At 41.1% G+C, this 57671-nt stretch carries 47 protein-coding genes (2 of these 47 running past the window's edge); 10 read left to right on the top strand and 37 right to left on the bottom strand.

The window, feature by feature from the left end:
* A protein-coding gene (locus U5K72_10425; GenBank protein MDZ7719218.1) for an FAD-dependent oxidoreductase crosses the window boundary here: on the bottom strand, positions 1 to 1041 show its 5' portion. It extends 465 nt beyond the left edge of the window; only the first 1041 of its 1506 coding nucleotides appear in the window; its start codon is at positions 1039 to 1041; its stop codon lies beyond the left edge, outside the window.
* Positions 1038 to 1991: a hypothetical protein gene (locus U5K72_10430; GenBank protein MDZ7719219.1), complete on the bottom strand. Its 954-nt coding sequence runs from the start codon at positions 1989 to 1991 to the stop codon at positions 1038 to 1040. Before U5K72_10430 ends, U5K72_10425 begins: the two co-directional genes overlap by 4 nt.
* A gap of 170 nt (positions 1992 to 2161) precedes the next feature.
* Between U5K72_10430 and U5K72_10435 the strand changes: the two genes are divergently transcribed.
* On the top strand, positions 2162 to 3595 hold the full coding sequence (locus tag U5K72_10435) for a capsule assembly Wzi family protein (GenBank protein ID MDZ7719220.1): 1434 nt from the start codon (positions 2162 to 2164) through the stop codon (positions 3593 to 3595).
* 86 nt (positions 3596 to 3681) lie between these two features.
* Here U5K72_10435 and U5K72_10440 read toward each other — a convergent pair whose 3' ends face one another.
* The 5 genes from U5K72_10440 to U5K72_10460 form a co-directional block, all read right to left on the bottom strand.
* Entirely contained in the window at positions 3682 to 5010 is a 1329-nt protein-coding gene (locus U5K72_10440) for an asparagine synthase-related protein (protein ID MDZ7719221.1), read from the bottom strand.
* A 153-nt stretch (positions 5011 to 5163) separates the two neighbouring features.
* Entirely contained in the window at positions 5164 to 5628 is a 465-nt protein-coding gene (locus tag U5K72_10445) for an RES family NAD+ phosphorylase (protein ID MDZ7719222.1), read from the bottom strand.
* The gene (locus U5K72_10450; protein ID MDZ7719223.1) at positions 5628 to 6056 is read right to left on the bottom strand and encodes an antitoxin Xre/MbcA/ParS toxin-binding domain-containing protein; all 429 of its coding nucleotides are present in this window, start codon (positions 6054 to 6056) and stop codon (positions 5628 to 5630) included. The genes U5K72_10445 and U5K72_10450 overlap by 1 nt, the downstream gene beginning before the upstream one ends.
* A gap of 82 nt (positions 6057 to 6138) precedes the next feature.
* Positions 6139 to 7194 carry a sugar phosphate isomerase/epimerase family protein gene (locus U5K72_10455; GenBank protein MDZ7719224.1) on the bottom strand — a complete coding sequence of 352 codons (1056 nt, stop codon included), beginning with the start codon at positions 7192 to 7194 and terminating at the stop codon, positions 6139 to 6141.
* The gene (locus U5K72_10460) at positions 7191 to 8348 is read right to left on the bottom strand and encodes a Gfo/Idh/MocA family oxidoreductase (protein MDZ7719225.1); all 1158 of its coding nucleotides are present in this window, start codon (positions 8346 to 8348) and stop codon (positions 7191 to 7193) included. The genes U5K72_10455 and U5K72_10460 overlap by 4 nt, the downstream gene beginning before the upstream one ends.
* Before the next feature lie 159 nt (positions 8349 to 8507).
* Here U5K72_10460 and U5K72_10465 point away from each other — a divergent pair, with 159 nt between their 5' ends.
* Complete coding sequence (locus tag U5K72_10465; GenBank protein ID MDZ7719226.1) at positions 8508 to 9764, top strand: MFS transporter; 1257 nt, start codon at positions 8508 to 8510, stop codon at positions 9762 to 9764.
* A gap of 326 nt (positions 9765 to 10090) precedes the next feature.
* Here the strand turns inward: U5K72_10465 and U5K72_10470 are convergent, their stop codons facing one another.
* Positions 10091 to 10897: a metallophosphoesterase gene (locus U5K72_10470; protein ID MDZ7719227.1), complete on the bottom strand. Its 807-nt coding sequence runs from the start codon at positions 10895 to 10897 to the stop codon at positions 10091 to 10093.
* A gap of 492 nt (positions 10898 to 11389) precedes the next feature.
* Between U5K72_10470 and U5K72_10475 the strand changes: the two genes are divergently transcribed.
* Positions 11390 to 12313, top strand: coding sequence for a DUF1080 domain-containing protein (locus U5K72_10475; protein MDZ7719228.1), 924 nt, complete (start codon positions 11390 to 11392; stop codon positions 12311 to 12313).
* A 106-nt stretch (positions 12314 to 12419) separates the two neighbouring features.
* Here U5K72_10475 and U5K72_10480 read toward each other — a convergent pair whose 3' ends face one another.
* From U5K72_10480 to U5K72_10565, 18 genes are all read right to left on the bottom strand, one after another.
* The gene (locus U5K72_10480; protein ID MDZ7719229.1) at positions 12420 to 13820 is read right to left on the bottom strand and encodes a Gfo/Idh/MocA family oxidoreductase; all 1401 of its coding nucleotides are present in this window, start codon (positions 13818 to 13820) and stop codon (positions 12420 to 12422) included.
* A 144-nt stretch (positions 13821 to 13964) separates the two neighbouring features.
* Positions 13965 to 14825 (bottom strand): PIG-L family deacetylase, encoded by an 861-nt coding sequence (locus tag U5K72_10485; GenBank protein MDZ7719230.1) that lies wholly within the window; start codon positions 14823 to 14825, stop codon positions 13965 to 13967.
* Positions 14826 to 15152: 327 nt separating this feature from the next.
* A complete protein-coding gene (locus tag U5K72_10490) occupies positions 15153 to 15854 on the bottom strand; it encodes a hypothetical protein (protein MDZ7719231.1) in 702 nt (233 codons plus the stop codon).
* Positions 15855 to 15995: 141 nt separating this feature from the next.
* Positions 15996 to 17801 (bottom strand): CRTAC1 family protein, encoded by a 1806-nt coding sequence (locus tag U5K72_10495; protein MDZ7719232.1) that lies wholly within the window; start codon positions 17799 to 17801, stop codon positions 15996 to 15998.
* A gap of 210 nt (positions 17802 to 18011) precedes the next feature.
* Positions 18012 to 21446 carry an FG-GAP-like repeat-containing protein gene (locus U5K72_10500; protein MDZ7719233.1) on the bottom strand — a complete coding sequence of 1145 codons (3435 nt, stop codon included), beginning with the start codon at positions 21444 to 21446 and terminating at the stop codon, positions 18012 to 18014.
* A gap of 254 nt (positions 21447 to 21700) precedes the next feature.
* Entirely contained in the window at positions 21701 to 24913 is a 3213-nt protein-coding gene (locus U5K72_10505) for a VCBS repeat-containing protein (GenBank protein ID MDZ7719234.1), read from the bottom strand.
* Positions 24914 to 25255: 342 nt separating this feature from the next.
* Positions 25256 to 26488, bottom strand: a complete 1233-nt coding sequence (gene ispG, locus U5K72_10510; protein ID MDZ7719235.1) for a flavodoxin-dependent (E)-4-hydroxy-3-methylbut-2-enyl-diphosphate synthase — start codon at positions 26486 to 26488, stop codon at positions 25256 to 25258.
* A 68-nt stretch (positions 26489 to 26556) separates the two neighbouring features.
* Positions 26557 to 27423 carry a rhomboid family intramembrane serine protease gene (locus U5K72_10515; GenBank protein MDZ7719236.1) on the bottom strand — a complete coding sequence of 289 codons (867 nt, stop codon included), beginning with the start codon at positions 27421 to 27423 and terminating at the stop codon, positions 26557 to 26559.
* 13 nt (positions 27424 to 27436) lie between these two features.
* Positions 27437 to 28060 (bottom strand): rhomboid family intramembrane serine protease, encoded by a 624-nt coding sequence (locus U5K72_10520; protein MDZ7719237.1) that lies wholly within the window; start codon positions 28058 to 28060, stop codon positions 27437 to 27439.
* Positions 28044 to 29561 (bottom strand): NAD(P)/FAD-dependent oxidoreductase, encoded by a 1518-nt coding sequence (locus U5K72_10525; protein MDZ7719238.1) that lies wholly within the window; start codon positions 29559 to 29561, stop codon positions 28044 to 28046. The genes U5K72_10520 and U5K72_10525 overlap by 17 nt, the downstream gene beginning before the upstream one ends.
* 67 nt (positions 29562 to 29628) lie before the next feature.
* Entirely contained in the window at positions 29629 to 30357 is a 729-nt protein-coding gene (locus U5K72_10530) for an ABC transporter ATP-binding protein (protein MDZ7719239.1), read from the bottom strand.
* A gap of 21 nt (positions 30358 to 30378) precedes the next feature.
* Positions 30379 to 31719, bottom strand: coding sequence for an efflux RND transporter periplasmic adaptor subunit (locus U5K72_10535; protein ID MDZ7719240.1), 1341 nt, complete (start codon positions 31717 to 31719; stop codon positions 30379 to 30381).
* A 35-nt stretch (positions 31720 to 31754) separates the two neighbouring features.
* Positions 31755 to 33125 carry a TolC family protein gene (locus U5K72_10540; GenBank protein MDZ7719241.1) on the bottom strand — a complete coding sequence of 457 codons (1371 nt, stop codon included), beginning with the start codon at positions 33123 to 33125 and terminating at the stop codon, positions 31755 to 31757.
* Positions 33126 to 33294: 169 nt separating this feature from the next.
* On the bottom strand, positions 33295 to 33651 hold the full coding sequence (locus tag U5K72_10545) for a hypothetical protein (protein ID MDZ7719242.1): 357 nt from the start codon (positions 33649 to 33651) through the stop codon (positions 33295 to 33297).
* A gap of 10 nt (positions 33652 to 33661) precedes the next feature.
* On the bottom strand, positions 33662 to 34072 hold the full coding sequence (locus U5K72_10550; protein ID MDZ7719243.1) for a phage holin family protein: 411 nt from the start codon (positions 34070 to 34072) through the stop codon (positions 33662 to 33664).
* Between the two features lie 8 nt (positions 34073 to 34080).
* On the bottom strand, positions 34081 to 34284 hold the full coding sequence (locus U5K72_10555; GenBank protein ID MDZ7719244.1) for a hypothetical protein: 204 nt from the start codon (positions 34282 to 34284) through the stop codon (positions 34081 to 34083).
* A 147-nt stretch (positions 34285 to 34431) separates the two neighbouring features.
* Positions 34432 to 35658, bottom strand: a complete 1227-nt coding sequence (locus U5K72_10560; GenBank protein ID MDZ7719245.1) for an ABC transporter permease — start codon at positions 35656 to 35658, stop codon at positions 34432 to 34434.
* Positions 35659 to 35796: 138 nt separating this feature from the next.
* Positions 35797 to 37032 (bottom strand): ABC transporter permease, encoded by a 1236-nt coding sequence (locus U5K72_10565; protein ID MDZ7719246.1) that lies wholly within the window; start codon positions 37030 to 37032, stop codon positions 35797 to 35799.
* A 127-nt stretch (positions 37033 to 37159) separates the two neighbouring features.
* Between U5K72_10565 and bshB1 the strand changes: the two genes are divergently transcribed.
* Positions 37160 to 37903 carry a bacillithiol biosynthesis deacetylase BshB1 gene (gene bshB1 / locus U5K72_10570; protein ID MDZ7719247.1) on the top strand — a complete coding sequence of 248 codons (744 nt, stop codon included), beginning with the start codon at positions 37160 to 37162 and terminating at the stop codon, positions 37901 to 37903.
* A gap of 201 nt (positions 37904 to 38104) precedes the next feature.
* Here bshB1 and U5K72_10575 read toward each other — a convergent pair whose 3' ends face one another.
* Positions 38105 to 40225, bottom strand: coding sequence for an elongation factor G (locus U5K72_10575; protein MDZ7719248.1), 2121 nt, complete (start codon positions 40223 to 40225; stop codon positions 38105 to 38107).
* A gap of 174 nt (positions 40226 to 40399) precedes the next feature.
* On the opposite strand from U5K72_10575, the gene U5K72_10580 reads away from it, so the two are divergent.
* From U5K72_10580 to U5K72_10590, 3 genes are all read left to right on the top strand, one after another.
* Complete coding sequence (locus U5K72_10580; protein ID MDZ7719249.1) at positions 40400 to 41512, top strand: asparaginase; 1113 nt, start codon at positions 40400 to 40402, stop codon at positions 41510 to 41512.
* A 5-nt stretch (positions 41513 to 41517) separates the two neighbouring features.
* Positions 41518 to 42231, top strand: coding sequence for a ribonuclease H-like domain-containing protein (locus U5K72_10585; protein MDZ7719250.1), 714 nt, complete (start codon positions 41518 to 41520; stop codon positions 42229 to 42231).
* 332 nt (positions 42232 to 42563) lie between these two features.
* On the top strand, positions 42564 to 43529 hold the full coding sequence (locus U5K72_10590; protein MDZ7719251.1) for a hypothetical protein: 966 nt from the start codon (positions 42564 to 42566) through the stop codon (positions 43527 to 43529).
* On the opposite strand, the gene U5K72_10595 is transcribed toward U5K72_10590, so the two are convergent.
* The 7 genes from U5K72_10595 to U5K72_10625 all read right to left on the bottom strand — a co-directional run bounded on the left by U5K72_10595 (position 43526) and on the right by U5K72_10625 (position 50848).
* On the bottom strand, positions 43526 to 44263 hold the full coding sequence (locus tag U5K72_10595; protein MDZ7719252.1) for an SDR family oxidoreductase: 738 nt from the start codon (positions 44261 to 44263) through the stop codon (positions 43526 to 43528). The two genes, U5K72_10590 and U5K72_10595, sit on opposite strands and share 4 nt — an antisense overlap.
* A complete protein-coding gene (locus U5K72_10600) occupies positions 44260 to 45558 on the bottom strand; it encodes an FAD-binding oxidoreductase (protein ID MDZ7719253.1) in 1299 nt (432 codons plus the stop codon). The genes U5K72_10595 and U5K72_10600 overlap by 4 nt, the downstream gene beginning before the upstream one ends.
* Positions 45555 to 46418, bottom strand: a complete 864-nt coding sequence (locus U5K72_10605) for a UbiA prenyltransferase family protein (protein ID MDZ7719254.1) — start codon at positions 46416 to 46418, stop codon at positions 45555 to 45557. Before U5K72_10605 ends, U5K72_10600 begins: the two co-directional genes overlap by 4 nt.
* 50 nt (positions 46419 to 46468) lie before the next feature.
* A complete protein-coding gene (locus U5K72_10610; GenBank protein MDZ7719255.1) occupies positions 46469 to 46741 on the bottom strand; it encodes a GlsB/YeaQ/YmgE family stress response membrane protein in 273 nt (90 codons plus the stop codon).
* Between the two features lie 183 nt (positions 46742 to 46924).
* A complete protein-coding gene (ggt, locus tag U5K72_10615) occupies positions 46925 to 48757 on the bottom strand; it encodes a gamma-glutamyltransferase (protein MDZ7719256.1) in 1833 nt (610 codons plus the stop codon).
* Between the two features lie 280 nt (positions 48758 to 49037).
* Positions 49038 to 50516, bottom strand: a complete 1479-nt coding sequence (locus U5K72_10620; GenBank protein MDZ7719257.1) for an FAD-dependent oxidoreductase — start codon at positions 50514 to 50516, stop codon at positions 49038 to 49040.
* Complete coding sequence (locus U5K72_10625; protein MDZ7719258.1) at positions 50513 to 50848, bottom strand: hypothetical protein; 336 nt, start codon at positions 50846 to 50848, stop codon at positions 50513 to 50515. The genes U5K72_10620 and U5K72_10625 overlap by 4 nt, the downstream gene beginning before the upstream one ends.
* A gap of 167 nt (positions 50849 to 51015) precedes the next feature.
* On the opposite strand from U5K72_10625, the gene U5K72_10630 reads away from it, so the two are divergent.
* The 3 genes from U5K72_10630 (at position 51016) to U5K72_10640 (ending at position 54156) form a co-directional block, all read left to right on the top strand.
* On the top strand, positions 51016 to 51324 hold the full coding sequence (locus U5K72_10630) for a hypothetical protein (protein MDZ7719259.1): 309 nt from the start codon (positions 51016 to 51018) through the stop codon (positions 51322 to 51324).
* A gap of 69 nt (positions 51325 to 51393) precedes the next feature.
* The gene (locus U5K72_10635; GenBank protein ID MDZ7719260.1) at positions 51394 to 51888 is read left to right on the top strand and encodes a hypothetical protein; all 495 of its coding nucleotides are present in this window, start codon (positions 51394 to 51396) and stop codon (positions 51886 to 51888) included.
* A 420-nt stretch (positions 51889 to 52308) separates the two neighbouring features.
* Positions 52309 to 54156, top strand: coding sequence for a TonB-dependent receptor (locus tag U5K72_10640; GenBank protein ID MDZ7719261.1), 1848 nt, complete (start codon positions 52309 to 52311; stop codon positions 54154 to 54156).
* Positions 54157 to 54809: 653 nt separating this feature from the next.
* Here the strand turns inward: U5K72_10640 and U5K72_10645 are convergent.
* The 3 genes from U5K72_10645 to U5K72_10655 form a co-directional block, all read right to left on the bottom strand.
* Positions 54810 to 55229, bottom strand: a complete 420-nt coding sequence (locus U5K72_10645) for a secondary thiamine-phosphate synthase enzyme YjbQ (GenBank protein ID MDZ7719262.1) — start codon at positions 55227 to 55229, stop codon at positions 54810 to 54812.
* Between the two features lie 128 nt (positions 55230 to 55357).
* Entirely contained in the window at positions 55358 to 56119 is a 762-nt protein-coding gene (locus U5K72_10650; protein ID MDZ7719263.1) for a glucose 1-dehydrogenase, read from the bottom strand.
* Positions 56120 to 56244: 125 nt separating this feature from the next.
* A protein-coding gene (locus U5K72_10655) for a DUF5916 domain-containing protein (GenBank protein ID MDZ7719264.1) crosses the window boundary here: on the bottom strand, positions 56245 to 57671 show its 3' portion. Its footprint extends 766 nt past the window's final position; 1427 of the gene's 2193 nt are visible here — the last part of the coding sequence; its start codon lies beyond the right edge, outside the window — the gene reads right to left on this strand; it ends in the stop codon at positions 56245 to 56247.

Genomic DNA, 57671 nt, shown 5'->3' on the forward strand with positions numbered 1-57671 from the left:
TGTACTATGCAGGGGATCCACAAAACCGGCTGTATGAGGCAGTGCAATCCACCCATTTCCAAACAAACGTTCCAATCGACGCTGTAACCTTCCAGTTTTCAAAAATTGATTTGGTGGATCAGCGATAATTGCATTCTTGAAAAGTTTCTCAAGAGACGGATATTGGCTGATAACTGAGTCCCATATTTTATTCGGATCTTTATCAAATCTCTTCTCCTGATCTGTTTCATCCAGCAGTATTCCGGCACTTAACCGATCATCATTAAATCGAAGCATCCAGATCCATCCCTCTTCAATTAAATGATGAAGTGCCGAATAGTCTGGATTATAGGGATAGTCTGATGTTTTAAATCCATTCGAAATCAAATAATCAGACCAATGATCTGCATTATTAAAGTGGGTGAAAATGGCCGAAGAATTCGTTTTAAATCCATCAGAACTACTCCGATTATTGAAAAATTTTGTTGAGAAATTTGGACTGCCGGTTGCATCTATAATCCATTTGCATTCCATTTCGCTGATCTCTTGGTTCTTCATAAGAAAAACTGACCAGTTGTCGTATTTAGGATCTCTTGAAAGCTTTTGCACTTCAGTTTGATCCCAATACGAGACGCCTTTCTCTACGGCTTTTTTAACCAGAAAATGATCTACATCACTCCTCAGCCAGTTGGTATCTGAATTCAAATCGTTTTCACTTGCTGCTACCAACAACTCTTTGCTATGATGTTCATCAGATTGAAACCTCTCTCCTTTTTTGTGGTGATAATAACTGAATCCTCTTTTGAGTCCGCAAATAATTTCAGGATAATTATTTTGCCAATCACCATAACGAGAAAGGTTCTTCAGAAATGGCAAATCGTATTCATCTGCCAAATCACGTAATATCATGTCTGCAATGGGAGTTGAAGATTCACCAATCGTAAATCGGGGGTGTTCCTTTTTTTCAATCAAGCGCACTTTGTAACCCATATTTGTCAGTGCCATAGCTGTGATTGATCCGGAGAAACCGGAACCTACTATCAAAAAATCAAACTTCTTCATTTGTTGGTATTCTTAGAGTTACAGTGACACTCAATTTCAGGTAAAACCTTTTGTGAATGATTCATCTCATCAAGCCGTTCTTTTCGATCATGGAAACAATCCCCGCAATCAGAAAAGCGCTCCAGATCCCACAAATCACAAAAAACTCGCCCTTTATTTAAACTCAACGCCTGATCAAATACCGTTTCCAGGGCCGAAAGTTTTGGCGGAACATACTCACCAGATGTTCTGAGCTGCTCCATAATTCCATTTCCATCGCGAACCGGGATAATTGAACAGGCGTTACAACCAGCATCAAACGCGTATTCAACTGATTTTAAAGTCCATTCAATATTTTCCTGTGGATCTGTCAAAAACGGCGGATTGAGCAAAATAAACGCTCTCACATCAATTTCCTCATCAATCAAAAATTGTGTCGCTTTATAAAAATCTTCCTTTGTAATCTGTTTATTAAGTTTTGGCAAAACCTCCGGATGGATTGTTTCAAGACCCATTGCAATCTCAAATGATCCATTCAGCATATCGCGAAATTCAGGAATGAACGGACCAATAAGTTTTGGATGATTTTCAACGATTACATGCTCATAATCAGTCAGAAGTTCTGCAATCTGTTTATACTCATCTCGGGGAATCGCCTTTCCATCAAAAAAATTACCGCTATTGTAGAGTTTTACAACATCAGCCGAAGGTAAACGTTTTAATCCATATTCAACCTGATTTGGAATAGCTCCGGTTGGTGTAGGTTTATCTAACGTGTGGCGCCATAAGTCGCACATTACGCATTTAAATGGACACTCCCGATTTGTTAAGAAAATGGTATTCACATCATGAATAACACCCTCTTTTTGCATCTCCTGTTCATGAATATAGAGGTATGGAATAGTTGGATCTACATCGAACTTTGATGGCCTGTATTCCTCAACGGTTTTATTGCTTATTTTGTGAATCAAAAGCAGACTTTGTAAATCTTAATGAGATTATTCAATATTTTATGATACCATTTTTAAGCCGCTTTTAACAGGTTAATTGATCTGTAAACATGTAGTTTTTTATTATCTTTGATCTGAAATTATCAACCTCATAGATTGAATTTGTGATCATTCTTAAGCGTGCTCTATTCTTGATCTTGTTACTACTGATTACAACCTTTTCCAACCTTTATGGACAATTATCAGTAGAAACCTCTGGAATCTTCAGCACAGAAAGTAATACACCTTTTTGGTTTCAATCGAACAGAAATGGTGTTTATTCAAGCGAAGGCAGCCAGTTCTTAACCCGGTTACAATACCATAATTCGTACGATGAGCTCAACAATTTTAAAATTCTCTATGGTACAAGTGTAATTGGGCGTCCGGGAAGTCAATCCACACTCTCATTGAACCAGGGATATCTTAAAATTCGTGGATTCGGACTTGAATTTGCCGGTGGCCGGTTTATCGATCCCTCCCCTCTTTTCTATGATAATGAGCTTGGCATGGGATCTCTCGGAGTCAGTACCAATGCATCTCCAATTCCAAAATTAAAACTTGGGTTGCGTGATTGGTTGTCCGTTCCTTTTACAAACGATTTTCTTCAGGTTTATGGATATGTAACGCATGGCTGGCTTGGAAGTGCCCGCTTTGGAGATAATGTACTTCTGCATGAAAAGGCCGGATATTTTAAGCTTGGAGGAGATCGGTCTGTGAACGTATATGGCGGGCTGGTACACTATGTAATATGGGGTGGCAGCACTCCTGAAGAAGGAGATATTCCAAATGGTTTTTCTGATTTTATTGACATTTTCTTTGCTCAAAGTGGTGATGAATCTACCCCCGGCAGCGAACAGGCCTATGTATTGGGAAACCAATTGGGAACCTGGTCATTTGGGTCTTTGATTGATCTTTCGGGAACAGATATTTCAATTTACCTGCAATCTCCCATCGAAACCAACTACGATCTGAAGCTCAAAAATATGAGTGATATTTTGACCGGTATTTCTTTTGATTTTGGAGAAAATGCGACTCTTCCTGTTGATAAATTTGTATACGAATATTTGTATACAAAAAATCAGAGCGGCCCCAGAAGAGTAAATCCTGATGCAGATCCCGATGTTGATCGTTTCAGGGGAAACCAAAATTACTATAATCACGAGATTTATGAATCAGGTTGGGCGTACCAGTATCGGACGATTGGGAATCCGCTTTTTAAAGCTGATGAGGATGCACTCGGAATCTTAAACAATCGAATTATCGCACATCATGTGGGGATTGAATCAAGCGTTAACCAAGTAGATTTATTCGGAAAAATCACCTACAGTAAAAATTTTGGAAAACGATGCGATAACAGAAATCCGGATATTGGTGAGGGAGATCTTTTCGGAATTCAATGCAATCGTGAAGTAACAATCGATCCGGGAACCCCGATTACTCAATGGTCATTATTAGCCGGAACTGAATTCCCGCTTCCTATAATTCCTGATCAAAATATCCGATTTAGAGTAGAAACCGCCCTTGACAGCGGACGACTTTTTGGAGATCAATTTGGCATTTTGACAAGCATTCGATGGACGCCTTAAATTGAATTCATCGGATGAGTATCTCAATTAAATATTTTGATTAAGCTTATTCACTCATCCGATGATTACGATGATTGAAGTGGTAGTTATCGATAAAGCGATCTAAAATAATCCCGATACACCATCTCGTCATCAGGAAAAATCTTCTCAAAATCATCCTTTCCTACAGAACCATGCTGCATTCTTCGTTTTGGAAAGACCGGCATGTCTAAACCTGTAACAGCCTTCACTCCACGTTGAACGATCTCTCCTTTTAGAGCATATAGCTCTTCGTGATTCCAGTCGGTTAACTGTATAAATGGAATACCTTCAGAAACTTCAATTACGTTTGGCAGTGAATAAGGGCTGAATCCTTCAAATCCAAAATGAGCGGCCGTTGCATAGGTTCGAACACTTCCGCGGCTATGCCCTCCGCTATAGGTAAGTGAATGCTTAATTTTGTCAACACCCCACCCTTCGTGATACAGCAGTGGATTGTTCAGGACACTTCGAATCGTTAATTCAGGATTTTCTTCAATCGGATAGGATTTTAAATTTTCATCTCCGCCATCTCCATCAACCAGATATTTCCAGTTAGGGTATTTCTTTCTAATCAATTTACACAGAGCCAATGCAGTTGTTGCGGCTTCAACATCTCGTTGTTTGTAATCCTCAATCACACGAATAGTCTCTTTGTAATCCAGATCCGAAGACTCTCCCTCCATCACTTCAAGAAACATGCTTAAATCCAGTGAGTCCAGGAATTTATACGCTTGCGAGGCATCCGGTCCATGATTGATTGATAATGTAAATGCTTTTAACCTGGCAGGCGACTCTCCCCTTTTTAGCAGCAGATCATACAGGGTCAGAAACACCGAACCGCTGTCAATTCCACCAGAAAACAGAACACCAATGGGTTCATCTTTTGGAATTGAATCCAGCCATTTTTCTAACTCATTAGCCATCGCACCTACATAGGCTTCCCCTATTTTATCCAGATCTGCATTGAGTTGATTTCGTTTTGGCGTAAAATATCGTTTGTAATCCGGATTCGGATCCGGGCAGCCAATTACATCTAACTTAGTAACATAATGAGCCGGTACCATTCGGGTATAATCCGGACGAAATTGATGATGTAAACCTAACTCCTTCAGATAGTTATAGATATCATCGATTCTTTCAGCTACAACTAATAACGGGCCCTCCACCTGTTTGGCCATAAAATAGCGCATGGGCCGGCCGATTGAGCGTGCCATCCGAACCTGTTGTCCCTCTTTTGTAACAATCGCAAAACTACCGTCAATTTTACGAACTTCTTCAGGATCTCCATTGGCCACAATTTTCTCAGCCTCTTCATGAGACATATTGAAAATTTGGTTTTTTTCCGGTTCAATCAGATTGGCAAAATCGTGGAGTTTCTGTACTACTTTAGGCATAGCTCTGAGCTTCTGTTATAATTTTTTTGATATAAAAACATGTTATTTCACTTGAAAAGTAAGAAATATCTACGAAACGATTCTACTCTGATCGTGTCTCGGTTGATATAATCAACTGCCTGATGAACTTTGCAAAGGCCTCTGATTATTTTTTTAGTTTCTTTTGAGAAGCCTTGTGTCAAAACAAAACGGCCTGATCTCTTTCACCTCAATTTTTTCCATATCAGAGTGCAAAGGATTTATCAAAATATTACTTTCTGTTTGCACCAAAACAGAGGGTACTTTAAGCATTACGCTCATTGTAGAATTAATCCATTTTGCACCAATCTCCGCCAGTTTATTTGGTGCTGGATAATTTCGCCAATCGCCCGGAAGCTCTTCCCTTTGTATGATTTCAGGTTTTAGATTATCAGGTACCGATAGAATTAACAGATTCAAATCATCCGGAATTGCCGAAACCGGGGCATGTACAAGTGTTTCTAATGCAGCAAGAGATTCACTTTGAGAAGTATAAAGAACTGGTGTTCCTTTAAAATTCCATCTCCCTCCATATATTCTGGATCCTTCTCCACTTAAATCTTCAATATATCTCTCCCTGGCAATCCTGTAGAGATCCATCAGGCATATACACCTTGTTCCAACCTGCCAAGCTCATCAGTAACCATGCGGGCTCCAAAACTTGTATCGAGCAGACTGAATGGAGTTTGCCCTGCTAAAGCTACAGAAGGAGATTGAAGCCATTGCTGAAACTGTTTCCGATTGTTAAAAACATCGATCCCTTTTCCAAGAACTTCAGCAACGAGTAAGGCGTGTTCTGAAACTTCCGGTGGAAGAAGATCATCGTCCTTATATCGTTGGAGGGTTCGAAGCGATACAGGCAGAAGTTCAGAGAACTGTTTTAGGGATAAGGACCCGATTTCAGCGAGTTTAATCAATGATTTTTTTGAAATACCCTGCCGTGCCAGTTCTACCATTGTCATTGGCGAGGATGCTACGTAAGCAACTGCGGCCTCTCTTAGTATGTTATTTAATGAGTCTGTACTCATGAGGTAAATGTAATATGTCGTTATTATTACGACATATTACATATTTACCCTCGTATTTTCAACTTTTTAGTATTTTTATTTTTTAATCGATTCCTAAAATTTTCTTATTCAACTCTGTATCACCACCGCCACCGGCAAAGTCATCAAAGGCTTTTTCGGTAACCTGGATGATATAATCGTTGATTAATTCAGCACCTTCACGGGCTCCCTGCTCAGGATGTTTGATACAGCATTCCCATTCAAGAACTGCCCAGCAATCTATATCATACTGAGACAGTTTGGTAAAGATACTTCTGAAATCTACTTGCCCGTCACCAATAGACCGGAATCGTCCCGGACGATCAATCCAGCTTTCGTAACCACCATAAACCCCGGCTCTTCCAGTAGGATTAAACTCCGCATCTTTCACATGAAACGCTTCGATATAGTCTTTATAGATATCGATAAATTCCAGGTAATCAAGCTGCTGAAGAACAAAGTGACTGGGATCATACAGAATTCTTGCACGACGATGATTATCTGTGGCCTCGAGGAATTTCTCATAGGTAATTCCATCATGCAGGTCTTCACCCGGGTGCAATTCATAGCACACATCCACACCATTCTCATCAAACTCATCCAAAATTGGGTTCCAGAGTTTGGCAAGTTCGGCAAAACCATCTTCAACCAAGCCGGCAGGTCGCTGAGGCCACGGGTAAACTGTATGCCACATTAAAGCCCCGGAAAAGGTGATATGGGCATCCAGTCCTAAATTTTTACTGGCCTTTGCGGTGTACTTTAACTGCTGTATTGCCCACTCCTGTCGTTCCTTCGGTTTTCCGTGAAGTTCCTCGGGAGCAAAAGCATCGAACATCGTATCATACGCCGGATGAACAGCTACGAGCTGGCCAATGAGATGTGAAGCCAGTTCAGTAATTACAACACCGGTTTCTTCAATTTTGCCTCTGTATTCATCAGCAAATGTTTTGCTTTCAGCAAGTTTTTTAACGTCAATCAATCCGGTTTCCCACGTGGGTATCTGCACTCCTTTATATCCCAGGGATTCAGCCCACTTACACAGGGATATCAGGTCGTTAAACGGTTCTTCATCTCCTACAAATTGCGCCAGAAATATGGCAGGTCCTTTTATTGTTTTCATAATTTAATGGGTGTCCATTTAGTTTCAGATTTACTTGATTCGATCATCGTATCAACAAAAGCCATTCCGCGTATGCCGTCTACAACATCGGGAAAATCATAATCGCCAGCAGAATTATATTCACCGTTTTGATGATCAACAACGGCTTTATGGAATGCTACATAAATGTTAGCAAAGGCTTCCAGATATCCTTCCGGATGGCCTGCTGGAGTTCTTGTATTTGCTTTAGCCAGGTCTGATACATACCCGGTACCTGTTCGGATAATTTTGTGAGGTCCCTCTAATGGTTTGAACAGCAATGTATTTTGATCAGACTGCTTCCACTCGAGTCCACCTTTTTCTCCATAAACGCGAATTTTTATATCGTTCTCTTCACCGGCTGCAATCTGGCTGACCATTAATACACCAGTTGTACCATCTTCAAACTTTAGAAGAGCAGCGGCATCATCATCAAGCTGTCTTCCTTCAACTACAGTATTGATATCCGCACAAATGTGTGTGATGTTTTTCCCTGAAACATACTCAGCAAGATTAGCAGCATGGGTGCCAATATCTCCAATGGCTCCGCCGGCACCCGATCGCTCCGGGTCCGTTCTCCAGGATGCTTGTTTATTCCCTTCTTCTTCGAGAGGAGTTGCCAGCCATCCCTGTGGATACTCTACATAAATCTTTCGAAGATCGCCCAGTTCCCCTGTTCTAACATACTCTTTGGCTTCTTTCACCATCGGGTAACCGGTGTAGGTGTGAGTCAGTGCCAGGATTTGCCCGGTTTCATCAATAATTTCTTTTAAATCTTTTGCCTGCTGAAGATTAAATGCCAGCGGTTTATCGATAATGACATGAAATCCATTTTCAAGGGCAAGTTTTGCCGGTTCAAAGTGAACATGATTCGGTGTAACAATCGACACAGCTTCAATCCGTTCATCTTCCGGCAATTGACTCTCTTTCTCAATCATCTCATTAAATGATCCATATGTACGATCGGGATCGAGTCCTAAAGCATCACCTGTTTTTTTCGATTTTTCCGGGCTACTGCTAAAGGCTCCTGCAACTAATGAGAATTTACTATCCAATGCAGCAGCTTTTCTGTGCACTTCTCCGATGAAGGCATCAAGGCTGCCTCCTACCATTCCATATTTTAATTTTTTGCTCATTGTTATGATATATAACTTTAGATTAATTTTAGCTATTTAGAAATAACGAAGTTTTCAAAATTCTGCAAACCTTATCATCCTTTTACTTGCACTTATCGTGCATAAAATCAATATTCTGCTTGTTTGATTACATATAACAAATTTAAGATTATTTCTTCCATGAAAAAATTCGTAAAAGCCAGGTTAAGTGGCATGATGTTTCTTCAATTCTTCATCTGGGGAGCCTGGTATACTGCGATTGCCGTTTACATGTCAAACAACGGGATGGAAGATTTAACGCACTGGCCATTTACTGTAAATCCTATAGCAGCAATTTGTGCACCATTCTTTGTTGGCTTGATTGCAGACAGGTTCTTTCCTACCGAAAAAGTCCTTGGCTCACTTCATATCTTTGGAGGCATTATAATGGGTATTACGCCTCTTGCCGTGGACAATCCTTTATTATTTATCCTTCTTCTGCTGGCCTATAATCTTTGTTATATGCCAACAATGAGTTTAGCAAATACACTGTCATTCCATAATATTGAAGATCAAGAAAAAGAGTTTCCCATTATCAGGGTATTTGGTACACTGGGATGGATTGTTGCCGGTCTTGCCGTGAGCTTTGTTCTTGTGAGCTTTGTAGCTGAAGGTGTTCAACCGGAAGCAACTGCCCTGCCGCTTTATCTTACCGCAGGTGCAAGTATTCTTCTCGGGCTATACAGTTTTACCCTTCCCCACACACCGCCCCCTGCAAAAGGAGAGTCAGTATCCGTGCGAAGTATTGTTGGTGTGGATGCTCTGAAACACCTGGGAAGTAAATCTTTCTTTATTTTTCTTGGTAGTTCCATGCTAATATGCATTCCTTTGGCAGCCTATTACAATTTTACTCAACTATATCTTGGCGGTGCCGGTTTCCAGAATATTGCAGCTACACAAACTATTGGCCAGGTTTCTGAGGTGCTCTTTATGTTATTAATGCCGTTCTTTTTTATTCGGTTGGGAGTAAAATGGATGCTTGGCGTGGGTATGTTGGCGTGGGTTTTAAGATATGCTCTATTTGCTCTTGGTGCACCCGATGCAACAACCTGGATGATTATCGGGGGTATTGCTCTTCATGGAATATGTTATGATTTCTTCTTTGTCACAGGTCAAATTTATGTTGATATAAAGGCATTTGAGCGGATTCGCGGGCAAGCCCAGGGGCTCATTGTGTTGATTACATATGGCGTTGGAATGTTGATTGGAGCACAGTTGGCCGGGTTGGCTTTTAATGTTTATCTGGGAGATCAGTCGGCCTTGACGCTGGATCAATGGTATAGTTTCTGGTGGTTACCTGCTTTATTTGCTGCCGTAGTTTTCCTTTTCTTTATTTTTACTTTTGATGATCGAGAAGCAGAGAAAAAGGTCACTGAAGAGGATGTAAGTCCGCTATAGTAACTAATGGAAGGCTTTTCAAAACTATGACCGTCATCCTGAACTTGATTCAGGATCTCCTGATACTGGCTATAAAGACGAATGGAGAATCTGAATCGAGTTCAGATTGACGCATACCCACGGTTTTGCAAAGCCTTCTAATATCCCGTATTACCAATAACAAAATTTCAAACCCTATTCCTGTAAAATTAGCGGTATGGTTGAGAATGAACTGAAATAACTACCGCAAATTTTCTTTGTTTTCGATAAGCAAATCATATCTATGAATGGATTTCTTTAGAAAATGGATAAAACCAATTCTTCTTGGAAAAAGATAAATGCTCAACTTATAATTCCACCTCTTTAATCTTCTCATCCGGATCCATCAGGTAAGTTCTTAGCGTACCATCTTTTAATTTTTCAACAACCCGAAATCCCCTGTATTCTGTTCCCCAACTTCCTCCAAAATGACCGTCAAACATAAAGGGTATCTCTCCCTCTATTTTTATTCCATCCTCTTGATGATCATGTCCGTTAAAAACAGCTGTTACATTCTCATAGCGTGCTAACAGTTTGTGAAAATCAGGACACTCGATCCCATGATCGGTCCAGTTATTAGGCGTAATATGTAGAAATAAATAGATCTCTGATGCAGTTTTGTAATGATCCAATTGTCGTTCAAACCATTCTTTATCCGGACACAAATAGTCTCCTTTTATATTCGAAGTTGTTCCCAAAAGAATAACCCGTTTACCAAACTCTACAGCATGGTTTTGTGGATATCCCCAAATCTCTTCCCATCTCTCAGGAGTTACCATATCATGATTGCCTTTGGTGACGTAAAATGATAAATCAGATTTTGATAGAGCTTTATATGCAGGTTTTAAATACTGCGGATCATCATGAATAATATCTCCATTATAGATAACAAATTCGGAAGGGAACATTTTATGATATCTGTTCACCTTTGAAACAATTGTTGAATAATAATTTTGATATGAAGTACCTGACTGTCCGTAATGACCATCAGAAGCAACCGTGAAGCGAAAATCCACTTTATTATCGTAGGGGTTAAATGAACCTCGAAATAACTGCCCGTTTATAATTAAAAATCCCCCAACTGTAACTCGCCGTAAAAATTCTTTCCTTTTCATGTTGTATTTCTATTTAATTTCTTAACAATATAGCAGGCATTATTTAAACTTCATCACAGTTCTCAAAATTGATGTAGAATGTACTACGTATTCAGTGCAGATTTACGGGGTACACACAAATCAATATCACTATTATTTATCCTGTTTGTTGAATGTTATTTAGATTAACAGCCGGTATTAGGTTGACTATTATTTTTCTGGAAAGAGTATCCAATTTATTCATGAACCCGAAAGTCTGGAATAGTAATTTTTTTATGGTAATAAGATCATTTTCGACAGATATAAAAATTGTTGGAATTTTCTTTTTCACTTTCCATACACGGCAGATAAAACTCTAAACATCATGGAAAAGAGTTTTTATATTCCGCCTTTAAACCTATTTTTCAATATTGCTTAAATAAAAGAATATCTAACAAAATTTGCTCTACCATGATTGATACCATGTCTTTTAAAACGAAGCCAAAATTTCTTTCAATTCCATCTGCTTTTTTAATGAGTATCCTCATTTGTTTAATTGTGCTGCCTTCTCAACTGTTTTCCCAATCAATTCCCGGATCTGAAATTACCGGCGACTGGAATTTGGTTGTTGAAACTGAAAATGGAGAGCGTCCTTCCTGGTTGCGTGTTAAAGCGTCGGGAATTAATGCTCTTATCGGCCAATTTGTAGGCATTGACGGAAGTGCAAGACCTGTTTCAGAGATTAAATACTCTGAACATACAGGGATTTATAGTTTTACAATTCCGCCTCAGTGGATGAACATTGACACAAATATGCATATGGAATTTACACATTCCAATGGCCAACTAACGGGTACTACGTCTTACGGTTCCACAGTTCTAAACTGGACAGCTACCCGAGCCCCGAAATTAATACGAAAAGATAACCCAACTTGGGGGAACCCTATAAACCTGATTGATGAGAATCTTTCAAAATGGAAGCTGGCAGACAATAATCAATTCCATGTGGAAGATGGTATTTTAATCAACCAAGAAACTGGTGGCCATCTCATTACAAAAGATACTTTTTCAGATTTTAAAATATCCCTGGAATACAATATTCCGGAAGGCAGCAACAGCGGACTTTATCTACGCGGCCGTTACGAAGTTCAAATTATGGATTCATATGGAATGGAACCCTCCTCTACCGGTGTGGGTGGCGTTTATGGATTTATCAAACCAATAGTGAATGCCGCAAAACCAGCCGGAGAATGGCAAACACTTGAAGTTACACTCATTGGGCGATTGGTAACAGTAGTACACAATGGTGTTGAAGTGATCTGCAATCGACCCATACCGGGAACTACTGGTGGTGCAATAGACAGCCACGAAGCAGAACCAGGTCCAATATTTTTACAGGGAGATCATGGACCCGTTTCTTTTAGAAATATAGAGATCACTCCGGCGATAGAAAATTAAACGATCTACAGCTAACAAACCCGCTCAACTAAAAATCCCTCCAGTCTGGAGGGATTTTTTTTAACCGTAGATCTCTACTGAAATCTGTATGATAATAGGATGATGATCAAAGAATTTTCATCTCGTCCGGATCCCAATGCACAACTTCGCCGGTTTCCTCGCTTATATTACATGCCAATGCAGGGGCAGCTGCCCGTAAGCCAAAAGTACCATCTTGCAGTAACTCCGTTCCGTTTCGAATAGCATCATAGAAATTGAGAAAATGTTCGCGTCTGCTGCTGAAATCATCCGGTGTTCGGTAAATAAACTCTGATGGTTCAATGATTTCCGGTGCAGGTTCAGGAAATTTTTCTTCATAATACTCCCTGTACTCCTCTCGAACCGCCTCACTAAAATTGCCGATACTCATCCCCGGACGATCAGGTAATCTGCCTTTCCTTAGAATAACGGTATCACCTTCAAGAACCATCTCACCTTCGGATCCGACCAATCGTGTATGACGGCCTCCTCCTGAACCATCCGTAAAATTACTTCTCAGCGATAGGTTAAATGCAGGATGCCGTTCCGTCTCTGGATATTCAAATATTCCCAGCATGATATCCGGCACGTTTCGGCCATCGTGCCAATAACGCAAACCACCCATCCCAGAAATTTTATTGGGTCCGGTTGAACCAGTAATTTTATGTAATTCAGAAAGCAGATGAACAAACAGGTCCCCTGGAATTCCGGTACCATACGCTTTGTAATTTCGAAATCTGAAGAACCGTTTGGCATCAAATGGCAGCTGTTCTGTATCCTTCAGATAGGTATCCCAATCGATGTTTTCGGGTGAAGCACTTGGCGGAATAGAGTACTGCCATGCACCCATCTGTGAATACCGATCGATATACGCTTCAGCAAAAATCAGCTCACCAATAGCACCTTCATTGTACAACTCCATCGCCTTTTGCTGATCAAGCCCACTGGTGCCCTGGCTGCCCACAATTAATGGTAATCCTGTCTTTTTTTCCGCTTCAATAACGGGATGCCCCTCTTCAATATGCTGAACCATCGGTTTCTCGCAGTAAACTGCTTTACCGGCGTTCAATGCATCAATTGTAATTGTATCGTGCCAGTGATCAGACGTCCCTACAATTACTGCATCAATATCATCTCTGTTGATAAGTTCACGATAATCTTTCGTCGTGTAAATATCATCACCAAAAAGTTCCCGACATCTTTCCACTCTTGAATCATAGAGATCACATGCTGCAATTATCCTGGCTCCGTCAATCTCGTTTGCAACTTGGGCATCTATCTGCCCCATCCAACCGGCTCCAATCAATCCCAGTTGTATTTGATCGTTTGCGGAATAGTTTTTCCGCGCTTTAGGTTTCAGTTCAATCGTTTCTGATTTTCCTTTTGCAAAACCACTCAAAAATGGAGCTCCGGTCAAACCTAAAGAGGCAGCGCCCATCTTCTTTAAAAATGATTTTCTTGATTGCCCTTTTTTGTCAGAATTGCTCATATGTTGTAAAGTGTTGAATTTAAAATTTGATCAAAAAGTTTGTTGTCATCCTGTATAAATAAACAACTATTAAATAGTAAAACCTGCCCGATGAATATTAAATCGCGAAAATATCCACCGAACAGGCCTGTAGCAAACTATTTTTTAGTGATAGCTCCGCTCGCCAATTCCATCAGGAATTCCACGGTAGTAGCGAAAATGTTCGTGAGGTACACCATCTACAGCTCCCCGTTCAAAAACAATCTCCCGCATTCGTTCCACAAATTCATCTCCGTTTGTATAATCCTCCGGATCGGGACCTTTATAATCATTAAATGATTCCCGGTTGAACTGACTCATATACTTAGCACGTGCCTGAGCTTTCATATCTGCGTAATCAGAAATATCAACATGTACATTTTGTGCTTCATCAAGACTGTCATAAAAAAGATATTCACTGATAGTATGTGGTTCCAGACCATCCTGGATAATCTGTCCAGGGAAAATAAGGTGCCATTCAGCCGCACGTGCAGCATCAGCGGCAAGGTAAGCAGCAGCCCTGTGATCTGCTTTGTGCCAGGTTTGATATCCCCATCCCGGATCAAATGCCATCAATACATCAGGTTGCAGCCGGCGGATGTGATAAACAATACGCTTAACCACTTCTTCCCTGTCAGCAAATTCTACCATGCCGTCGTTATATCCCAAATTGATATAATTTTCTTCCGAGAGCCCTAACTCTTTCATTGCATCAACCTGTTCCTGACGCCTGATTTTTGCAAGTTGATGACGTGTCATATCAGGGTCGCTGGTTCCTACATTTCCGGTTGTAAGTAAAAGAATATGAACATCGTTTCCGTTATCATTGAGCATTGCCAGCGTGCCGTGGGAATACGAATCATCGTCGGGATGAGCTCCAACAAGAAGTACCGTTTTTCCTGTCCATTCTTCGACAGGGGTTTCAGGTTGAGCAAATAATAGCGAGGGGACAAATAAAAGTAATAAGATGAGTGATCTGAGCTTCATGAAAAAATCTCCAATTATATTTCGGTTTACAATAGTATATCAGTTTTGCAGTTCAATTATGTTTATATGTCTTAATTTTAAATGACTACACATAACACTATTTAATGATAATAATGAACGTAAATTGGTTTTGAAAACTGAACGGCACTAATGATCAATAAAATTTGTGAACTGCCTTGTAAAATAGTTATATAAGAATTCTCACAAAAAACAAAGCGAACAGGAAATTCACAGAGGGGTTTGGTTTTTTGAAACCAAAAAATCTTTCTTTATATGCATCCACAAGAAATTATTTGTACATCCTGAAACGTTTTTGACAGTAAAGATTTATTGTGATAAAGTAACAGGTTCTGCTTCTGCAGTTTTTTTCTTTTCCTGCCACTCATCCCATAAAGTTTTTACAATCAATGCAATAGGTGCAACGATAAAAAGTGCATAAAACGGGGCATAAACAGCTTCGCCCAGCCGGAAAAAGAATTCGACGAATGCAATCAAAAAAGCTACGATATTTTGCCCCATCTTAGTATTTAGTGTCGTCTTGGGGTCAGTAATCATAAACAATACAAAAAGCTGGTACATAGGGCCTGTGAGAGGAGCTATTTCTGTAAGAAAAAGATCACCTGTTATTAAACTTCTAATCCAGGCAAAGCCAATAAATGAAAGTACATATGTAATACAAATATTGGCAAGATTCACTTTAGAGATCACAAATAAGCCTACGATCCATATAGCCAGCATCGCCCACATATTATTTCCCCATTGAATGCTGAGCACAGCCATACTATCTGAGGCAATTAACAACATCACCACAATTCCAAAATTTGTGGGATTAAAGAGGTGTGATCCCCTGAAACGAATAACATATTTGGATGCAATAGATATCGCTGCACATAATGCGAAGGGCCAAATCAGGGGTGACCGAACCAATATTCCTGCGCTATTCCCTGATATATATGCACTTGACAAGTCTCTCCATCTTCCGGTTACTATTTTATGAAATACAGCTTCAGTAACCATGGCTGCTGCCAATGCTGCAGCAAATTTTTCCCAACCATCAAGAACTCCAAAAGAGATATGAGCAGCTACAACAATAGCCGTGATTAATATCGGTCCGGTGTATCGTTTTGGAAAGGAAATATTTTTGAATAAAATCTGTAACTGCTGTAACGCTCAAGGAGCCTCCGAAGCTTCTTTGATTTTATGATTCATATTTAACTCAGGATTGTTTATCGTTTGAACAATACCTGAAGGCCAGCGAATCTCCGCTTTTTCAACTTCCTGCACTTCACCGACTCCAAAATGAATCGTTTTCTGGCTTTGCGAGCTAAATGCTTCACCGGCCGTTACACTTTTCCTGGTTTTTTTCCCGTCCCAGTGTAGTATAACAATCGCCCCGACGGCACTTCTGTTGCTTTTTGTTCCTTCCAGGTCGAACCCAATCCAATTATGGCTGGGATCTGTGTAGTTTCTGTAAACTTTTACGGGTTGATCTTGATTAGCTACAATTAAATCGAGTGATCCATTTCCGAAAAAATCGGCATAAGCAACGGAACGACTGTCTGATATGAGTGCGCCACCCACGTTGTTAGCAACTTCCCGGAATCTGCCGGCACCATCATTTAACCAAATTTTATTGGCCTGGTAACCCGAAAACGTTCGGTTTTCCATATCGGGCCAGTTTTCAGCATCCATAATTATTGAACGATTCCCTCCCACTACTTTAGAATAATCGTACCAGTAGTCGGTATCGGGTTCTGCAGATACATAACCGTTGGCTACGTACAGATCGAGATTTCCATCGTTGTTAAAATCCAGGAATTGTCCGCTGTAGCCCCACTGCCCTATCTCCACACCAAGATTACTGGCTAAATTTCTGTAGGATGGAGTATTATCAGCTTCGTTGTTTCTGGGAACCCATAAATTATTTCCCTGCATCAATACGCCTGCTTCAGAAATATTCGTGATATAGATGGCGTGTTTTCCCTGGTTCAACACATCGCCAAAGGAAACGCTCATCCCGCTTTTTGGGGTAAATCCTATACCTGATTCCTCACCAACATTTGTAAACCCTTCTCCATCATTGTTGATATAGACCTCATCCACTCCGTAATCATTTGCCAAGACCAGATCCTGGTATCCAGAGTCGTTAATATCTGTGGCAGATGATGCAAGTGTCCACCGCCGGGTTTCTCGTAATCCAACGTTCTCTGCTACATCCACAAACGTGCCGTCTCCCTGGTTCTCAAAAAGGTAATTAATTCCCCCGTTTGTGGCATATTCATAACTGTCCGGCATCATCAGTGTACTTTCAAGATCAAATAGGTTTACATCCTCTTTAAAATATCCACCCAGAAAAAGATCGAGGAGGCCATCGTTGTTATAATCGAGCCATGTTGCTGTATTTGCATTTACATGTTCAGGAAAACCGGCATTAGCCACTTTTGTAAAGGATTCCCCTGCATTGTTTTTAAACAGTACAGGTTTGCCCCATCGATACAGGAAAAGATCTTCATATCCATCATTGTCAAAATCGGCCCAAACGGAACCCATCGAGGCTCCAACCTCTATTTTATTGAGATCTGCAACACCAAGTTCTCCTGCTACATCGATAAATGTACCGTTGCCAAAGTTTTTGTAGAGCGCGTTCTGAGTTCCAAATTCACTGTTAGTCAGGTAGAAATCGTAGAGTCCGTCTTCATTAAAATCAACAACAGATACAGAGGCTCCTACAGAAGCAATCTGAGGTGCAATGTGACTGAGTTTTTCATCTACAACGGGTCGTTGATGCACAAAATCAATACCCAGATCATCAGTTACATCATCCAGGAAAAAACCGTATCTCTCGATTATTTCAGAACGATTTTCGAACTTCTCTGAATTGATAAACTCATCGTACTTTTTCATTCCGAATGGAATCGACACGAGCATCAGGAATAACAGTACAACGACTGTTTTTTTAAGGTGTTCTTTCTTCATACCAACTGATTTATTTAAACATCAATTCAAGGACCCATATTTGTTAAGCCATCAACATCGGCTGTCGAGTCCATCTCGCCTGTCCCGAACCATCGGGAGCTGCCGAATTTTACAAGCTCACGAACCAGTACGATTCGGCAGACGAAAAAACCAATCGTCAGCCGAATTGAGGCATCAATACAATATAAAAATTTGCCCTTCCAACTTCTTCTATTCATCAAAGAGTAATGCCGACCTGAAGGAACGGGGAGTTATATAGCGTGTATGATAATTGACCCAGTCTTCTTTATGTTTTTGATAAACAGGATCATCCCATAAAATGCCGCCGTTGCCATAATCATAATCGGCCTGACCATGATAGGGTAATGGTAAAACTGTTGCCGAGGCCTCTGTATTATAATCTCCATCTTTTTCCCAACCATCAGACACAAATACAAAGCTTCGCTGATAACCTTTTTTAGGAGATTCTGGAGCTTTGAATTCGAGTTCAATTTCATCACCCGCATTCATAATAACATATCGGTCATCCACCTCTGCCAGTAATTCGCTCACATCACCAAATCGTGTATGGAAGCCCTCCAGATCTCTCCAACGTTGCGTTGTGCTGGAAATTTCGTTGTAATCTGCAAGCATGGGGGACGTTGAATCGGCTCGCGACCATTTTGAAAATCCCCGATACTGCAATTCCATTTTCAAAGGTTCAAGAGCAGTTTCTTCAATTTCTGATTGATCCAGTTTTTGAGCCTGGAAAATACCGTCCCAGTAAATTTCTGAAGTGGTTGTCAATCGTATTTTCCGATCACTTTGATTAGAAAATACACCTTCCAGATCGAGTAAAATAGTCTTCGATTTTCCAGCCGGAATTCCATAATTCTCATGCAACAGTTTCCACTCGCCCGATTTATTCAAATACTCAACCTGTAACCCTTTTGGAGCCTCTATACTGCCCTGGCTCAATGCCAAATTGATGGAGCTGTCGGTTGGGCGTAACCACCCATTTAGGACTAACAAATCAGCGTCTTGTTCACTCAAAGAGATCTCAATAGAATGCTCTTGAGCCAAGCCCTGGTACTTGGTTTTTTCGAATGGCTGAATGTAATTTTTGTCAATGGCTGATGTTTCTTCAGTCAAATTATTTCCATTCTCATCCATAACATTTTCCACCGGCTCAAGGCTGCTCATTAATTTTGTTGACAGATCCGGTGCGGGAAATACAAATCGTTCATCAACAAAAATCTCAGTGTTTTCGGGATGATCGACTGCCATCAGGCGAACATGATCAAAGAAATGAGATTCCCAAAGCTCGGCCGTAATTCTGAGTTTATATACACCATTATCAGCTTGGATCATCTCCGACGGAATCTTCACACGATCCAGCGTTTGAACCACACCCGCCGTCTCCTGGGCGTTGATTCGAAGCCCTAATGGTGATCTCCATAAAATATCGGTGACAAACTGCATCTCTTCCCCATCGTGCGAAAACAACCAGGGGCATGACCCTTTCAGGATCTGTTCGTTAAAAATAGTTGATCCCATTCCCAACTCAGCAAATTCTGCTTGTACTGACCCGTTCGGCCAGATGATTCTCAACATCTGAGCCTCCTCATATTCCCCCAAACCAAAATGTACAATGGGTGATGAAATCAGCTGTTTTTGATAGAGCAGGCCGGAACGGACTTCCATCTCGCCACCAATTCCGAATGAATTGATTCGCTGATCGCCGGTTGTGCCTGAAGCTTGTGCACGAATGGATCGGGCAAAATATTCTTTGGTTGTCTCAGTCTTCAGATAATATGGTGTCCCATCTTCAGCAATCCCGAGCAGATCCAGTTTTTCATCTCCTTCTACATCAAACACAGAGTAAATTTTGCCGGGCAGATCTTTTTCCAGTTTTACAGGATTCCGCTGCTCATCGCCCAGCCAAACATGAGTTTGTTCGTCTGTTGAAAGAACCAGGTCGATTGATCCGTTATTATCCAGATCGGCAGTAAACAGGTTAGGCGATGTAAGATTGGCAAGTCCACTTTCAAAATAATTGATGGATTGCCACTCACCGGTTTCATACGAAAAGTTGAACGTTGAGAAATTTCCACTTTCATCCACAGAAATAATCTCAAACCGGGCATTTGCATCCATATCAGCTACGGCAATGGCAGATTGATTTTCGGCTAACTGAGTGCCCTCATCAAACTCCCCACCTCTTTGATTTGCATAGATTATAACAGCCCCCTCCTCATTCAAAACAGTCGCTTCCGGGGTTCCCTCTCCATCCAAATCAGCCCAAAGAAATTCTTTAATACTCTGATTTTCACTGAATGGAACTATTTGACTGAATGTGCCATCCCCATTATTTCGAAGCACAAACGATGAACCATTTGTTGAAGAGAGAAGCAGATCCAGGTCGCCATCCAGCTCTACATCAAATGACCAAACGCCGGTATAACTTCCATCGGTTATATTTTCCGTTAGCCCGAGTGTTGAAGTGACATCAGAAAATGTTTGATCTTCGTTTAATTGATAAAGCCTAAAACCATTTGATCCTACAGCTGCCAGATCATTTCTAAAATCATAGTTAAAATCGATCTCCTGAACGGCATTTCCTGATAGTTTTGAAACAGTTTCGCCCGGAAACTCCAGTTCAGTTTGTTCATTAATCACAACAGATCCATCGGCAACCGTAATTGGGAACGGCGGAGAATCACCCGACAGTGTGACTCCCTTCACCCAGACCGCTTCAGCGGGTGGAACATCCAGGGGCTGACGGGTTAACTGCATGTCAATATCCGGGGGTGCTGCTTTAACATCAGGCTGATCAAGATTGATAAATTCTGTAATTAAAAAACCTACCTGAGTCGGAGAAAGACGAACTTCGGAAAGGTCTGCCTGGAAACGAGGCTGTGATTCCAAACCGCTTCGGAGAAAAGAGAGCTCAAGTGAAAGATCTGAAAAATTTTGTTGTTCCAGCATCTCAAATACCAAATCTAACTGCTCCCGGTTTTGCTCATTCCAATTGTCTGACAGATCTCTCAATCGGTTTAAATATTCCTCAGCTTGATCCGCATTCTCTTCCCGGATAGCAATTCGGACCAGTTCCAGCAATACCACTTGATTGTTCTTGTTCTTTTCAAGGAGTGAGCGAAGAGTTTCCTTGATCTCTTCAGCATTTCCGGTGGGATTTTCACGCTCTAACTCCTGGGCAAGAGCATATAAAATTCTTGGGTTATCTGATTGCTCAGATGCCTGACGAAAATAGTCAATTGCTTCAGTAGTATTCCCCTGCCTGCTGGCAATCAAACCTGCCAAATGTAACACTTGAGGATGATTCGGGCTCCGTTCTAATGCCTGTCCAATCCGTTCGTTGGCAAGATTAAAGTTCCCCTGTCGCATTGCAAAAACAGCCAGGTTCGCCCATGCAGCCGTCTCTTCCGGGAAAGCCTGTGCTACATCATTCATTTTATTGAATGCAAACCGTGTTTGATCGGTTTCACTCGCCCCCAGGCTCATATAGAAATCTGCCACCGCCTGGTCATACGATGAGGTGGAATCTTGTGCAGTTTCTTCCGGTTGCCCACATGAGATAAATCCAACGAGCGACATGATGAGCAGAAATACCTTCCAATTTGTTCTGTAGAGTAATGTAGACATGATAAAAAATTATATGTGTCTCCCCTCTTGAGAGGGGAAAGTGAAATGAGCGTTTGCCAAAGGCACCCTTCAGGGTAGCGAATGAACTCGGGGTGTGTTTCTTAGATCAATCGAACACAGTTAACACACCTCTGATGACTACGCTAAACGCTTCGTCATCGGTCTCCTCTCAAGAGGAGAGGTCATCTCATTTATTCAAAAAATTACTTCGCATAGATTCACTTTAAAAATACAATTCTGATCAACAAAACGATTCATTTATTTTGAGTGTGGTGACGGAAAATTAATGGAGTGTCATCATTTCTTGCAACAAACAGGTACCCGGAGTTATTGTTGATCTCTATCGATTCAATGGCTCGAACCTGACCTTCTACAAAAAGACCTGAATTGCCTGAGTCGAGAACTTTAAAATTCCCATCACCGTTGCCGATCAACACAACTCCGTAACCGGCATCTTGTCTTCCGCCCATGCTTGGTTTTACATCAAAAAGATTTCCACCAAGTATCAGGTCCAGATTACCATCTGAGTTCAGATCCATAGAGTGAATGGCCATCACGGGAAAAAGCTGGGCTTCAAATGGCAGTGGCTGAATCGAGAATCCATCTTCTCCTTCATTCATCAAAACTAACGATCGAAGTTCATTGACCTCTTTTTGAAGAGCACTGTCCAGCTTTGTGGCTGTAAATAACTCCTCAATGTTTTTGGTAGCATAATCGCGGTAACTTTGAATTTTTTCCTGAACCACGGGCATTTGCGCCAGAATTTCATCCAGTTGTTCGAAAGGCCGATCTTCGCCATCAGGATTGTAGGCAATTATCGGAGCCGTTTGACCATTCTCGTTAAAATCATTCACAAACAACTTCAGTGGCGATTCTTCAGAGGCCTGAAGTCTGCTGTTCGTGCCAAAATTACCAAGAATAATATCCTCTCTCCCGTTTCCGTCCAAATCTGCAACATGCATCGACTGCCACAAACCATTTAGATTATTAATACCAAGCTCTTCCGATCGGTCGATTAAGGTTCCATCCTGATTTTCAAAATAATGCACATTCATCCATTCACCGGCGACAACTAAACCAGGCACAGAGTCATTCGGGGATTGAATCCACGATGCAGTTGTTACATTGCCAATAACTTCAAGATCCGGAGCTATATCTGAAATTACATTTCTGAACACCCCTTTTCCATTATTCTGAAGAAGTACATTTTGTGGCCCTACTCCATATCTCCATGGAACTGAATGGCCGCCAACAAACAGATCGGTATGACCGTCACTGTTAAAATCGGCAGCTTTTACAATAGAACCGTTAATGGACAGTTCGGGAATGCTGTTCAAAGATTTTCGAAACTCTCCATTACCTTGATTGATGTAAAGCCTGTCCAATAAATCTTCGGAAGTTCCCGTGTATTCATTCCCACCGCTGACCACATACAGATCGTTTAGGCCATTGCCTGTTGCATCAAAGAAAATGGCATCTACATCTTCGCTTGCACGGTCAATCTGAAAATCCTCAATATCTAACTGTTGAAATGATTCATCATTTTCTTGTACAAAAAGCCGTCCTGCATAGCCTTTCGCTCCTCCCAAATAGTAATCGTCTAATCCGTCTCCATTTGCATCGCCCACTGCCAGTGCAGGTCCACGGGTTGATAATTTATAGGGCATCAAAGGCTCACGATCAAAGTCGTTAAACATATTTTCCTGGTGTCGATGATCAATTCGGAGATCGTTGGTTACATTTGTGAACAGAGGAGTTTCCTTGGGTTCATTGAATAATTGATAATCAAATTCACCTTTTGCATCGGCTTGAGAAACCTCAAATATTTGATCTGCCTGAATATTCGTAAGGGTTTGGAATCGCTGATCCGGCCAAATGACAATCATAGAATCAATTTCAGAAACATGCCCGAGCCCAAAATGCAGGGTATGATCCACCGAAGATTGGAATCCGCGAGTTGGACTTTGCTCCCGATATTTCACCTCTCCATTATGATAGGCAAAGATCTTCGTCCCAATCCCGGAGGTGTTTCCACCCTCCCCTTTTAAATCAACTTTTAAATAGTGTAGAGTATCTGTAGCTGAATGATTATTCCGGTAAATAAATGCTTCGCTGTTGATATTATTTACTACAAGATCCAGCTTACCATCATTATTAAGGTCTGAATAAACAGCACCATTTGAATAACTTGGATCAGAAAATCCCCACTCGTCCGAAACATCTCTGAAGGTTAGATCCGCTTGATTTTTAAACATATAATTAGACACATGAACGGATGACATTCGTTCAACCAGTGCATATTCCTGCTCCTTTTGTTCATCGCCTGAGTATTGACTTCTAACTCTTCGCAGTGCAGCAACATAATCCAGTTCATTCGGGCGTTTTGGAAGGCCATTTGTTACAAAAAGATCCTGGAATCCGTTGTTGTTAAAATCAGCCAAAAGTGCGGCCCAACTCCACTCTGTTCTGGCAATTCCAGATGCAAAAGCCGTTTCGCTAAATCGGGGCAATCCATCCTCCTGTATTCCGCGATTGACCTGAAGCGTATTTCGATTGTTATTGGCTCCAAACCCGAACTCCTCTTTCGTGTCTGCTACAACAACAAGGTCAGGTCCACCGGTTGTCATAAATGCTTCATGGTTGCTCGGCATCATATCAAGAGATACCAAATCGGTTAGTCCATCATTATTGATATCGCCTGTGTCATTTCCCATTGAAGCACTGCTGGTGTGGCCCATCATTTTGTATAGAGACTCTGAGAAAGTGCCATCCCCATTGTTGATGTAGAGATAGTCATCCTCATGAAAATCATTCCCAACGTAGATGTCCATCCACCCATCGCGGTTGATGTCTGTCACTGCCACTCCCAATCCATACCCAAGAGCACTGCTTATTATTCCCGATTGATCGGTGACATCAGTAAAGCTTCCGCCATCATTTCGATATAATTTATCTCCTGCTTTTGGATCTTTTTGTTGCCGTAATTGAGCGGCTTCTCCATACGTATTCTCGCTGTGAAAGGAGTGATTGAGCAAAAACATGTCGAGATCGCCGTCATTGTCATAATCAAAAAAGGCGGCTTGTGTGGAATAGCCTTCAAAATCGAGACCATATTCTGCGGCTCTTTCCGTAAATGTTGAATCCCCATTGTTGATGTAGAGCTGATTCGGCCCCGACTTGTTGAGATAATTAACCCGGCTTACATAGATATCCAGAAGGCCATCACTATTCACATCAGCCATTGTTACACCGGTGGACCAGCTATTTGGTTGATGGGTGAATCCCGCCGATTCTGTTATATCTTCAAACTCAAAATTGCCCTTGTTCAAGTAGAGTCGATCCGCAACACTATTTCCGGTAAAAAAAAGATCGGTTAAACCATCATTGTTAATGTCTCCAGCGGCTACACCTCCGCCATCGTAAAAATAGAGGTAGTTCTGGATATTGAACTCTGGAGTGCTTTCCACATCGTTCGAGAAATCGATATTGGTTTTAGATGAGCTGAGTTTGACAAAGTTTGAGTCTCTGTTCTCAGAACAACTAATAATCAAAAGAGAACAGAATAAAAGAGAAAGAATAAATCGAGCTAAAATGATCTTCATATAGAATCTGTGGATACCAAAGCCTAACTCCAATTAAAATGTTCATAGAAGATAGTATAGAGCCGCGTACCCTTCAATTCTAATTGTGAGCTTAATAAGACATGGTATTTTTAGAAAATTCACTCCATGTTGAATAGATCACTCATTCCATAAGAGCAATTTACTCAGTGATGTTTCGAAAAAATACCATGTCTCCCACGAACTTAATCAAGCATCCACAGCTTCTTTCTTGCTGTAGTTCTCAATAATATAATCTTCCAGGATTTTTCGGAATTCGGCTCCAATATTGTCTCCGCGGAGAGTGGTAAAATGATCGCCATCTACATACACAGGAGCTTTCGGCTCTTCAAATGTTCCGGGGAGTGAAATTCCGATATTGGCATGCCGAGATTCACCAGGGCCGTTCACCACGCAACCCATCACGGCCACATTCAGATCCTCCACACCCGGATAGATCTCTCTCCAGATCGGCATCTCTTCAACAATATATTTCTGAATTTCGTCAGCCAACTCCTGGAAGTAGGTACTCTTGGTTCGTCCGCATCCGGGGCAGGCTGTTACTTGCGGAATAAAATTGCGAATACCCATCGATTGCAGAATTTGCTGGGAAATGCGAACCTCCTCTGCCCTGTCTGCTCCGGGCATTGGGGTGAGAGATACACGAATGGTATCTCCAATTCCTTTTTGCAACAGAACTGCAAGAGCAACCGAACTTGCAACGGTTCCTTTCATGCCCATACCAGCTTCGGTGAGTCCAAGATGCAGCGGGTAGTCCAGATCTTCGGCAATTCGCTGATAAACATTGATCAGATCCTGAACGCCGGACATTTTACAGCTTACAATAATTTTATTTGACGGAAGCCCAACATCTTCAGCCAACTCCGTAGAACGACGGGCACTTTCTACCATCGTATCCAACATAACGGCTTTGGATGATTTTGGGTTCTCTCGCTCATTGTTCTCGTCCATCTTTTGAGCGAGCAGCTGTTGGTCGAGCGAACCCCAATTCACACCAATGCGCACCGGTTTATCATACTTGATAGCTTGCTCAACAATCGTACAGAAATTTTTATCCCGGGTTTTGGTGCCCGTATTTCCCGGATTGATACGGAACTTGGCCAACGACTTTGCCATCTCGGGATATTTCGTCAACAGAAGATGCCCGTTATAATGGAAATCGCCAATCACAGGAACAGTTACCCCCCGATTGAGTAATTTCTCTTTGATATGGGGAACAGCTTTAGCCGCGTCATCATTATTCACTGTAATTCGTACAAGTTCAGAACCGGCTTGATTCAGATGATCAATTTGATCAACCGTTTCATCAATATCAGCAGTATCCGTGTTCGTCATACTCTGAACAACAATCGGGTTTCCTCCGCCTACAGGTACATCACCTACATGAACAACAATCGATTTTCTTCTTTCTATTGGATTCATAAATCAGTTGACAATTTGCAGTTGACAGTAGACAATTTTTTTCAACTGCCTACTGTCAACTTTCATATTTAGTTCTTTTTACTTAATTCAAACAACTTTTTCTTCTCTTCTTTCGTCAGGCCGTCGTATCCTTTTTTGGAGATTTTCTCAAGAATCTCATCAAGTTCAGATTGATCTGTTTCATCAACAATTTCAACGTCACTCACCGAATACATATTTTTATTTCGTTTCCGTTTTGGTTTTTTAGGGGTCTGTTTCCATAAACGTTCTATAGGACGTATATAGGCCGATAGATCTTTACCACTATAGTGTGCTTTTATTAGCAGATATCCAACTCCGGCACCACCAAGGTGGACCAACCTGGCTACATTATCACCTGAACCAATAAACAATACATCCAGCGCAATCAATCCCGCCACAACAAATCTTGCTTCAATGGGGGGAAGAAAAATCAGCATAATCGGAACTCGCGGAAACATATATGCAAAAGCCACCATCACTCCAAAAACAGCACCCGATGCTCCAATCACATAACTTGTACCATATAGAGATGAGAGTGCAATATGGAAGAAAGCTCCGCCAATTCCCGAGCCGAGGAAAAGAACAGTAAACGAACGAGGCCCGATGGTTTCTTCAACGGAGCGTCCCATCCACCAAAGCCATAACATGTTGAATATCAGGTGAAACCCGCCGCCATGCAGGAAAATATACGTGATAAATCTCCAGGGCTGAGTGAGGGCCGTAAACAAGTTTGGATCGAACGCAAGATAATCAACGATATACCGATTGAGGGATACATTGCCAACCTGAATCGGACCAACCACAGCCTGGATGATAAATACAACCACACTAATGGCTATTATCGTACGGATGACTGTAGGGATTCGCATGAATCCGCGTTTAAAAGCCTCAAAAAATGATTCTTGCTGATACATTTTAAATCTGTTTTTAATAACTCCCTTCGCCCTTCAAGCCCCAGTACTTAATCAGGATAAATCCTACAATCATTCCGCCTAAATGGGCAAAATGGGCAATGCCGCTATCGGGTCTCATTAAACCAGAAAAAAGTTCAATCGCCCCAAATATCGCAACAAAATATTTGGCCTTTATGGGAACCGGTGGTATAAGTAGCATGATGTAACGATCGGGAAACATCATACCGAATGCTAACAATATTCCATAAACAGCTCCGGAAGCACCCACTGTTGGAGCACCTGAACCGCCGATCCACATGTGGAGGAGTGCAGCTCCAATTCCGGTTAAAAAATAGTAGATGGTAAATCGTTTTGTACCCCAGAAGTTCTCAATGCCCTGGCCAAAAATCCAAAGAGCGAACAGATTGAACAGAACATGGCTAAAGCTGCCATGCAGAAACATGTACGTAACCAACTGCCATGGGGCAAATAAGCCTGATCCGATAGGCCACAAAGCACCAAATCGCATCAGGAAGTTTTGCAGCATCGGGTTTACTAATGCTACAAAAACCAAAAGGTTAATAATCAGCAGATGTTTAACTGCCGGTGGAAAAATTGAGAATTGAGTATTGGGAGAATAATTATCCTGGTAATTCAAAGAATTTTCTGTTATTAAATGTTTTAATGATTCTTAAATATACATTGATCCCGCTTAAAGTAACGCCCGGAATTCCCTGCCCCGGAAAAACAGTATCACCACAAAGGAATAAACCATCAAATGGTGTTTGAGCAGGTGTCCAGTCCGTTAAAGACCTTAACATACTTTGGGGAATTCCACCTACTCTTCCTTTCTTTCGGTGCACCCATTTCTGCCACGTTACGGGTGATGCAGAAAATACCAATTTTACGTCTGCTTTTGAAAAACCAGGGAGTTTCTCTTTCAAAATATCTACAACCCTATCCTGAACATGTTTCTTTCTTGCATCATAATCTCCGTTCAGATTAAACCAATAAGAGGGTGTTGTGTGGGCTGATACGTTTAAAACCCGTTCACCGGATGGTGCCCGTTCCAAATCTTCCCTTTCTGATAGTGAAACGAATATAGAACCAGACTCCAATCCCCGAATAGGCTCTTCTTTATCCACATGTATTTGATGGTGAAGAGACATCTCTTCAGGGTATGGATCATCAGTCACGACTCCAAGTGTAAAAGCACCCCAGGCATTTTGGTATTTAGCCGATTCATCCCGAAAATACTCAGCCATTTTTCCGGTTGTAATTTCTGGCATATTCCAGACAGGCAGATTCGAAATAACCGATTTAGCACGATAAAGCTTACTTTTTGAAGTTCTTACTATAAAATCAGTACCCGATTTTTCAATACTCTGTACTTTTTCCATGGTATGAATTTCACTGCCTTTTTCTTCTATATACTCCTGCAAAGCCTCCACCATTTTAATCAATCCACCCGGTACATAAAAATTGGTATAGTTCGTATAGGTGATGGCGGGTGCTCCAAAAAGGAACGGAGTATCGGAAGATGTTGACTGAGCTGAAATCATTAACTGCTCATCTAAAAAGCGATAAAATTGAGGATTTGATATTCCCACATTCAATGCTGTCTCTTTTACAGATTTTATTGCATAGGGCAGCACCCACAAATCACGAATGTCATTTTTTAATAGCTGTATGCCTTCAGCAAAATTTAATGGAGGAAAGAAATTATTTTTACCCGAAACTTTCCAAATGATATCTGAAATTTTAAAAGCTAACTTCCAAAACTCTTCCTGTTCTGTCTCTTCGCCAAAATGCTCTTTTGATTCCGTAATCCACTTTTCCCGATCATACCAACGCGTAATCTTTTTATCATCCTGATATACAGTCATGGATGGATCGATCGGTTTTTTGGGTAATCTCAAACCCAATCTGTTTTCTAAAATTTTGAGAGGCTGATTATCGTCAAACCCAATTAAGGTTGTGGCACCCGATTCAAAAATATAGCCCTTTCTTTTATAGGAGGAACTGCATCCCCCGGGAACATGTGCTGCTTCAAGCACAAGTACGGAATATCCGTCATTGGCTAACAGACTGGCTGCTGTCAATCCTCCCATACCGGCTCCGACTACGATAACATCAAACTGATCTTGAGTTCTATTCATATTCCGCTTAACAAAACGGATGGGTTGTTGGGTTCCGGTAATTACATATTAGATAAGGAATAATAAACTATGCTTCCTGATAGATATCTGCATTAGCAAGTGTAGGATTCTCTACTTTTTGATCCGACTCAATTTTACCGTCCCTAAGCCTGATGATTCTTCGGGCGTGATCGGCAATTTCATTCTCATGAGTTACAACAATAATGGTATTTCCGGCACGGTAAAGCTCTTCAAAAAGCAACATAATCTCATGACCTGTCTTTGTATCGAGATTTCCAGTTGGTTCATCAGCCAGTAAAATTGATGGATCGTTTACAAGTGCCCGTGCAATGGCAACACGCTGTCTTTGGCCGCCGGAAAGTTCATTGGGTTTGTGATCCAGACGATCACCAAGGCCCACTTTAGTCAGCGTACTTGTAGCTTTTTCTTTTCTGGATGAACTTTTCATTCCTGAGTATATGAGAGGCAGTTCTACATTACTCAGGCAATCCGTACGGGGCAAAAGATTAAATGTTTGAAATACGAATCCTATTTCCCGGTTTCTAATTTGAGCAAGTTCCGCATCATTGAGTTCACTTACTCGCTGTCCGTTTAATACATATTCGCCTTCAGTGGGTGTATCGAGGCATCCAATAAGGTTCATTAGGGTAGATTTACCTGATCCGGATGGCCCCATAATGGCAATGTATTCATTCTCTTCAATGTTAAAAGTAACACCATCCAGGGCTCTCACAAGTGTTTGTCCCATGTGATAGTGTTTACTCAACTCTTCAATTACTATTACTTTTTTTGCCATTTCCAATCCGGGATTAATTCGTTAATTATTATCTACGTTAATTTTATCTCCATCAGCAAGTTCACGAGAAAGGACTCTGTAACTGCCTGTTACGATCTCCTGTCCACCCTTTAAGCCACTCATGACCTGTATATAGGCATTGTCACTGATTCCGGTTTCAACTTCTACCCTTTCTGCTGTACCATTGTTATTCACAAATACAACCTTTCTGAAGTCTTCACGGCTACCCATAGGGTTTGGAGAGCTATTGACTGAAGTTGTTGAATCGGACCGGGCAGTTGTATCAGAGGCAAAATCGCGGACTGTCACTGATTGGATCGGTACAGAAATTACATCGTAAACGGTGTTCGTTTTTATATCAACCGTAGCAGACATTCCCGGTTTAAAATTGGGTATAAAATCTTCTGCTGGATTTTCGCTCACATTCATTGCTACAAAATCAGCCGGTGACTGGTCGAGGTTGTGAGGTGTTGTAATTCTTATTTTCACCTTATAATTAGTAATCTGTTCTGCCGATCCTTGTCCGGAAACTTCGGCAGAGTTCGCAATTTCGGTAACCACACCTTCAAATGATCGGTTCGGGTAAGCATCCACTTCCAAACTTGCCGTATCAGCTAAACTTACATTTACAATATCATTCTCATTCACATCTACTTCTATCTCCATCTGTTCCAGGCGGGCAACTCGCATCATCTCGGTACCAGACATTTGAGCCTGTCCCAAAACTCGTTCTCCCTGTTCAACAGTAAGTTGTGTAATTGTTCCAGCCTGGGGTGCGCGTACCACTGTTTGCTCAAGTTCTTCTTCTGCCTGTCTTAACTGCGCACGAGCACTTTCAATTTGATACTCAGCAGCTTTAAAGTTTGCTTTCTGAGCTTCATAATTATTCAGGGACTGTTTGTACTCTAAGTCTGATACTAAATCCTGTTCGTAAAGTCGTTGATTCTTTTCAAATTCAACTTCGGCTTGAAGCATATTTGCCCTGGCCTGTTCCATTCGGGATTGTTGGGTAAGCAGTGCGGCGTTCAGATTATCAATCTGTGCCTGGTAGATATCTGGTTTGATACGTACCAACAGATCCCCTTCTCTTACAAAATCACCCTCATTAACTGCTAACTCTATTATCTCTCCCGATACATCCGGGCGTATAATCACCTCTGTTTCGGGTTGAATCCGGCCCGATGCAGATACGATTTGAGTGATTGTTCTTCGTTCAACGGTCTCCGTCTCAACTGTTTTCTCCGCCGGCCCGCGATCTAACCAACCGGCCGTTTTTGCTACTACTCCCAGCACGACTATCACAAGAAGAAGAATGCCGAGAATTTTTAACAAACTCTTTGTTGATGAACTCTTTTTTGCCATGATATTTACTCGTTTAATTACAACAATTGTTGGCTTTAAAATTCTACATCTTCACCGGTAAATTGCCCCAGATAGTAGTTAAGCAATTTCTCCTGAAAAATTAGATTATATCTTGCTTGTGTGTAATTCGATTGTGCTTCCACGAAGTTTGCTTGTGCCTGACTGAGCTCAATCAGAGTACTTGCTCCAACATTATATCTCTCTTGTTGAGTCTCAAATGCTTTTTCGCTTGCAGTTAAAGATTTTTCTGCTGCATTAAACTCCTGAACGTACGATGAATAATCATTATAGGCTTGAGTAACTTCCTGGATTACCTGAAGTTTTGTGTTATCCAGCGATAATTCTGCATTCTTCAATTGCACCTGGGCTGACTGAATATTATTCATCCGATTCCAGTTATTGAAAATCGGAATACTTACCGACAGGCCAAGCGAACGGTTTACTTGTTGATCAAAAAACTGATCTTCAAAAGGCACCTCCTCTCCTGCTAATGAATACTGATCACTATATCGTGATGAAAAACCGGCACTTGCCGAAATAGTAGGATATAAATTCCCTCTGGCTATTTTCAGTTGGTAACGAAGATTGTTTATATCAGCAACTTCACTCTTTATATCAGAGCGCTTCATCAGTGCCTGATCTACTAACTCATTTAAATCGAAACTGCTTAGCATCTCCGGGTTTTCATTTTCAGAAATATCTGGGACAACAAATTCATAATCCCCCTGCGGTTCAATCTGTAGCTGACGAACCAGAAATAACTTACTCATATTCAGTGAGTTCCGGCGCTGTGTAACGCTAAGTTCATCATTAGCAACCTGTGCTTGCTGGTTATAAAGATCCACAGTTGGAAGCGAGCCTACTTCTACTTTAGCTTCTATCTGTTCCAATTGCCGTTGAGAGGTTACCAGATTTTCTTCTGCTATTTCTAAGAGTTGCATATCCAACAATATCTGCAAATATCTGGAGGCGGTATTAAAAATTACATTTTCTCTTGCTCTTTTGAGGCTTTCCTCGCTCGAAATTTTCGACTGTTGACTTGCTCTCAATGATCGAATATTATTAAATCCGTCAAAAATTGTGATATCTGCTCCAACCCTTCCACTAATAGATTGAGAAGTAACATTTACAAAAGGATCAAGACCTTCACTAAATCGATCAAAAATAAATTGCTGTCCTGCAGTTCTTGAGCTACTTAAATTCCCCGAAACAGATGGAAGAAAGTCCGCATATTCACTTTTTATGCTACTCTCTGCTAAACCCAGGTTATTTTCGGCCTGCTTGAGCTGGTAATTATTTTCGAGTGCTATATCAATAGCTTCTTGAAGGGTAATCTGTTTAGCTTGAGAAAAAGTAACCAACGGTATAATCAGAAAACACGTAAGTAGAAAGAATATTCTTTTCATAGATTATCTATAGATTTTTATTGCTTGTAACATCTCTTTAGACGTAACCAAGTTAAGTTCGTTTGGTTTTGATTTTAGACGAATAAGATTAAACAGAGTTTCACTAAATAGTTGGTGAAACACCAAATAAATACGTTTTTTTACATTTTAGATGAGAAGGAAAAAACGACTACTCTCTTTCACGGTTTGAAATCTTTTCGTCAATAAAATCCGATAGATATGTTGCGGCTTTTCTCGCAGCTACTCTCTTAACTTCCGTAAACAGCAGATCAAACAATTTTTCTTTCTGGCTATCATCAACTGACGTACTTTCTGTTGCAGATTTTCCTTTGCCCATTAACCCGATGGCCACACCTACCAATATAGATGTTCCAACAGATTTGAAAGGATTCTTTTTGATTAGCTCAATTGGTTGCAGGGGGCCAAAAACTTTTTTCTGTGCACTGGAAATACGCTTTTCAAAGTCTCCTTCCAGCAACTCTAAATCATCCTCAAGTTTCTTTTTTCTTTTTCTAATATCAGCCATCGATATGTTTTTATTTTTGCTCAACGGTTTCCCCTTCAATTTTTTCAGGTTCTTCCTCGTTGCTAATATCATCAATTACTTTACTGATAAGCTGTGATTGAACTTTTTCTGTAATTCTTTTTGAGCGCGCATTCATTAATACATATCCAATTAGAAAAAGTGGCAAAGCCGATATTGCAAATCCTGCACTTAAATTTCCAATCATTTCTCCAACCCAAAAACCTATGGCAAACCAAAAGAAGAACAGTGCAAAACTTAGAATAAACAATCCAAGAACTTGTTGAAATGATTCGGCAAGAATTCGTGAAACTTGCTCAGCAATTGTTAATGATAACAATTCCATGCGCTTTTCAACGTACTGACGCACCTCATCCTTAATTCGCCGTTTAGTTTTTTTAAAATTTTGTTCTTCTTCTGCCATCTGGCTGTCTATTTCAAAAGTTTGGCCAAAATAAATCCTACAGCAGCTCCAGCCAAAACACTTGTAATGGGATGTTTTCTGATTATAAGTTCTGCTTCAGTTTTTAACTCTTCAATCTTTTCTTCTAATTCAGCATCATTAAGAAGTGAATTACCTTCTTTGATAACACTTTCAAGCTCTTCATTCAGATCGTTGATAATATTTTCATCCATAACAGCCTTCAATTAAGGTTCGGTTAATAAATCACATCTATTACATTACTGAATATAGAGGGAAATGAAGTGAAAAGGCAAAAGACAGAAGAGAAACGGGAGACAGACAACGTTTCCCGTCTCACTTTTCACGTCTGCATTTTTTTACTATTCATACCGTAAACTTTCTATCGGGTCTAATTGAGCCGCTTTATAAGCTGGATAAACTCCAAATACAATACCCACAATAGTCATTCCAATAACACCTCCGGCAGCAGCACTCCAGGGAATAACAACACTCGCCTCAAGCCAAACAGCGGCTGCATTTCCTAAACCGACTCCAATTAGAATACCAATGGCCCCTCCTATCTGGCAAATGGCAATCGACTCCATCAAAAATTGAGAGATAATCGCTTTTTTGGTAGCACCAACTGCTTTTCTTACACCGATCTCACGGGTTCTTTCCGTAACGGAAACAAGCATAATATTCATCACACCGATACCGGCACCCAGTAACACAATTCCACCGATTACAAATCCTACCATGTATAATATTCCTGTAAACTGATCGAATACACCGCCAAGTGACTCGTTAGTTGAAATCTCAAAATCATTTTCTGCTCCCGGTTCAACTTTTCTGATGGCTCTTAATATGCCGGTCAGATCATCGATAACTTCCTCAACTTTACCTATGGAACCGGCTCGTACCTGTATTCCTATATTCTGATTTCTGCCATATAAACCCGCCATTAATGTATATGGAATCACAACAAACCGATCGAGTGTATTACCAAAAACATTTCCTTTTGCTTCTGTTACCCCAACAACGGTATAAGGGCGTCCTTCAACCCGAATTGTTTTTCCAATCGGTTCTACTTGTTCAAAAAGAGCTGTTACAACATCGGCCCCGATAATTGCCACGGGCCGCAGATAATCAATATCTGCTTGTGTAAAGTTTCGGCCACTCTCAATATCGTATGCATTATTGGCCAGGTATTCCTCGTTCCCGCCGCGAATGTTAATATTGGGTTCTGTTTGTTCCTCTTCGTAAGAAACTCGTGTTGTAGTGTAGGAACGGTTGGGACCTACACCTGAGGCAGATTCAGCCATTTCCCGGAGCGTTTCCATCTGTTCGATAGTAATATCCTGCCGGTTTCTGTATTCATCCCAATCAGTCGGTCCCATTCTGATGGATGGATATTTTGAAATGGAAATTACGTCTCCCCCCATCAGGCTAAGAGTATCTTTAAAATATGTATCCAATACCAAAACAGCTGTATTTGCACTAATGATTGCAAATACTCCCACAGAGATAGCCAATAATGTGAGAGACGAGCGAAGTTTATTGGCTCGTATAGAATCAAATGCCTGCTTTAAAACTTCAATAATGTTCATGTGAAACTGTTTGATATTTTTTGTTCAAAACGAGGATGGTGCAAGTGTCTCGCTTGAGCCATCTAAACCTGAATTTACATTGACAACAAATTAACTTACCAAAAGAACAACCGCGTGCCGGACAAGCTGTCCGGCGTACTACTCATACCTCAGGGATTCTATTGGATCTGATTTAGCAGCTTTTCTTGAGGGTATATACCCAAATAAAATACCTACAAACGCACAGATCAAAATTGCATTCAGAACAGTTGTCCAGTTCAGATATGCAATAAAAAATTGGTTAATCAATTCAGTTACACCGATTGACAATAATACTCCAATAACTCCGCCAACAAAACAGATCACTATTGCTTCCATTAAGAATTGTAACAGAATTTCCCACGATTTTGCCCCGACAGCTTTCCGTATTCCGATCTCTTTTGTGCGTTCTTTTACAGAAACAAACATAATATTCATCACACCGATACCGCCAACAAAAAGAGCCAGGCCTGTAAGGAAAATTCCAATACCATAAATAGCAATCTTCATACTTTGAAATTCCTGCTCAAACAGAGCTGCCTTGTTAATTGCAAAATCATTGTCTTCAAGAGGATCTAACCGGCGGATTTGTCGCATAGCTCCAATCACTTCATACTCACCCTCTTCCATCATTTCTTCGCTGGAAAATTGAACCGCTAACTGAATTCCATTGCGGAGACTGTAAAGTGTACCAAAAGCTGTAATTGGTATGATCATTTGGTTGTCAACATCCTCAAGTCCCAGGAAACTACCCCGGCTTTCAAGAACTCCAATAACAGTAAACCGTTGTCCGTTAATTCTCACATTTTTTCCCAGAGGATCTTCGTTGTTAAGAAATAGAACATCAACAACACTACTGCCGAGAACAACTACCCGAGAAGCACGGTCTACTTCGGCCTCACTAAATGCACGTCCATCAGCGATATCCAAACCTGCTGTCTGAAAATGACTCTGAGTTACCCCACTTAACTCTACATTTTCGGCGATTTTGTCATCATATCTTATAGAGGTGTTCCTGTTGCTTGAGGCTGAAACATTTGATGCCGAGGTCGCCAATTGCCGTAAATCTTCAACGTAAGATAACCGCATCTCCCGGCGGTTTCTATACTCCCACCACTTATATTCACCCCCAAATCCCCAGGGCCATTTATCTACATATACAACATTTCTTCCCAGTATATCCATGCTCTCTTCAAAAGATCGGTCAATACCATCGGAGATGGTATTCATAGCGGTCACAGATACAATACCGATCACAATACAGGTTGTGGTAAGAATTGCCCGGGTTTTGTTTGTCCAAATAGCAGATATCGCTATTTTAGATCCCTCAATGAAACTGATTAGAATTCGGTTCATAATTGATTCTCAAACTATAGATCTTTAGAAGTAAATGAGTTCTTTAGTTTTCAACAAAGATAATCTACGATTTAGAACTCAATTCGTTTCAGTATATTAAACAAATTTTACAAAATAGGATCGACAAATGGATATTGATGTTCTGGCTTTTGGTGCCCACCCCGATGATACTGAATTAAGCTGTTCAGGTACACTTGCTGCACTCATAAAAAACGGCCGGAAAGTAGCCGTAGTTGACTTAACCAGGGGTGAAATGGGGTCGCGCGGAACGCCTGAACTCAGAAAGAAAGAAGCTCAAAAAGCCGCTGAAATACTTGGCCTCCATGCCCGCGAAAATATTGGTCTCCCTGATACCGAACTTGCCAACAACAGGAAACATCAAAAGGCCATTATCCAAAAAATCCGGCAGTTTCGTCCTCATATCTGCCTGATTCCGACTCCAAAAGACCGTCATCCCGATCACGAAAATGCCACAGCTCTTTTAACTGATGCCATATTTTATAGCGGGCTTGCAAAAATTGAAACAACAGGGGCGGATGGAAAAATGCAGAAGCATTTCAGACCCTCCCATGTTTTGCACTTTATGCAACATGATCATATTGATCCCGATTTCGTTTATGATATCACCGATACCATTGAGATAAAAGAAAAGGCAATTATGGCATTCTCTTCCCAATTCAATGTAGAAGATCCTGGTGATGAACCGGAAACTTATATTTCCGATCCCGCTTTTTTTGATGCCCTCCGAGCAAAAGCAGCCTATTTTGGCCAGATGGCGGGATACAAATTCGGAGAAGGGTTTCTGTATGCCCGGAAACCCTTTCCTCTCCAAAACTTTAACTTTTTGTTTGATACATCGCCGAAACGATAGCTTTTGTAAAACAGATCTAAGTCATTCGGCTGGCGATTGGGTTTTTCGCCTGCCGAATCCCACGACTTCTACCCTACGAATTCCAACCCTACAAATTCGCCCTTCGCCTGCCGATTGGGTTTCTCGGTTCATCCATGTCTACAGCTCCACAAATTCGGCAGCCAAGGTGGACTTTGCAGCCGAAGATTTTCGCCAATTTAGCTACACTTCCGCCGCCAGTGTCTCTTCAATCACCTGTTTTTGAATTTCGTGCGGAACCTGTCCATAGCTGTGAAATTTGCGAGAGTAGGATGCACTGCCCTGTGTCATCGATTTGAGACGGGTTGTGTATTGACTCAACTCCTGTAATGGAACAATCGCCTTAATTTTTTGGATCGATCCTTCCGCATCCATCCCCTGAATCTGGCCTCTTCTTGAACTCAGGTCACTCATTACATCTCCCATATAATCGGCGGGCAGTGTAACTTCTATTTCATAAAGCGGTTCCAGTAACTGAGGGGAAGCTTTCAAAAAACCATCTTTAAATGCCATAAGTGCAGCTGTTTTAAAGGCTGCTTCGTTTGAGTCAACCGAATGCATGGAACCATCATATACAGAAACCCGGATATCCCTGGCCCGACAGCCGCTCATAGGCCCATTCGCCATTTTTTCCATAATACCTTTCAGAATAGCAGGCATAAACCGGTTATCAATCACACCGCCAACAATACAATTCTGGAATACAAGCTTTCCGCCCCATTCAAGATCTATCTCCTGAACGTCTCGAACTTTAATATCTGTTCTTTCAGGCATCCCTTCATACCAGGGTTCTATCGACAAATAAACCTCGGCAAACTGACCTGCCCCGCCACTTTGTTTCTTGTGTTTGTAATAGGCATCCACTTTTTTTGTAATCGTTTCCCGATAAGGAATTTTAGGTTTCTCAAACTCAACATCCAGGTTGTATTGATCTTTGAGCTGATGCAGAATAACATTCAGATGCTCTTCACCCAGCCCGTGTAAAATTGTCTGTTGTAATTCCTGACTGTGTTCAACTACAAGCGAAGGATCCTCTTTTTGGATCTGATTAAGAGCATTTCCAAGCTTATCTTCATCTCCCTCAATTTTCAATTTTATAGCATTTCGAATAGTCGTATCAGGGTACTGAATATGAGCAAATTCAATACCACTATCTTTAGGGGCTATAGTGTCACTTGTATTTAGATCTTTCAGTTTTACAGCTACAGTTAAGTCTCCTGCATGTACTTCAGGAACTTCTGTTCTATTATGTCCCTGGTTGATAAACAATGCCCCAATCCGAACACTATTGCCAGTTCGCTGATTTATCAGGTCCATTCCCTGCGAAAGAGTTCCGCCGGTAACTTTCAAATAGGCTAAGTCACCCACATGCATTTCAGAAGATGACCTGAATACAAATCCACTCGGTTCTGAATCAAGTGAAATAGCAAAAGAATCCCCATTCTTCAGTTTCATTTCTGATTCCAGCGGAGATGGAGCAACATTTCCAAGAAAACCCAAAATACGACCGGTTCCCATATTTCTGGATGCACAAGCACAAAAAAGCGGGAAAATATCCCTGTTTTGGAGGCTCATCTGAAGTCCGTCCCGCATCTGGTATTCGTCTAATTCACCATTTTCAAAATATAGATCCAGTAATGTTTCATCATTTTCTGCGACAGCCTCAACCAATTCATTGTGAAGCAATTCTGCCTGGGCTTTTTGTGATTCCGGTATAGGCAACTTATCAGGCCGGCCTCCATCCTCGGGAAATTCGTACATAGTCATTTTCAACACATCAATAATGGCGTGAAAATCCTCTCCTTCGCTATAAGGATATTGAACAACTACCACACCACGGCCAAAATGTTCTTTGGCCATATCTACTGCTTTTTGAAAGTTGGATTTATCGCTGTCCAGTTTATTTACAACCAAAATAGAGGGCAAAGATCTTTTCTCAGCAGTTCTCCAGAATGCATCGGTTCCCACTTCCACGCCTGCATCCGAATTTAAAACAAAGATGGCAGAATCTGCCACATGAAGTGATTCAGATACTTGACCCCAAAAATCATTCGATCCAGGAGTGTCCATTACATTTATTTTTGTTCCCCTCCAATCCAGATGAAGCAGTGAACCATAAATTGACTTCTCTTTATCCTTCTCTATATCATGATAATCTGAAAGTGTATTTTTCTCCTGGATGCTGCCCCTTTTTCTGGATGTTCCAGATTCATAAATCATCGTTTCAGCGAGTGTTGTTTTTCCTGATCCCGAGTGCCCCAAAAGAGCAACATTTCTTATATTTTTTGGCTCGTATACTTTCATTATAACTCCAATTTTTCTTTTAATAACTGCTTGATAGCTCTTTGTCTTAACACCATCTTTAATGGATGAAAAAGAGTTCTCTTTTCAATATCTGTTCTTATAAAATTATACTTTATTTCAAACAGTGAATCAAAACGGTTTCTATAATTTAGCAGGCTTGATGATCAAATCAACATGAAAAAAATTCTACTTCTTCAAACAGGCGGCACCATTGCCATGCATTTCGACCAAAACGGGAACGAACTGGACCCTGATAAGTGGACTGATGTACTATATGGAGAGATGCCCGAACTCTCAAAAATTGCCGAAATCGATATTAAAAACATTTTTTTTGAAGACAGTTCCGATATCAACCGGTACCATTGGCAAACATTGTGCGAGGTGATTCATAAAAACTTTGATGATTACGACGGATTTGTGATTCTGCACGGAACCGATACGATGGCTTACACCGCATCTGCCCTCTCATTTGCACTACAGAATATTACAAAACCTGTAATCTTAACCGGAAGCCAGGTGCCTATGAGTAATATTCGAAGTGATGCACGCAGAAATCTTATTAATTCTATTGAACTCGCCACCTTAGGGATTCATGAAGTAGCCATCTGTTTCAACGATCACCTCTATCGTGGAAACCGGAGTACAAAGATGAGCATTGGTGATTTTGATGCATTTGCTTCTCCCAACTATCCACCGCTGGCCGAAATTGGAATTCGAATTGAGTTATCCGAAGGTTTGCTTGAAAATCATCCAAAACAGCGTCAATTTTTTCCCGCTTTTGATGATTCCGTCCAGGTACTAAAAATTTATCCAAACTTAAACCCTGCATATTTAAATGCACTCGATCTGAACTCCACAAAAGCCATTATCCTGGAAGCTTTTGGCAGTGGAAATATTCCGGGCAAAGGAGACTACAATTTGATCCCCTTTGTTGATAATTGTATCAAACAAAACTGCTATGTACTCATCAATTCGCAGGCTCCCTATGATTCTGTAGATTTAACACATTATGCCAGCGGAAAAGCACTTAAAAAAATAGGTGCAATGAGTTCGGGAGAGATGACGATGGAAGCCACACTAACGAAAACCATGAATCTGCTGGCGCGTAATCTTTCTGATTCCGAATTTATTGATACATTCCAACAATCAATCGCCGGTGAAAGGTTAAGAGTGACCTTGAAGCGTTCCCGATGCTTCGGGTTCCTTCAAGCGTCACGATCATTCTTAGTAAAGAACGCTTCAAGGACCTTCGGACGCTTGAAGGTTCAAAATTTTAAAACAATTTAGAACACATGTTTTTTGTATTTGATGTTGAAACGGTACCAGATTTTCCATTTATCAGATCCATCGTAAACGAACCAGATCTCGCAGAAGACGATCTTTTGATTCTTGCCAGTGAGGAGCTGGCGCGAAACGCTTCTGGTTTTTTACCGCCCATGTATCACAGAATGATATCCTGGGTGGGCCTTTGGGTTGAAAATGGCGGCAAGCCTGTACAAAAAATCGGCTGGCATGGAGATGATGAGAAAGAGGGACTAAACAAACTGTTTGATGCACTTCATACCTATAAAGATTTCGGTTTGATACATCATAATGGCCGCGGCTTCGATCTGCCATTAATCACTTACCGGGCAATGAAACATAATCTCCAGATGCCGGTCCGCCTGAATCACTACGATATTCGATATCGATTCAGCAAAGTAAATATTGATTTGATGGACGAATTCAGTAATTACGGTGCCAGTTCCTATCCCAAGCTCAAGCATCTCGGGCAACTGATAGGTGTGCCGTTCAAACAAACTGCCGAGGGAAATGAAGTTCTGAAGATGTACCGGGAAAACAAGCTCGAAGAGATTGAACACTACTGTTACGAAGATGTAATGGCTACCTATGTAGTTTGGCTTCAAATGAAATTTACAACCGGGGATATTTCCAAGGATGTATTTGATAATTTGAATGAAAGGGCTATCGGAAAATTAAAAGAGATACAGGGTAGGGATGAATAACCATTTAAAAAATTTTGCAATACGATTTTGTCCGGTTGTTTAATACGTACCGCTTGTAATCTCTTTCGGACGATTAGAGTGGATAACACGGTATTGAGAGTCTACTGAAAAACAACTGTCTGATGGATTCCTTAAAGTCCTCATTTACAATTTCATCATTTTGAATTATTTGAAAAACATCACTCAATACTCTGATAATAATTATTATGCAATATTTTGGATAATTATTGCGATAGCTTTTCTGTTGCGATTATCGATCAGTTTCTTCTCCGGCCTTCCCTGGTACTCCGTTGATTCCTACACCTATCTTGAGATGGCAAATGCTATTATAAATGGTGAACCAATTTTCCCGTTTTCCAAATGGTTTCCCGCTCCTTCTTGCAGGTTTAAAAACTTTGTTACCGGATCTTTGGATTCCAACTTCAGCAATATTAACAAATATATTTGCATCCACAGCTGTAGTTGGTTTGTGTATGGGTATTTCAAAAAGAATCACAAAAAATTCATTAGCAGTAATTTTTGTGGGATTGATAGTGGCTTTTTACCCAAATCAGCTTAATTATGTCAGGCAAATTTTAACGGAGCCGGTCACAACTTTCTTTCTTGTATTACACGCCTATCTTTTATTTAACAATAAATACTTTTCTTCAGCCATTTTTTTAGTAATTGCGGCACTGTTTCGGTCAACCCTCTTACCTTTGATACCGATCATGCTGATAATTCTATTTATAACTGAACGTACCTGGAATCCAAAAAGTCCTGCCTTTAAATTTTTTGGAGGAACAGCTTCAATAGGTCTGATTTATCTTCTTTTAGTTCTGTTCGATGTAGTGAAACCATCCAATAATCTTGGTGCAAATCTTCTAATTTCAATCAGTTCATACGGTGGGAATGTTGATTATACTCTGTCAGGGTTCACTTCCGAAGAGATGAAAGAACCCATTAAAACGTATCTGTCATTTGCAATCGATCATCCAGTTGAGTATCTCAAACAACGCTTATTGTCCTTGAATGAACTTTGGGGCTGGCCTTCAATGGGAGAACCCCCGAGAGGTATCGCAAGAAAACTATTGATCGCAATACGAATTCCATTCTTAATCGGTTCGGTTACTGCTTTATATCTGAATTTCAAAAAAACAGAGATATGGATGCTCTTCTCTCCAATTTTGGTTATCACTGTGATTCATGTTTTGTTTTTCTCAACAACCAGGTTTACACATGTGGTTGAACCATTTGCAGTAGTTTTGACTATGATATCTCTAAATAGCATCTACAATCGTTGGTTTAAAAAGTATTAAAGATCTAACCGCTTAAAAATCGGTTCCGGAATCAACCTGATTACAAGCATGATGAGTCGCCAAACGGGGTAGACATAGATTACATTTTTCTGTTTAATCACTCCCTTATAAATTGCTTTTCCTACTTGTTCAGGACTTGCGGTTAATATGTTTGGCAGATCTCTGCCAAAAGTCATTTTGGTCTTTACAAAGCCCGGTTTTATTGTAAGAACGTGTATATTTTTTTTGAAAAGTCGTTGCCTTAAACCTGATAAGTATGCTGTGAACCCCGCTTTGGCAGATCCATAAATATAATTTTCCTGCCTTCCCCTCTCTCCTGCTACCGAACTAATCCCAGCAATAAATCCTTCACCACGTTCAGTAAAATCATCTGCAACAATTTCTAAAATACTCACTGCACCATTGTAGTTCACATCCAGGCTCTTTTTAGCTTCTTCGAAATCATTCTGTGCCGTTTCCTGATCTCCCAGGTAGCCGAATGCCAGAACCACACCATTGGGTTTGTAAGTCAGTTTTTGGTAAAACGTTTTATGATTATCAAATGCGGCTGCATCAAACTCAAACGTTTTTACACGTACATTGTGCTTAATTTTAATATCTGATGCCATCTTATTCAGGTTCGATAAATTCCTGGAGGCAAGCATTAAGTTCCAATTGTTCGAAGCAAATTGATGAGCCGTTCCCACCGCGATATCACTATTTGCACCCAAAATTAATAGCCAACGATCGTTCATAAATTCAATCGGTTTGATTGGAGTGAGTTAAAAATTTTATTCATGCCATATTGATCCCTTATTGAACGGAATTCCTTAGCTTTTGAATACCCGGTATTAAAGATTTCCACACTCATTCTGGCATCTTTTGCAAGGTAAATGCGTCCACCTAAACCAGAAATTATTTTATCGAGGTCGTCCAGGATCTGGAATATTTTATCATCCACTTTAAAATCGAGCGCCAGCGTATATCCTTCCATTGGAAACGACAACAGGTTTTTATTTTCTTTTCCGAATAACTTTAAAACCCCGAGTGAAGAATACATATTTTTTTTCTGCAAATAATTGAGAACTTCTTTAATACCATCAAAACTGGTCTTCTTGGGAAGAACAAACTGGTACTGCAGGGGACCCTCTTCACCATATAGCCGGTTCCAGTTCTTCAAAATATCCAACGGATAAAAAAATGAATCTACAGTCGTCTCACTTCGGTTCTCACTCTTTAAATTTTTTTGATAATAAAGCTGATTAAACAGTTTTATACTCCATTTATTTAGTAGAAAACCAGGCAACTTGAGGGGCATATTCAATTTCCCGGGGGCTTTATACTCAAACTTATGATCCTCCTTAAAATGACCTACATTTAAGAGTCCTCTCCCCAATGAGCTGCCGGTCGCCGTACAATCAATCCAGGCAACGGAGTATGGTTCATTATAATATTCTTCAAACGCCTGAAAAATCTCCTTCAAACAGGCGGTCTTTATTGTTTGTTGGACAATTGTATTTGACTGAACGGATTGCAGGCTGATTGTGGCTTTCAGGATGATGCCTGTCAGCCCCATTCCACCACAAGTGGCATAAAACAGATCTTTGTTTTTAGTCCTGGAACAAGCTTTAATGGATCCATTCGGCATCATCAATGAAAATTCCGATACGTATTCACTGAAAGCACCGTACTGGTGATGATTTTTCCCATGAACATCACTGGCAATGGCACCACCAATCGTAATATATTTAGTACCGGGAGTCACTTTCAAAAACCAACCCCGGGGAAGGAATGTTTCCAGAATTTCAGATAGCAAAACACCGGCTTCGCAAGTCAGTAATCCATTTTCAGGATCAAAATGAAGCATTCTTTTTGCCGGCCTCATTTTCAGTATTGTGTCAGAGAGCGCACTATCTCCATAACTTCGACCAAATCCATATGGAATAACCGGATTGCGCCCGTCAATGTTTTCAAAAAGAGAGTCGTCTGAATTGTAGCGGACAACTTCAGAATCTATAACCGGATAACGTCCCCAACCAGATGTTTTCATAGCAGAAAATAAAAAATAAGAAAACTTATCAACCAACTGATTATTGTAAGTTGTAAAAAGAGATCTTTTATTACCAGGTAGGTTGGATTTCCACTTCGATTTTCTACAAAAGTGATCTGCATATACCGTAAAATTCCAATGACTACAAATGCGGAAGTCATGTAAATATTTTCAGAATCCAGTCTGGCTATGACATCTTCGGAAAGTGTATACATAATATATGCCACAGTTGTAACCCCCGCCATAAAAACCATACCGGCGTTAATCATTTCCAGGTTATAACCATCTGCATTTGTACGGGTTCTGATCCCCTTATCTCCAAGTAAAACATCATCTCTTCGTTTAGCAAGTGCCAGGAATAATGCCAGGAGAAATGTTACCAAAACAATCCAATGGGTTGGTGTTACATCAATAAGTTCGGCTCCTGCGTAAATCCTTAAAACAAACCCGATAGCTATCAGGCTGATATCCAAAATGGATATATGTTTCAGCTTCAATGAGTATGCGAAATTCATAAGCACATACAAAGCCAAAACTGTAAGAAAACCCGTATTGAGAAGCGCCCCCCCACCCAGTGATACAATTAACAGTAGAATTGTAAAGATAATTGCGGAGCGATGAGTTATTTGACCTGATGCAATCGGGCGATCTTTCTTCACCGGGTGCAGTTGATCTTCTTCACGATCTAATACATCATTCAGAGAATAGAGCGCACTGGAAGCAAGAGAGAAGAGAATAAATCCTCCAAAAACAGAAGCAATTTTCTCCAGCGAGTATTCAAAACTAAAAAAGAGAGGAGCGAACAAAAACAGATTCTTAATCCACTGCTGTGGACGCATAAGTTTTAAAAAATGAATCATGTTCGTTGCTTTAACTTATCGTCTGATTTCAAGCACAAGCTCCAAATTATTTATCTTTTACCAGTCAGAAGCCCCACAACAACCACAAAAAGAACTGAACCAATAATCGACCAGATAATTGGAAAGTCTCGCCCGCCAACTTCAACACTAAAAATTTCGGGCCAGCCCATTTGTACGCTTAGCCAGGATCCTAACAATGCACCAATAAACCCAACAACAATGGATACGATGCATCCACCCCGGGAGTAACCGGCAATTGCCTGTCCAATAGATCCACAAATTCCGGCAATACAAAGTAACAGTAACAGTTCAATAAGTCCCATATTAAATTATCTCCTCTTTTAATTAGTATTTGTAAGAAAACTGATTGAGTCCGAAGAAAACGTTAAGATCAAGGCGCGCGAAGTCCCAAAAAGCGCAGTGTACTACGTGTACATGAGCATTTTTGGGACAAGTGGAACGCAGAGATTGACGTTTTCTTAGAGACACTAATTAAAATTAACAGATTATTCGCCCATCACAATTCCTTCTCGTCGAGGGTCAGCCCCGCCAAAGTAACCTGTTTCGGTTTTTTGAATGGCCTGGATACCACTCGTCATGGGGCGAATGATAATTTCATGTCCCAACGCTTCCAATTTATTGATAAAATCTTCAGGATATCTGTCTTCCTCTAATACGGAAGGACCATTATAGTTTCCAAAATTGGGCAGATCAATCGCATCTTGTGCATTGAGATTCCAATCGTACATTCCAATAATTGCTTTTGCTGTATAATGGATAATCGACGTTCCGCCCGGGGACCCAACAGCAGCAATAAACTCCCCCGTCTCCTTGTCAAAGACTAACGACGGAGACATACTCGAGCGAGGTCTTTTGCCGGGTTCTACGCGATTTGCAATGGGATTTCCATCCTCATCAACCGGACTGAGAGAAAAATCTGTGAGCTCATTATTCAGCATAAATCCGCCGGGCAGGCCGGTTCCGCCATCACTCATAATTCGGCTTCCAAAGCCGCTCTCAATGGTTGTAGTCATGGAAACGGCATTTCCTTCCCGATCTACAATACTTATGTGACTCGTTCCAAACTCAGGCTGTGTTTTTTGGACACCGTACACGCTTTGCATGTCTCCCGGTGTTCCTGGCTTGGCTTTTTCCATACTTGAATTACTCTGAATAAGATCTGCGCGTTGAGCAAGATAGGTAGAATCCAGCATTGACTGCCAGCTTTCTCCGGGGGGTTCTACAAAACGTTCATCGGCTACATATTGATTGCGATCAGCAAAGGCTAATTTAGCCGCCTCAAGATATTGGTGCATCCATTGGGTTGATGGAATAGAATCTTGCAAGCTTACTTCAGGTTCTTCGAGATTCTCCATTACCCCAAGAATTTGCATGATGGCTAAGTGGCCTGATGCCGGTGGTGGAAATCCACAAATTGTATACGCTTTCCAATCGTTACACATCTCTTCAGTTTCAAGATCCAGATTTGGATATCCGGCGAGATCTTCCGGAGTCATAGAACCCGGACGTTCATGAGCTTGAATTCTTTCTGAGATATCCTGCGCAACTTCACCCTCATAAAATGCCGAAATCCCATCTTTGGAAACTTCTCTCAAAATCTCTGCTAATGCAGGATTCTTAAGCAAATAACCAACGGGATGTGGGTTTCCCTGCCCATCGTAATAAAATGATCGTGCCAGCTCGTTGTTTCTCAAGCTTTCATCTTCTTCCAGAATTCCATGAAGTCGCGGTGTGATGTTAAACCCCTCTTCGGCGAGTGTAATCGCGGGCTCCAAAACCTGCGGCCACGGCAAGCTTCCAAATCGTTTATGAATCGCATCCATAAGTGCTAACGTTCCGGGTACACCTACTGACTTCCCACTTCTCACGGCATCCGCAAATGGCAGCGGCTCTCCGTTTTCATCCAGGAATAGCTCCTCTGAAGCACCTGATGGGGCAATTTCTCGTCCATTTAAAGCATGAATTTCTTCTCCATCCCACAACAAAAAGAAAGCGCCGCCTCCAATTCCGCTCGATTGAGGCTCAACCAAAGCTAAGACCATCTGAACCGCAACTGCGGCATCCACAGCATTCCCACCGGCTTGTATAATCTGATAACCGGCATCTGTTGAAAGTGGATTGGCAGACGCAACCGCAAACTCCGAAGTAGCCCAACCCGGCTTGGGTTGATAACCGGTTGAAATTTCAGGCGGTTCCGGAATCTGGTACGAAAGGTCTGTTTGTTTTCCCTGGTTATCACAGCTCAAAAAGAGAAATGGAAATACTAAAAAGAGAAGTATATATACTTTTTTTAATATACTTAAAGTACTATATATCATATGATTAAGAGATTTATATCAACTATCTATTAAGCCAAAGCTTGCTGTATTTTTTTAGAAATGAAATATGACAACTCCCTCGTCCATTTACAAAAAGGTTTTTACTAACCCTCGCCTGCCGATTGTCCGCCTACGCACAAGGCTTCGGAGGACAGGGCTTTTTCGGCTGGCGTATTTAACGCTACAGTCATGTAAGTTCAAAGCAATTAGGTTGCCAAATTCAAACGATCCAGTCCTATACATTCGGCAGCCGAGGTGGACTCGACAGCCGATAGTTCTTCTAAACAATCCTATTTGGATCACTATAATCCGGAATCTCTCCCCTGTATCTGAAAATCCGTTGAATCCATTTCACAAGTGTCTCCGATTGGTTTTTGATGTACCACTGGTCAGCTGCACGGCGGGCGCCTAATCCATAACTTGGGTAGGGATGAATCGTATCAGCGAAATCACGAAGCGAAACTCCATTTTTCATAGCAAGAGCATACTGCGAAATCATCTCTCCGGCATGCGCTCCCACAATGGATGCCCCCAGGATTTTTCCGCTCCATTTTTTAGCAAATACCTTGATCAGCCCTGTTGTATTCCCATCGGTAATCGCTCTGTCTATCTTGTTGAATGGAAATCTGTACACTTCAAATGTCTCTCCCTTCTCTTTCAGTTCCTTTTCAGATGAACCGATCTGACCCAATTCCGGATCTGTGTATGTTACCCACGGCACATGTTTTCTGTCGATCTTCATCGGTATTTTAATCAATGCATTGGATGTTGCCACTTTGGCCATATGCTCACTCATGTGCGTGAACTGATATTCGCCCGTTACATCTCCGATTGCATAGATATGACGCTGATTTGTTCTGCATTTTTCGTTGACAGAGATGCCTTTTTTAGTAGTTTGAACTCCGGCATTTTCAAGATCTAATGATTCCATATTTGCACGCCTGCCGGTAGCTAACAAAATAGCGTCTCCTTCGATCTTTAATGATTCTTCGTTCAACGAGTAGGTTACGGAAACACCCGATTTCGTTTTCTTTAATTCATCAACAGAAACCCCCAAATAATAGCTAACCCCCTCTTTCTTTAGCTTATTTTTGAGGATTTCGGTCAACTCAGGATCATCATTCATCAAAATTCCGTGAGCCATATCCAACACATGAACATCCGTTCCAAGCCGCTGAAAACTTTGTGCCATCTCCGTTCCTATTGGCCCCGCACCGACGATGATTAGCTTATTGGGCAGATTATCGATTTCAAAGAGAGATTCATTCGTCAAATAGTCGATTTCTTCAACTCCGTTGATAGGCGGAACAAACGCTTTTGCACCGGTACAGATAAAAAAGTATTTAGAGGTAATGGTCTTCTCACTCCCATCCTTTTGGACGATTTTTAGCGTATGATCATCCACAAAAGAAGCCTCTCCAAACTCCACGTTAATGCCCATCTCTTCAAAAATATCAGGCTTATCGGCATCTTCATAAACCTCCCGCCTGATATCATCTACATGTTTCATCACCTGTTTGGTATCAACGGAATTCAAATCGAATTTCAGCCCAAACTTTTCAGATTCTTTTGCAGAGTGCACTATAGAGGCTGTTTTAATCAAAGTTTTACTGGGCACACATCCGGTCCATGTACAATCGCCACCGAGCCTCTCCTTTTCAATCATAATGGTTTTTGCCCCAAAGTTAGCAGATATTCCGGCGGCGGTGAGTCCTGCTGCACCTCCACCAATTACTGCAGAGTCATACATATATTTCATTCTAAATTCTCTTCTTTAACTTGCGATTTTACTTTTTTGAATGTGGACCATGCACCGTAAATCAACAAACCTATAACAATTAGATAGACCCATGAAGGTACATTTTCTCCTGCGATCATCAGGTACAAATAAGCTGATACAAAGCAGAAAGAAGCCGACATTACCGGCAGTACGATAGATGTTCCGCGCTTGTAATTTCTTACAATCCAGGCTACAGATATTGTGAAAAAAGGAATTGCACCGATATATATTCCTCCGAAAATAAATGGATTCACACCATAGTTCTCACTCAGGCTGAAAAACCAGTCGCTAAATGCTTGATACCATTCCATAGATTATTTTTTTGTTTTAAAGCTATACAAGTGAAAAAATAAAACCATCACACAACGTTCACATTTTAGGCTGAATAATGAATCAACTTTTGATAAATGAAACTATATCGATATAGAATAGATTATAAAACATTACGTTCATATATTCTCGCATCACAAAAACCCCTTTGATACAGTTCAGAAATAAAATATCGATTTTTATTCTTGCAGTCGCAGCATTGGGGCTACTGTCCTCATTGATGCACTATCACAGCTACACGCTCGACTGCCTTGAACACGCCGGTGAATCTCACTACACTGAGTATGAGTTGGTGTGTCCTGTCTGTGCTTTACATGTTCATTTAGATTCTGATGATTCAAGGACTTTTTACACAGATTTAGAGTTTAAAGAGTACATCGTCAACACAGATGATATTCTGCTCCTCCAAGAAAACTACGACTCTCCTCTTGGCAGATCGCCTCCCCATATTGCTTGAAAACTACTCATTTCTACTCTCGCATCTGCGAGATAAATCTTATCAAATCATTTTAAAATTTTTCAAGCTATGAAGAAGTATACCTTATTTTCTGCGGCTAAGTCCGTAATTGCCATTATCGCCTTATCTTTACTTGCAATCTCTTGTTCTAATTCTACATCCTCTGAAGATGACGACCATGAACACGAAGATGCAGCTGGATTTCGACTCATGCTCAACGGAACAACAGTCGTTGAACAACTGCCCGGAGAAAGTCTTACCGGTGAATTTGAATTAGCCCCCGGTGAAGAAACAGACCTCATTACCATCTTTTTTCTGGCAGATGATGGAGATGAATTCCAGCCAGACGATGAAGAATTTAGTCTGGGTTACGAATTCGACGATGAAGGAATCGCCGAGTTTGAACAACATGAAGAAGATGGTAAGTGGAGTTTCCATTTACATGCAGAGTCTGAGGGTATAACGGATATGCGTTTAATGTTGATGCATGGCGAACACTCCGATTTTACCATCTCAACCGTTTATCGTTCATGTACACGATTAGAACGGCCGGAAGAAGATTAAGTGAAAATTACTCTACAATTATACTAGTAATCTCATGGCGGAAGTTTCAACTCTCATTTCTGGGCGCAGTCACTCTCGTCGTAAGAACAAGCTTCGTGTTGCTCAAACGAGTGAACCGTTGTTGATGCTCAGACCAAAGAACCTGTTCCTTTTGCATACGTTCATTTAGAAGAGATTAACAGGGCCATTACCGCCGATCGTAATGGTGAATTTCAATTCCAAAATGTACCCTCCGGAACATACACTCTATCTGTTCATCGTATCGGGTTCAGAGACTTTACCAGAGAAATTGATCTAAATGAATCCAGTAAATCGATTACAATTGAATTACAACCTCTTACAGTACAGGAAGATGAAATCACCATTACAGGTGAAGCTGAAGAGACAGTTGGCTCAAGGCTGGAGCATGCTTCCACAAAAATTTTAGGTGAGGAACTGAGAAGAAATCTTGGAACGACACTCTCAGAAACACTTCAAAATAAAGCAGGTTTTAATGAGCGATCGTCAGGTCCGGCTCCCGGCAGACCTGTTATACGCGGCCTGGGAGATGAACGTGTTTTAATTCTCCAGGATGGCGAACGAACGGGAGATGTCTCGGCTCAATCAGCCGACCATGCCGTTAGTATTGACCCGATGGGAGCTGAAGAGATTGAGATTGCCCGAGGGCCGGCTGCACTGTCTTATGGTGCAAATGCAATTGGTGGAGTTATCAATGTCGTCAGAAATCAGATTCCAACATCTGTGCCAAGTTCAGTTACAGGATCGGTTTCCATCCAGGGAAAATCGGTGAATAATGAAGGATCAGCTGCGCTGGAATCTTCCATTCCAATAGGCAAATTGGCCATGAATCTCGATGTGAACGGCCGAACATCATCTGATTTTACAACACCCGAAGGTACTGTAGAGAATTCATCCATCCGAAATACACACAACACAGCGGGAATCAGTTACATTGGTAAGCGTGGATATATCGGGGGATCGGCCTCTTATTACTATTCGGAATATGGTATTCCTCCCGATCCGCTTGGCGGTCATCCCAGTGGAGTGGATATTGAAATGAGTAAATTTCAATTTGATCTGCGGGGAGAGCGTACGTTTAATGACTCATTCTTCCGGTTAGCCGAGGCAAGATATTCTTTTGTTAACTATAATCATGTTGAACTTGAGTCGAACGGAGCAGTTGGAACTGAATTCGGTAATCTCACCGCAAATAGTTCTTTTAAAATTCATAACGGAGAATGGGGAGTATTTGATGGCGGTTCTGCTGGCATTTGGGCTGAATGGCAGGATTATGCGGTTTTTGGAGCACGAACCCCCGACTCCAATCAATACAGCGCAGCGGCTTATCTTATCCAGGAAGGAGATGCAGGAGCGTTACACTACGAATTAGGTACAAGATTTGAGTATGTGTTATCGAAACCTAAAGAGGAGCGCATCTCCAACCGAATCGGGGCTATTGAAGAACGGTCATTTTCTGCATTGGCTACTTCAGCATCGGCTATTTATGGATTCACAAATAAATTCTTTGTGGGTTCCACGTATATGCATTCATTTCGTGCTCCAACATTAGAGGAACTCTACTCAGAAGGTCCTCATCTTGCAGCGTACAGTTATGAAATTGGAAATCCAGAGCTTGATTCTGAACGAGGAATCGGACTTGAACTGTTTTTTCGATATCGCTCGAACCGGTTTACGGCTGAACTCGCCGGGTATAGAAATGATTTTCAAAACTATCTCTATGCCAGGGATACCGGCGAACAAAGTGTATCTGATCCGTCACTGAATAATTACCAGTTTGTGGGTGAGTCCGCCCTGTTTTATGGAACCGAGTTTTCCGCCAATGCACAAATAAGCGATCAGTTTTCAGTTGGCGGTACACTTTCTTACACCCTGGCTGAACGAGATGTAAGTGAAGAAGAACAGGAAGTTACAGGATATGACGGAGATACACGGCCCCTCCCTATGATTCCGCCTCTGCAAGGTTCAATCTATGGGCGATTTTCAAAAAACAATTTTACAGCTACTGTACGCTATAAACTGTCTGACAAACAAACCCGCCTTGGAGAATTTGAAACAAAAACAGAAGGGTATGGACTATTAAGCGCTACAGTTCAATACCGATTTTCCACATCAGGGATCCTTCATACGGTTTCACTTAGCGGATCAAACCTGCTGGATAATACCTACCGCGATCACCTTTCCAGGATTAAAGAAGTTTTCCCGGCACCGGGCAGGAATATCAACCTGTTGTATCGTCTATATTTTTGACCACATCTGTCCAAAACGTTTCTCACTGATCAGCGAATGCGCAGTACTTATTTAGTGCGAAAAGACGCTCGGTTCAAAGACCATTCATCGTTTCGCCCTCTCCCCCAACCCCTCTCCGCGGAGAGGGCGAAGGGCGACCACCGGTTTTACCAGTGGTTCGATTTTTATCTACAGATCGCCAAACAGATACAATGCTGATCAATATGATTAGGTGTTAGAAAACCTCAATTCAGGGGTTTGGTTTTGTTATCTTATAAATACCTTCTCTCAGAGATAAAAAAGACAGATTTCTTCTCATTTTTTAAATGTCTTGGACAGCTATGATTTTTGACGTTTAGAAAAGCTAAACACGTAAGTAACTTTTTAACTAATACAATAGTATGATTGCGCGTTTGCCCTCTGAATTAAGCTGGTAGTGAATAATAGAACGATTATTTTGTCCTTTTAAGATTGAAGAAGTACAGTTACTACAACAATTTATACAACCAGACATGAACGTAAATCATTAATGAATTCGGGATAATTTCGACTGATTATCCTTTGATCAATGGGATGGGATTGCTTCGCAAATCAGTTTACGTTATACGTAAATTAATTTTTATCTCCGCCAATTTTCAAGGAGTTGTCGCACTCTCGAAGGTGGCTCTAATTCATCACTTCCCAACAACCTGAACCACAATATGCCTCTTTCGTGATTGATTGTCATGATCGAGCACAACAATCTGCTGCCAGGTTCCCAGAATACATTTTCCATCACGAATCGGTACTGTAATTCCCGGCCCCATGAATGTGGCACGAATATGTGAAAATCCGTTATCATCGCCCCAGGTCTCAGAGTGATGAGATTTCATATTCTGAGAGGCAAAATCCTCCAGCTTCTCTTTGATATCTTTTACCAGTGCAGGCTCAAACTCCATCGTTGAAATGGAAGCGGTTGAACCGACTGCATGAATGTGGCAAAACCCATCATTAAATCCAGTCTCTTTTACAATCGCGTCCACTTTTGGTGTGAGATTATGGATGTCTGAAAATCCATTTGTATTGAGGTGAAGATCTTTTGTGATGATGTCCATAGTTGATAATGTTTAAGTGTTATTAACTATCCATTGTAATTAAATTATATATGCGACTTACCTAATGATTCAGCATTCATGTACCATTTTCATCACTATCATAAAACAGATCTAATACATTGAAAAAATCAAGAATTCGCCATTATCCCGCCATCAATGGTATACGCACTTCCGGTTATCCACGATGATTCTTCACTTGCCAGGAACAGCGCAAGTTGAGCGATATCTTTTGGTTTCCCTAATCGTTTCATCAATGTCGCTTTTTCTGCTTCATTCACAGCTGTTTCGGGATTTGGAAAAGCAATAGCCGAATCATGCAAAAGAGGCGTATCTACAGGTCCAGGACAAATCGCATTGACCCGGATTTCAGGCCCGTAATCAACAGCGGCCTGTTTTGCTAAAGCCAATAGTCCAGCTTTTGATGCACAGTACGCCGCATGGTTTGGAAAGGATTTATAAGCAGCTATTGAACTGTTGATTACAGCTACTCCCTTCCCGTTTTTCTGCATTTCAGGAATGGCATATTTCAGCAAGTAATAAACCGAATCAAGATTGGTTTGAAATGTTCTGTGCCAAAGTTCAGTTTTCAAGTCGGTAATTTTTCCCAATCCGAGCATTCCGGCATTCGTTACAATGCCATCCAGTTTTCCAAAGCTTTCAATGGCTTTTTGAACCAGCTTTTGATTCGTTGATTCTTTTCCTACATCACCGGCCAGGAACTCTACCCTTCCATTCTTTGATCTGATCTCATCAACAACAGACTCTCCCCTTTTTTGATCTCTTCCGTTCAGGATCAAAGACGCTCCTTCATCCGCAAATTTCAGGGCAATCCCCTTCCCCATTCCACTCGTGGCTCCGGTAATGATGAATACTTTGTCTTTTAATTTCATAATGGATGGGTTTTTATGCATTTAATTATTTCGCCACGAAATCACTAAAACACTAAATAAATATGACATGAAACAGAAGGTATAAAAACTTTTGTGCTTTCGTGTTTTTGTGGCAGCCCTTTTTATCAAATATTCCACCAATAGGTAAACTTCAACAGCAATGCTCTGTTTTTAACATCAAATGAGCCGGGCAGATAATTATCAGTATAGACAATAAAGAGATCTGATGCCGGCTGAAAACGCCATTGCAGTCGTGTATTGATGTTTACATTATCAAACTGCTCATTGTATTGGGTGAAACTGGTCAGGTACAAGTTTTTGGTAAATGTAATATCCAGCCGCGATCCAATCAGCCAAAACTCTTGGTCACCCCATGGTTGCGGCAAACCAAGATCGTTATAGCTTGTACTCATCGATACATTCACATAGGGTTGAAAACGGTATCCCAGCTCCGTAGATAAGCTCAGCAGTGTACCGTCTGCATAAAATCCGCCATATTGAGCTTCAAATCCATACGTGAAAGCGCTCTGAGCTTTTGAGGAAAATTCCATACCAAAACGTTTGGCCGAATGTGTCGTGCCGGGGTCAAGGAAAAATCCGCTAACCGCCGTGGGATCAAAAGGTTCAAGGAGTTCTACATAAAAGTCAGATACCCATACATTAAAACTGCTGCCGCTTCTAAAATTCAGAATGTATTCAAGACGGTTCTCGTAATCTGTTGTATTCAATTGCTCATCAAAATAGAAGGAAAGATCTGCGGCAGGCCCATGACTCAACACAATTCCGTCTCTTTCAGGGTAAAAAAGATAGCCGATCCCGGGACTTGAGCGAATATACCCTCTTCTTGGTACGAAACCCACGCGCGCTGTATAGTCCTGACCAACATATTCATGAGCCCATTCAGCCTGCCAGTTGCCATCGGAATAGAGTAAATTTGCAGTGTGGCTTAGGCTTCTATCGTCATCATTTGGTGAGAATGACTTCAGCACCATAAATTTTCCGGTCCACAAATTGTTGGAAGTAGCCAGATTGTATTCAACACCCACATTTCTATCAAACTCCGGGGCCATATTACCGGCATCACTGTTATCAAATCCATCTCCGGTTGATTCCATATTAACAAACAGAAATCCAATATTGGACCGTGAAGAGACTCTTCGCTTTAAAGAGACCACAGAAAAATTTTGAGCCGGTTTTTGAAGATTATCCACAGAACCGGTTTGCATATTCATTACACCCAAACGCCAGTTTCTGTTCAGCTGACCACTAAGGCGACCGCCGGCATGTATAGGTGCATCCAGGCCAATTCGTCTTGAAAAGAACGGTCGGATATTGCGGTTCCCAAAGCTGGCAAACAGATCTTCATTCTCAAGAAAAAACTGTCGTTTTTCAGGGAAGAAAAGTTCAAAACGTTCCAGGTCAACAATCTGCTCATCAACCTCCACTTGGGAGAAATCGGGATTTACTGTAAGATCCAGCGTCATAGATGAACTCAGGCCAATTTTTGCATTCAAGCCTGCGTCACGCTCATAGGATCTGGAATCCTCCTGCT

Source organism: Balneolaceae bacterium (assembly GCA_034521495.1).
Taxonomy (GTDB): Bacteria; Bacteroidota; Rhodothermia; order Balneolales; family Balneolaceae; genus Rhodohalobacter.

Coding starts and splice junctions, on each gene's coding strand:
- U5K72_10645 (MDZ7719262.1), bottom strand. CDS start 55,229: ATGGACATCATCACAAAAGATCTTCACCTCAATACAAATGGATTTTCA.
- U5K72_10610 (MDZ7719255.1), bottom strand. CDS start 46,741: ATGGGACTTATTGAACTGTTACTGTTACTTTGTATTGCCGGAATTTGT.
- U5K72_10625 (MDZ7719258.1), bottom strand. CDS start 50,848: ATGGAATGGTATCAAGCATTTAGCGACTGGTTTTTCAGCCTGAGTGAG.
- U5K72_10485 (MDZ7719230.1), bottom strand. CDS start 14,825: ATGAAGCTCAGATCACTCATCTTATTACTTTTATTTGTCCCCTCGCTA.
- U5K72_10585 (MDZ7719250.1), top strand. CDS start 41,518: ATGTTTTTTGTATTTGATGTTGAAACGGTACCAGATTTTCCATTTATC.
- U5K72_10635 (MDZ7719260.1), top strand. CDS start 51,394: ATGAAGAAGTATACCTTATTTTCTGCGGCTAAGTCCGTAATTGCCATT.
- U5K72_10545 (MDZ7719242.1), bottom strand. CDS start 33,651: ATGGCTGATATTAGAAAAAGAAAAAAGAAACTTGAGGATGATTTAGAG.
- U5K72_10460 (MDZ7719225.1), bottom strand. CDS start 8,348: ATGAGCAAAAAATTAAAATATGGAATGGTAGGAGGCAGCCTTGATGCC.
- U5K72_10525 (MDZ7719238.1), bottom strand. CDS start 29,561: ATGAATAGAACTCAAGATCAGTTTGATGTTATCGTAGTCGGAGCCGGT.
- U5K72_10480 (MDZ7719229.1), bottom strand. CDS start 13,820: ATGAGCAATTCTGACAAAAAAGGGCAATCAAGAAAATCATTTTTAAAG.
- U5K72_10540 (MDZ7719241.1), bottom strand. CDS start 33,125: ATGAAAAGAATATTCTTTCTACTTACGTGTTTTCTGATTATACCGTTG.
- U5K72_10465 (MDZ7719226.1), top strand. CDS start 8,508: ATGAAAAAATTCGTAAAAGCCAGGTTAAGTGGCATGATGTTTCTTCAA.
- U5K72_10650 (MDZ7719263.1), bottom strand. CDS start 56,119: ATGAAATTAAAAGACAAAGTATTCATCATTACCGGAGCCACGAGTGGA.
- U5K72_10475 (MDZ7719228.1), top strand. CDS start 11,390: ATGAGTATCCTCATTTGTTTAATTGTGCTGCCTTCTCAACTGTTTTCC.
- U5K72_10440 (MDZ7719221.1), bottom strand. CDS start 5,010: ATGCCTAAAGTAGTACAGAAACTCCACGATTTTGCCAATCTGATTGAA.
- U5K72_10560 (MDZ7719245.1), bottom strand. CDS start 35,658: ATGAACATTATTGAAGTTTTAAAGCAGGCATTTGATTCTATACGAGCC.
- ggt (MDZ7719256.1), bottom strand. CDS start 48,757: ATGATATATAGTACTTTAAGTATATTAAAAAAAGTATATATACTTCTC.
- U5K72_10565 (MDZ7719246.1), bottom strand. CDS start 37,032: ATGAACCGAATTCTAATCAGTTTCATTGAGGGATCTAAAATAGCGATA.
- U5K72_10620 (MDZ7719257.1), bottom strand. CDS start 50,516: ATGAAATATATGTATGACTCTGCAGTAATTGGTGGAGGTGCAGCAGGA.
- U5K72_10600 (MDZ7719253.1), bottom strand. CDS start 45,558: ATGAAAACATCTGGTTGGGGACGTTATCCGGTTATAGATTCTGAAGTT.
- U5K72_10550 (MDZ7719243.1), bottom strand. CDS start 34,072: ATGGCAGAAGAAGAACAAAATTTTAAAAAAACTAAACGGCGAATTAAG.
- U5K72_10535 (MDZ7719240.1), bottom strand. CDS start 31,719: ATGGCAAAAAAGAGTTCATCAACAAAGAGTTTGTTAAAAATTCTCGGC.
- U5K72_10500 (MDZ7719233.1), bottom strand. CDS start 21,446: ATGTCTACATTACTCTACAGAACAAATTGGAAGGTATTTCTGCTCATC.
- U5K72_10580 (MDZ7719249.1), top strand. CDS start 40,400: ATGAAAAAAATTCTACTTCTTCAAACAGGCGGCACCATTGCCATGCAT.
- U5K72_10445 (MDZ7719222.1), bottom strand. CDS start 5,628: ATGGATCTCTACAGGATTGCCAGGGAGAGATATATTGAAGATTTAAGT.
- U5K72_10595 (MDZ7719252.1), bottom strand. CDS start 44,263: ATGAACGATCGTTGGCTATTAATTTTGGGTGCAAATAGTGATATCGCG.
- U5K72_10530 (MDZ7719239.1), bottom strand. CDS start 30,357: ATGGCAAAAAAAGTAATAGTAATTGAAGAGTTGAGTAAACACTATCAC.
- U5K72_10605 (MDZ7719254.1), bottom strand. CDS start 46,418: ATGATTCATTTTTTAAAACTTATGCGTCCACAGCAGTGGATTAAGAAT.
- U5K72_10575 (MDZ7719248.1), bottom strand. CDS start 40,225: ATGAAAGTATACGAGCCAAAAAATATAAGAAATGTTGCTCTTTTGGGG.
- U5K72_10455 (MDZ7719224.1), bottom strand. CDS start 7,194: ATGAAAACAATAAAAGGACCTGCCATATTTCTGGCGCAATTTGTAGGA.
- U5K72_10515 (MDZ7719236.1), bottom strand. CDS start 27,423: ATGTATCAGCAAGAATCATTTTTTGAGGCTTTTAAACGCGGATTCATG.
- ispG (MDZ7719235.1), bottom strand. CDS start 26,488: ATGAATCCAATAGAAAGAAGAAAATCGATTGTTGTTCATGTAGGTGAT.
- U5K72_10470 (MDZ7719227.1), bottom strand. CDS start 10,897: ATGAAAAGGAAAGAATTTTTACGGCGAGTTACAGTTGGGGGATTTTTA.
- bshB1 (MDZ7719247.1), top strand. CDS start 37,160: ATGGATATTGATGTTCTGGCTTTTGGTGCCCACCCCGATGATACTGAA.
- U5K72_10495 (MDZ7719232.1), bottom strand. CDS start 17,801: ATGAAGAAAGAACACCTTAAAAAAACAGTCGTTGTACTGTTATTCCTG.
- U5K72_10555 (MDZ7719244.1), bottom strand. CDS start 34,284: ATGGATGAAAATATTATCAACGATCTGAATGAAGAGCTTGAAAGTGTT.
- U5K72_10450 (MDZ7719223.1), bottom strand. CDS start 6,056: ATGAGTACAGACTCATTAAATAACATACTAAGAGAGGCCGCAGTTGCT.
- U5K72_10590 (MDZ7719251.1), top strand. CDS start 42,564: ATGGTGAACCAATTTTCCCGTTTTCCAAATGGTTTCCCGCTCCTTCTT.